The following is a 56285-nucleotide window of genomic DNA, read 5'->3' as shown; positions in this document are numbered from 1 at the left end:
AGAGACGGTCAGCAAGTCAGCATTGGAGCCCCACGAAAACATCAGAGGGTTTCGATATGCCCGGTGCCGATAACGCCGAAGGAGTGAAGGTTGTACTGAGTGCTCCGCAACTCGCGGCCGTGCTGTCTCGCCAGTCGATCAGTCAGACGGAGATGCTTTCCAACCGGCTTTGGGGCGGGTTACAGGTCGTCGGCGGCGTGCTGGAAATGGTCGGCGCGGGTGTGCTGTGCGCTTTGCCAGATCCGACGATGGCGAGCAAAGCCGGCTGTGTCGTATTCGGGGTACATGGCTCCGACTCAGCGGCGGCTGGCCTGCGGCAGGTCTGGACGGGTCAGGACACGGCCACGCTGACCCAACGGGGCACGACTAAACTCGCTCAAGCGATGCAAGCGAGCCCCGACATGGCGAACAATATCGGCCTGTCCCTCGATATCGCCGTGCCATTCGGCTTCGCTGGCTCGATCAGGGCGGCGCGCGCTGCGCGCATAGCAATAGGCCGGATCAACCTGGACATGCATGAAGCGAAGGAGGGCAGCAGGATCGGTGGACATACGCTTTTGAAACATGTCGGAAGGACTGAAGCGCAGTTGCGGGAAAGACTGGTAAATGAGCCGCAGCGGAAAGTCGTGTCATCGTTCACAAACCGCGGAACTGCGGAATTGGCTATATCGGAAGTTATGTCTTCAAACGCAATTAGACTCCGCGCGTGGGCGCAGAATCCGACGCGAGATATTACTCTTACGCTGATTAAGCACGTCGCGGGTGACGTTGGATATGGGATATCGAGGGCAACAGGAAAGCTGACGAAGATGAACAGAGTGACAGTCTTTCTAAAGTACGAACCCTATAATGGCATGCCATATTACGTGCTTACCGCTTATATTGACTGAAGGGAAAACGATGTCACCCGAACGCTACCCCGCGATGCACCGCATATTTCACGTATATTTTGGTCAGGACTTTGACCTTTTTGGCGAAACCATTGCCGAAATCGTGGCTTGTTACAAAAAGGACAGCCCCCACACTTATTCGAATTTGATTCATGAAATCAATTCGTTCATGGATGAGCACTCGGCCGATCTGGATTGTGCGTTTGAAAGAAGCTACGGAGCGGGCTTTGATCCGACGCTGTGGGGACATACCACCGGGTCTTTTCTTAATGAGCTTAAGCGTCTCATGAGCGAATAGCGTCGCTTTCCCCGAACCGGACGGCTCCCGCCGTCCGGAGGTTTTCCCTGCTTTTATTTCACATCGGCAACCCAAAGCGCCCAACACCCTCTATAGACAGCGCCTTGAGTGCGCCGTCTGTTTCCGCAATGCGTCATCGGCCGATCAAGCCGCCAACACCTCAACAATCTTGCGCTGGAACGCCTTCCCGTCGCTGTCGAACAGATGGCAATGCTCCGGCGTCGCGCCGAGCTTCTGCGTGTTGCCCTTCGCATGACGTTCGAGCGGCGGGATCCGCGCGATCAAACCGTCCGGCGCGACGCTCGACTCCGCGTACAGGTACGCGGCATCGCCGAGCGATTCGACCGTCATCGTGCGTGCCTCGATACCGTCCTCGGTCGTGCTGACGTGCAGGTGTTCGGGGCGAATGCCGACCGTCACCTTGTCGCCCTGCTTGGCCGCGCCGGGCTCGACCGACACCCGCTGCGTCTCGCCGGTCTCGTAACGCACCGCGACACCGTCGCGCGACACCGACTGCACAATGCCTTCCATGAAGTTCATCTTCGGCGAACCGATGAAACCTGCGACGAAACGGTTCGCGGGCGCGTGATACAGCATCGTCGGGCTGCCGACCTGCTCCAGATTGCCCGCCGACAACACCACGATCTTGTCGGCCAAAGTCATCGCCTCGACCTGGTCGTGCGTCACGTAGATCATCGTCGTCTTCAGCTCGTCGTGCAGGCGCGCGAACTCGAGGCGCATCTTCACGCGCAACGCGGCGTCGAGATTCGATAGCGGCTCGTCGAACAGGAACACCTTCGGCTTGCGCGTGATCGCGCGGCCGATCGCGACGCGCTGCCGCTGTCCGCCCGACAACTGCTTGGGCTTGCGATCGAGCAGATGGTCGATATGCAGAATCTTCGCCGCATTGCGCACGGCCGCGTCGATCTCCGGCTTCTTCGCGCCGGCGAGCTTCAGGCCGAACGCCATGTTGTCGTACAGCGTCATGTGCGGATACAGCGCGTACGACTGGAACACCATCGCGATGCCGCGCTTGGCCGGCGGCACGTCGTTCATACGCACGGCGTCGATGTTCAGATCGCCGCCCGTGATGTCCTCGAGGCCCGCGATCATCCGCATCAGGGTCGATTTGCCGCAACCGCTCGGCCCGACGAATACGACGAACTCGCCATCGGCGATGTCGAGATTGATGTCACGCATCACTTCGTTGTCGTCGTAGGCCTTTCTGATGTTGCGCAAGGTTACGCTTGCCATGATGTGTCTCCGTGTAATGCTGTTCGATGCTGCTCGTTACTTCGTGCTGCTACCTGATGCCGTGTCGTGTCGCATACGTTCGCGCGCTCATGGCGCCGCGGCCGTCGCGGACAGTGTCCATTGCGCGACGAGGTCGGGCAACTGCCGCATGTCGTCGAACACATGACGCGCGCCCGCCGCGTGCAGACGGTCGATCTGCGCATCGCTCGCATGACCGCCGCCGATAAACCCCAGCACCGCCATGCCCGCCGTGGCCGCCGCCGTGACACCCGTCACGCTGTCCTCGACGACGAGGCACGCGGCAGGCGCGAGCCCGAAGCCTTGCGCCGCCGCCAGATACACGTCCGGCGCGGGCTTCGGATTCGGCACCGCGTCGGCGCAGAACAGCCGCTCGCCGAAGAACCGCTTCAGGCCCGTGCGCGCCAGCACCGTCTCGACGTACGGCCGGAAGCTATTGCTCGCGCAGCCTTTGACGAGCGGCACCTGAGTCAGCGCCATCTCGATGCCGTCTACCGCGGGCGCATCGATCGCCGCCGCTTCGACCGCGCGGCGGATCGCGTCGATATCGTCGGCGCCGAGCTGCTGGCCGAGCTGCGTCGCAGTGTCCTGCAGCACGCGCTCGATGCGCAGCCCGAGCAGCGGCAGCACGACCGGCTCGACCTCGACGCCGGGCCAGCGCGCCTCGAGTTCCCGCACCAGCATGCGCGCTGCCACCGCTTCGCTGTCGATCAGCACGCCGTCGCAATCGCAGATCAACGCATATCGCGCGACGCCCGGACCCGCCGTCGGGTCCGCCATCACTTGACCGCCCCGAACGTGAGGCCGCGCACCAGCTGCTTCTGCGACAGCCAGCCGACGATCAGGATCGGTGCGACCGCCAGCAACGAAGCGGCCGACAACTTCGCCCAGAACAACCCCTCAGGACTCGAATACGACGCGATGAACACGGTCAGCGGCGCGGCGTTCGAGCTCGACAGGTTGATGCTCCAGAACGCCTCGTTCCACGCGAGAATCACGAGCAGCAGCGCGGTCGACGCGAGTCCGGGCAGCGCCATCGGCATCAGCAGATAGACGATCTCCTGCCATGTCGCCGCGCCGTCGATGCGCCCGGCTTCAAGAATGTCACGCGGGATTTCGGCGAAGTACGTGAACGCCATCCAGACCGCGATCGGCAGATTGATCAGCGTGTAGACGATGATCAGACCCGACACCGTATCGAGCAGGCCGCTGTTTTTCCACAGCAGATAGATCGGCACCAGCACGCCGACCGACGGCATCATCTTCGTCGACAGCATCCACAGCAGCACCTTCTGCGTGCGGTGCGTCGGGAAGAACGCCATCGCGTACGCACAAGGCACCGCGAGGATCAGGCACAGCAGCGTGACACCGACCGAGATCAGCACCGAGTTCCACGCGAACGCGAAGTAGTTGCTGCGCGCGAACACCTCGCGGAAGCTGTCGAGCGTCGGCATGAAAAACAGCGACGACGCGTAGGCCTGCTGCTCGGTCTTGAACGCGGTGATCGTCATCCAGAAGATCGGGAAGAACAGCAGCAGCGCGACCAGCCACGCGATCACGCCGGGAATGCCGCGGCGAATCGTGTCGAACGGCGATTTGGTCGGCACCGCGACGGGCTGCGTCGTCGATGCCGCAGTGGAGGCAACGTGGCTCATTTTTCGTACTCCCCTTTCAGGTTCTTCGCGAGCATCCGCACGAGGAAGAACGACACGATGTTGGCCAGCACGACCGCGAGAATACCGCCCGCCGATGCGAGACCGACGTCGAACTGTTGCAGGCCGAGCGAGAAGATCAGATACGACAGCGTGGTGGTCGCGTTGCCGGGGCCGCCGCCCGTGGTCGTGTAGATCTCGGCGAAGATCGACAGCAGGAAAATCGTCTCCATCATCACGACGACCGCGATCGCGCGTCTCAGATGCGGCAGTGTGATGTAGAAGAACATCGAGAACGGACCCGCACCGTCGATCTTCGCGGCTTCCTTCTGCTCCTGGTCGAGCGACTGGATCGCCGTGAACAGAATCAGGAACGCGAACGGCAGCCACTGCCACGCGACGATCATGATCACCGCGGTCAGCGGATAGTCGGCGAACCAGTCTATCGGCTGCATGCCGAGCGCGCGCATGCCCTGCGCGACGAGGCCATACACCGGGTGCAGGATCATGTTCTTCCAGATCAGCGCGCTGACCGTCGGCATCACGAAGAACGGCCCGATCGCGAGCAGGCGCGCGATGCCCTGCCCGTAGAACTTGCGATCGAACAGGATCGCCATCAGCACCCCGCCGACCACGGTGATCACGAGCACCCACACGATCAGCTCGATCGTGTGCGCGATCGACGGGCCGAACGACGGATCGGTCGCGAGATAGCGGTAGTTGTCGAAACCTGCGAAACCGCGCAGATCGGGATTCAGCAGGTTGTAGTGCGAGAACGAGAACCAGATCGTCATCGCGAGCGGAATGACCATCCACAGCACGAGAACGCTGACCGACGGCGCCACGAGCCAGCGGGCCGAATTGGCCTTACGCTCCTCGCGTTCTTTTTCTGTCTGGGGATGGGCGTGCATCAAAGGTAGGCGCAAAGGACGCATGATGGACCACCTGTTCGGTAATGCGCGGAGCGTTCGCCCGAGCCGCGTGTGTGCGACGCGGCGTGCCGTGCTGAATGACGCACGGCACGCGCCGCATCGCTTACGGCGCAGACCAACGGCCGCCCTGCTTCATGAGCCGCATCGGTCGATGCGGCGGGCATGCCGGGTTACAGCAGCGCAGTTATTTCTGCGCAGTTATTTCTGATAACCCGCCTGCTTGACCGCGCGGTCCGCGGCCGCGTTGCCGGCCGCGAGCGCCTGGTCGACCGTCATCTGACCGGCGATCGCGCCGGAGACGCTCTGCCCGACCACCGTGCCGAACGACTGGAACTCGGGAATTCCGACGAACTGCACGCCGGTGTAGGGGACCGGCTTCAAGGTCGGATGATCCGGGTCGGCGGTCTGGATCGCCTTCAGCACGAAGTCGCCGAATGGCGCTGCCTGCTTGTACTCGGGGCGCGCATAGGTGGACTGGCGCGTGCCCGGAGGCACCGAGGCCCAGCCTTCATCTTTCGCGACCATCTCGATGTAATCCTTCGAGGTGGCCCACTCGATGAACTTCTTCGCCGCATCTTGCTGCTTCGACGACTTCGGAATCGCCAGCGCCCACGCCCACAGCCAGTGCGAGCCCTTCGGCGTGACCGCGACCGGCGCCGCGGCGAAGCCGACCTTGTCGGCGATCTGCGACTGCTGCTTGTTGTACAGCATGCCGGCCGCGACCGTCGCGTCGATCCACATCGCGCACTTGCCGGACGACATCAGCGTCAGGTTTTCGTTGAAGCCGTTCGAGCTCGCTCCCGGAGGGCCGTCCTTCTTCAGCAGATCGACATAGAACGTCATCGCCTTCTTCCATTCCGGCGAGGTCAGCTGCGCGTTCCACTTGTCGTCGAACCAGCGGCCGCCGAACGTGTTCACGACCGTCGTGCCGTACGCCATGTTCTCGCCCCAGCCCGCCTTGCCGCGCAGGCAGATGCCGTATTGCTCCTTGGACTTGTCGGTGAGCTTGTCGGCGAATTGCGCGATCTGGTCATAGGTCGGCTGGTCGGGCATCTTCAGGCCGGCCTTGTCGAACAGATCCTTGCGGTAATAGGTCATCGAGCTTTCGACGTAGAACGGCAGCGCGTACAGCTGGCCGTTCGCGGACAGGCCGTCGCGGGCCGTCTTGACGACGTCGTTCAGGTCGTAGTTCGCGGGCAGGTTCGTGATCGGCGCGAGCCAGCCGCGCTTGCCCCATTGCGGCGTTTCGTACGCGCCGATCGTCATCACGTCGAACTGGCCGCTGCCGGTCGTGATGTCGGTCGTCGCGCGCTGACGCAGCACGTTTTCTTCGAGGATCACCCAGTTCAGCTTGATGTCCGGATTCGCTTTTTCGAACGCGGGCGACAGCTTCTTCAGCTCGATCATGTCCGGATTGTTCAGTGTCGCGATCGTCACCGTCGCCGCCGATGCGCTCAGCGCGAAGCAGGTGGCCGCGCCGGCACCGGCCGCCTTCAGCGCGAATTTGAAAGCTGGTTTCATGGTTGTCTCCTTTCTCATACGTTATGTGATGCTGCGTTCGTTTGACGGAATGACGCGCCGCTCCGAGCAGCCAACGTGCCCGCTCCCTGCTCTTCGTTCAGCTCATCCAGTTGCCGCCGTCGACGTTCAGCGTCTGCGCGGTGATGTAGTCGGCATCGGCAGACGCGAGGAACAGCGCGGCGCCGGTCAGGTCGTCGGGCACGCCCATGCGGCCGAGCGGCACGGCCTCGCCGACGAGGCGCTTCTTCTCGCCGAGCGGCCGGTTCTCGTAGCGTGCGAACAGCGCGTCGACCTCGTTCCACATCGGCGTGTCGACGACGCCCGGCGCGATGCCGTTTACATTGATCTTATGCGGCGCGAGCGCGAGCGCCGCGGACTGCGTATAGCTCAACACCGCCGCCTTGGTCGCGCAGTAGTGCGACACGAGCGCCTCGCCGCGCCGGCCGGCCTGCGACGACATGTTGATGATCTTGCCGCCGCGGCCCTGCTCGACCATCTGCCGCGCGACCGCCTGCATCAGGAAGAACATGCCCTTCACGTTGACCGCGAACAGGCGGTCGAACACGTCCCAGGATTCGTCGAGGAGCGGGCGCATGTCGAACAGCGCCGCGTTGTTGAACAGGATGTCGATCTGGCCGAAGCAGCCGAGCGTGCTCGTGACGATGCGCTCGATGTCCTCGCGGCGCCGGACGTCGGCACTGACGCTCAACACGCGCTCGCCGTAGGTGCCGCGCAGCGCGCCGCCGATGCTGTCGGTCGGCTTCACGTCGACCAGCACGCAGCGCGCGCCTTCGTCGAGATAGCGCAGGGCTACCGCTTCACCGATACCGCTGGCCGCGCCCGTCAGAATGGCGACCTTATCCTGCAATCGTGCCACTGCCTGTCTCCGGTTCGTTTTTACATCCTCGCGCGTAGTGAGCGAACGCTCATCGCGCGATCAATTGCTCGGCTTGTGATCGAATGATCGGATACGGGCCGGGTCATGTCAAGGCACGCGGACGAATTTCGATGGTGCAGCGCGGCAGGCTTCCAATCCGCGAAGATTCGCGCTGCTGACAAAAAATCGCGATACGTTATATCATTTCGACCTCGTCGCCCGCCCGGGGGCGTCACGCAAGGAGATTCACGCCGATGACTACCTCGCTCGCCGAACAGCACGCCATGCGCCTCGCGCATGCGGATGCGCACGCCGCGGCGCAGGGGCTCGCGCTGACGCCGCTGCGTCGCCAGGTGTATGCGGTGATCGTCGCAAGCGAGCGGCCGGTCGGCGCGTACGAGTTGCTCGACGCGCTCGCGCCCGAGCGCGGTCGCATGCCGCCGACCACCGTCTACCGCGCGCTCGACTTCCTCGTCGCGCATGGCTTCGTGCATCGGATCGAATCGAAGAACGCATTCGTCGCTTGCTGCGAAATCGGCGTGCCGCATCGCAGCCAGTTCCTGATGTGCGACGGCTGCGGCGCGACCGTCGAGATTCCCGGCGACGAACTCGCCGACCGCCTGTCGCACAGCGCGCCCGCGTATGGCTTCGAGGTGCATCGCCAGGTGATCGAGTTGAGCGGCCTGTGCGGGCTATGTGCGCGAGCCGCGAAGCCTGGCGGCGGCGCAGCGGGCGCTTCGTCGTAATCAGACGCGCGGCGCCGCGCTGTATTTGGCCTTGCCACCCCGGGCAACTCATTCAAACTCTCCAGCAGCAGGAAACAACGATGAAAACGATCCCCTTGATGTTGTCCCGAGCGCAGCGCGCGCTGAAGGGTTCGATGTCTGTACGCACCCATCTGCGCACGTATCTGCTCGCGCTCGCGGCGCTCGGCTTCGGCCATGGCGCGTTCGCCGCCGACGCGAAGATTTCGGTCGTCGCCGCGGAGAATTTTTATGGCGATGTGGTGCGGCAACTCGGCGGCGATCGTGTCGACGTGACCAGCATCCTCAACAACCCGGACCAGGACCCGCATCTGTTCGAAGCGAGCCCGGCCACCGCGCGCGCGTTGCAGCACGCGAGTCTCATCGTCTACAGCGGCGCCGACTACGATCCGTGGATGGGCAAGCTGCTAGCCGCGTCGAAAGGCGCGCAGCGCACCGTGATCGTCGCGGCCGATCTGGTGGGCAAAAAAGGTGGCGACAATCCGCACCTGTGGTACGACCCGGCGACGATGCCCAAAGTCGCGCGCGCGGTCAGCGACGCGCTCAGCGCTGCTGACCCGGCGCACAAGACGGCGTACGATGCGAACCTCGCGAAGTTTCTCGGTTCGCTGAAGCCGATCGACGCGAAAGTAGCCGAGCTGCATGGCCGCTATGCGGGCCTGCCGGTCACGGCGACCGAGCCGGTGTTCGGCTATATGTCGGACGCGATCGGCCTGAATATGCGCAACCAGCGCTTCCAGCTCGCCGCGATGAACGACACCGAAGCGAGCGCGGCCGATATCGCCGCGTTCGAACGCGATCTGCGCGAGCGGCGCGTGCGCGTGCTGATCTACAACAGCCAGGCCACCGAGGCGCTGACCCAACGCATGCTGAAGCTCGCGCAACAATCGAAGGTACCGACGGTGAGCGTCACCGAAACCCTGCCGGCCGGCAAGACCTATCAGACGTGGATGCTGACGCAGCTGGACGCGCTGCAGAAGGCGCTCGCGGCGGGTGATACAAACGGCCCGAACGGTGCGACCAACGCAAAAGGACAGACTCCATGACTCCGACTGGCCATCCAACGCCAGCAGATGCGCCGGCAAGCGCACCGACCGCACGCGGCGACACGCCCGTGCTCGAACTCGACAACGTGACGCTCGATCTGGGCGGCCGCACGATCCTGCGCGACACCAGCTTCGACGTGAACCAGGGCGAGTTCATCGGTGTGCTCGGGCCGAACGGCGCGGGCAAGACGACGCTGATGCGCGCGGTACTCGGCCTCGTGCCCGCCGCGGCCGGCGCGATTCGCGTGCTCGGGCAGACGGTCGAGCGCGGCAACGCGTCGATCGGCTATATGCCGCAGACGCGCAGCGCGCTCGCCGGCCGCCGTGTGCGCGGCCGCGATTTCGTCGCGATGGCCGCCGATGGTCATCGCTGGGGCTTGCCGCATGCGGATGCGAAAACGCGCGCGGACGTCGATCGGGTGCTCGAACTCGTCGGTGGGACGAATCTCGCGAAGCGGCCGCTGTCGGAGTTGTCGGGCGGCGAACGGCAGCGGCTCCTGCTCGCGCAATGCCTGCTCGGTAATCCGAAACTGCTGCTGCTCGATGAGCCGTTGATCAGTCTCGATCCGCATCATCAGAAGAGCGTCGTCGAACTCGTGCGGCGCGTGCAGCGGGAGCTCGGCATCTCGGTGCTGTTCTCCGCGCATGAACTCAATCCGCTGCTGAACTCGATCGATCGCGTGCTGTATCTCGGCAGCGGCGTCGCGGCGCTCGGCACCGTCGACGAAGTGATCACGCGGCCGGTGTTGTCGCGTCTGTACGGCTCGCCGATCGACGTGATGCGCGTGAACGGCCGCATCTTCGTGATGTCGGGCGGCGTCGAAGTCGAGAAGCACGATCACGAGCACGAACACGACGAGGAAGGCGGACATACGCATTCGCACGGCTACCCGCATGACCACGGCCACGGTCATTCACACGGCCACTCACACAGTCACTCCAACCCGCAAGGCTCACGCGACGGACACAAGCACGATGTTTGAATACGATTTCATGGTGAACGCATTCGCGGCGTCGGGGATCGTCGCGGTGCTGGCCGGCGTGGTCGGCTATTTTCTGGTGATGCGTGGACAGACCTTCGCGGGCCACGCACTGTCGCATGTCGGCTTCACCGGCGCGACCGGCGCGGTGCTGATCGGCATCTCGCCGATCTGGGGGATGATCGGCTTCACGCTCGCGGCCGGTGTCGGCATGGGCGCGCTCGGCGAACGGCTCGCTGGCCGGGACGTCGCGATCGGCGTGATCCTTTCCTTGTCGCTCGGCTTCGGGCTGCTGTTTCTGCACTTTTTCACCGCGTATGCGACGCAGGTGACGGCGCTGCTGTTCGGCAACGTGCTCGGCGTCAATGCATCGACGCTCGGGGTGCTTGCCGCGCTCGGTGTAGTGAGTCTCGTGGCGCTCGCGGCGATCATGCGGCCGCTGCTGTTCGCGTCGCTGCAGCCGGAGCTGGCCGAAGCGAAGGGCGTGTCGCTGCGCCGCGTGTCGGTGCTGTTTCTCGCGATCGCCGCGCTGGCCGTTGCCGCCTGCACGCAGATCGTCGGCGTGCTGCTCGTGTTCACGCTGATGGTAGGCCCGGCCGCCGCCGCCCAGAACCTGAGCACGCGGCTGTCCACCGGTCTCGTGCTCGCGGCCGTGTTCGCACTCGCGCAGGCGTGGCTCGGCTTGACGCTCGCGTTCTATACCGATTGGCCGACGAGCTTCTGGATCACCGTGCTGTCGGCGGCGGTGTATGGCGGGAGTTTGCTGAAGCGGCATTGAGTGGCGCTTTCGTCGATCGCATGAAAAAACGGCGGCACGTGATGTCCCGCCGTTTTTTCATTCAGCTCCGCGTTTTACGACGTTTTTCAGCCTAGCAACACCTTCGCGTGATGCGCGAGATGATCCTCGATGAACGTCGAAATGAAGTAGTAGCCGTGGTCATAGCCTTCGTGCCGGTGCAACGTCAACGGCTGCCCCGCGGCCTTGCACGCCGCCTCGAACACGTCGGGATTCAGCTGCGTGGGCAGGAACTGATCCGCGAGTCCCTGATCGACGAGAATCCCTGCCGCGAACTTGCGCGTCGCGTGCGCGACCAGCTCGCTCGCGTCGTACTGCTTCCACGCTTCACGGTTCTCGCCGAGATAGCCGCTGAACGCCTTCTCGCCCCACGGACAACGCATCGGCGCCGCGATCGGCGCGAACGCCGACACCGACCGATAAATGTCCGGATTGCGCAGCGCAAGCACCAGCGCACCGTGCCCGCCCATCGAGTGACCGAAGATGCCGAGGCGCTCGCCATCGATCGGCAGGTTCGCAAGCGCCGTCTCGCGCAGTTCATCCCGCACGTATGAGTACATCCGGTAATTCCTGGACCACGGCTCCTCGGTGGCGTCCACATAAAAGCCCGCGCCGACGCCGAAGTCCCACGCATCGCTCTCGCCTGGCACGCCCGCGCCGCGCGGACTCGTGTCCGGCGCGATCAATGCGAGCCCATGCTGTGCCGCGAAGCGCTGCGCGCCGGCCTTGATCGGAAACGTTTCTTCCGTGCTGGTCAGTCCGGCCAGATAGAACAACGCCGGCACACGTCCCGCGTTCTCATGCAATGCCTGCGGCGGTAGATAGACCGAGAAGCGCATCGGCAGACCGATCGCGCGCGACTCGTGCCGGTAAAAGCGCTGCTCGCCGCCATGACAGGCGTGCGACGATAGTAGTTCGAGCATCGTGAGATTCCTCGCTTAGTAGAGCACGGCCGAGCGGATCGACTTGCCCTTCTTCATCAGATCAAAGCCCTCGTTGATACGCTCGAGCGGCAGACGGTGCGTGATGGAGTAGTCGGTATGGGAGATGCCCGTCGCCTTCACCTCGATCAGGACCTCACCGGCGCGCGGACCTTCGAGATCGACTTCCTCGATGGTCAACGGGGCGCCGGCTTTCCATGCGATTGCTGCTTTGCTCTTCATCGTCAATGCTCCTCCCAGTCCGTGAGTGCGTGAGTGCGTGAATGCGAAATGGGCATCGCGTGCCCGGCGACCACGTGGCGCGCGAAAAGCGTAATGGTATTGCATAGCGCGCGAAGGCTGCGCCGCCGCTGCTACTGCGCTCCGCGCGGCGCCCCGCCACCGAACCACGGCTCGACCCGGCCGTACAGCTCGACGAAGCGCGCATACCGTTCAGCAAGGGCCGCATCACCTCGCGGACCCGCAACGCGCGTCGCGCCCGGCGCGAGCGCGGCGAGATCGCGCGTTAGCCAGTGGCCGCACGCGAGGCCGCCAAGGATCGCCGCACCGCGCGGCGCCGCGTTCGGGCAATCGACCGCGTGCAGTTCGACGTCGAGCGCATCGGCGAGCAGTTGCCGCCAGCGTGCATCGACGGAGCCGCCGCCAGCGAGCTTGAGCGCCGTCACCGGTGCGCCACTCGCGCGAATCGCGTCGAGCCCGGCGCGCAACGAGAACGCCACGCCCTCGAACGCGGCGCGCATCATCGCCCCGCGCGTGTGCTCGAGCGATAAACCGAGCCAGCCGCCGCGCGCCTGCGGGTTCAGCCACGGCGTGCGCTCGCCGGTCAGGTACGGCAGGAAAGTCAGCGTCGACGCGGCGTGACCCGTTGCATCGGCGGCTGCATCAGCGGCATCGCCGAATGCGTCGCGGTAAGCCTGCGCCCACTCATACGACAGCCACCCGCGCACCCGCTCCAACGCGATGCCGACGTTCTGCATCGCCGCCATCCGATACCAGTGATCGCTCGCCGCCCGATAGCGATGCAAGCCCTTCAGCGGCGCCGGTTCGTCGTTCGCGAGCACGACGATCTGTCCGCCGCTGCCGGTCGTCAGCAGCGCGTCGCCGTCCTGCGCGAGTCCGCTGCCGAGCGCCGCGCACGGTGTGTCCGCGGCGCCGGTCGCGAGCACGATACCGGCCCGCAAACCGAGTGCCTGCGCGGCCTGCGGCGACAGCGCGCCTGACGCCGCATACGACGACGCCAGCGGCGCGAACCACTCGCGCGGAATCTTGAGCCGCTCCAGCAGCGCCGTGTCCCACGCGCCGGCGGGATCGGCGAGCGCGGTCGCGCATGCATCGGACGCATCGGTTACGCACGCGCCGCCGAGCGCGACGCGCAGCCAGTCCTTCGGCTGCAGCGCCCAGCGCGTGCGGCGCGCGGCCTCCGGTTCATGCAGCACGAGCCAGCGCAGCAGCGGACCGGCCATGCCGGGCGCGACCGGATTCGGTTGCGGCTCCGGCCACGCGTCGAGCACGGCGAGCGCGCGCGAGTCGGGCCACAGCATTGCGCGCCGCACCGCCGCGCCGCTTGCATCGAGCACCACGACGCCGTGCATCTGACCGGAGAAGCCGATCGCGCGCACGCCATTGCGCAGCTCGCGCGGCAGGCCCGCCATCGCATCGACGAGCGCGTTCCACCATGTCTCGACGTCGATTTCGGCCCAACCCGCGTGCGGCGTAACGAGGGCATACGCGACGCTCGATACCGCCTGCTCGCGTCCATGTTCGTCGACGATTGCCGCTTTCAGGGAGCCGGTGCCGAGGTCGATGCCGAGAAAACTCATGAGCGCAGGGACGTTGGAATGACGATGAGGAAGGAGCCAGCGAGGCTGGCGACGAGACATGCAAGCGAAGCAAATAAACCAGGCCGCCGCGACACCGCGAACGTTCGGCGAACGGGTCGAAAAACTCGCAGAAAAAAGCCCATTCGCGGGTTAACCCCCTCGTGCGGCGAGCGTCGTCAAAACAGGACTATGCGTGAAGCGTGATACACGCCATTGATTCTCACACATCTCCCCGCCGACGACGAAGCCGCGCCGCGCACGCGACGCACCGCCGGCAATCGCCGCCGCGTAGGGCTTGCCGCCGCTGCGCTGCCGATCCGTCCCACGCGCGGCTTTGATTTGCCTTTCAAAATAGGCCTGTGCATATCGTCGCCGGGAATGCCGGAATAGCCACGTATGGTCTTGTTGCGACTTTTCGTCCCCGATACCTTGGAGTCATCCCAAAACGAGATGGTGGAGACAGACGATATGCAAGCGAACACGGTTCACCCGTGCGACGAGCGCCTACCGGCCGGCCAGTTGCTTACTCTCGGCATCCAGCACGTGCTGGTCATGTACGCTGGCGCGGTCGCGGTGCCGCTCATCATCGGCGCCGCGCTGAAACTGCCGAAAGACCAGGTCGCCTTTCTGATCAGCGCCGATCTGTTTTCCTGCGGCATCGCCACGCTGATCCAGACGCTCGGACTGTGGATCTTCGGCATCCGCCTGCCGGTCATCATGGGCTGCACGTTCGCGGCCGTCGGCCCGATGGTCGCGATCGGCACCAATCCTTCGCTCGGCCTGCTCGACATCTTCGGCTCGACGATCGCGGCCGGCATGATCGGTATCCTGCTCGCGCCCGCGGTCGGCAAGCTATTGCGCTTCTTCCCGCCGGTCGTGATCGGCGTCGTGATTTCGGTGATCGGTTTGTCGCTGATGGAAGTCGGGATCAATTGGGCGGCCGGCGATGTCGGCAATCCCGAATACGGCAATCCGGTCTACCTCGGCCTGTCGTTGCTCGTGCTGACGCTGATCCTGCTGCTCAACAAGTTTGCCAGGGGGTTCGTCGCCAATATCTCGGTGCTGCTCGGTATCGTCGCGGGCTTCGCTATCGCGCTGATGCTCGGCCGCGTCAACCTGGACGGCGTCATGCACGCGCCGTGGGTCGGCTTCGTGATGCCGTTCCACTTCGGTCTGCCGCGCTTCGATCCGCTGTCGATCGCGACGATGGTCACCGTGATGTTCGTCACGTTCATCGAATCGACCGGCATGTTCCTCGCGGTCGGCGACATGGTCGATCGTCCGGTCGATCAGAAAACGCTGGTGCGCGGCTTGCGCGTCGATGGTCTCGGCACGCTGATCGGCGGCATCTTCAACTCGTTCCCGCATACGTCGTTCTCGCAGAACGTTGGGCTGATCGGCGTGACCGGCGTGAAGAGCCGCTTCGTCTGCGCGATGGGCGGCGTGATCCTCGTGCTGCTCGGACTGTTTCCGAAGATGGCGCAGGTGGTCGCGTCGGTGCCGGCGTTCGTGCTCGGCGGCGCGGGCATCGTGATGTTCGGCATGGTCGCGGCGAACGGCATCAAGGTGCTGTCGCGAGTCGACTTCGTCAGGAATCAGCACAACCTGTTCATCGTCGCGGTCAGCATCGGGCTCGGCCTCGTGCCGGTGGTGTCGCCGCACTTCTTCTCGCAACTCCCGCCGGCGTTGTCGCCGCTGCTGCACAGCGGGATTCTGCTTGCGTCGGTGTCGGCGGTCGTGCTGAACCTGATCTTCAACGGCGTGAAGAGCGAGAAGAAGGCGAAGAGCGAGCTTCGCCGCGCCGGGCACGATCTCGACAATAGCGCGGGCAGCGAGCCGCAGGGCAACGAGATGCTGCGGGCGGCGGATCTGCATTGAGCTTTTGATGCGTCGCTGCCGCGCCGAGCGGCAAGGAACGCCGCGCATCAACAAAAACGCCACGGCATGCCGTGGCGTTTTTGCTTCACTTCAGCGATTCATCGAGCCGAAGCGCTCACCCTGCCGTCGCCGCCGAAGCCGCGACCGGTGCACTGGCCGCACCGTAGTCGACCGGCGCGTCGGCGGGACGCGGCTGGTCGCCATTGTGCTCGATCCAGCCACCGCCGAGCGCCTGGTACAGCGTGACCAGATTCTGCAGACGTCCCATGCGCGCGGTGACCAGCGCCTGCTGCGCCACGTACAACGAGGTCTGCGCGGTCAGCACCGCCAGGTAGCTGTCGACGCCGTTCGTATAACGGAGGGTCGACAGATCCAGCCGGCGCTGCTCGGCCGCGACGTCCCGCTCGAGCGCCGCGATCTGCTCGTCGTACGTGCCGCGCGCGGCCAGTCCGTCCGCCACTTCACGGAAGGCCGTCTGGATCGCCTTTTCATAGGTGGCGATCTGCACGTTCTTCTCGATGTTGGCGAGATCGAGGTTGGCGATGTTCTGACCGCCCTCGAAGATCGGCAGCGTGATCGACGGCGCGAAGCTCCATGCCGCCGAACCCGGCTTGAACAGCCCGCCGAGCGTCGGGCTCAGCGTGCCGGCGCTGCCGGTCAGCGTGACCCTCGGGAAGAACGCGGCGCGCGCCGCGCCGATGTTCGCGTTGGCCGCGAGCAGATTCTCTTCGGCCTCCATGATGTCGGGACGGCGCGTCAGCAGATCGGACGGCAGGCCCGCTGGAATATCCGTGAGCAGACTCTGGTCGTTCAGCGGCAGGCCGTCCGGCAGATCAGCCGGCAGCGGCTCGCCGATCAGCAGCACCAGCGCGTTGTCAGCCTGGGCCCGCAACCGGGTTTGCGTCTGCAGGTCCGCGCTCGCGGTCTCGACGACCGTTTGCGCCTGGCGCAGATCGAGTTCCGACCCGGTGCCGTTGTCGAACTGCAGCTTGGTGATCCGAAACGACTCCTGTGCCGTCTTCAGCGTGTTCTGCGTGACCTTCAGCAGATCGTCCAGTTCGAGCACCGTCATGTACTGGTTCGCCACCTGCGCCACGAGCGCGATTTCGGCGGCCTTGCGCGCCTGCGCGGTGCCGAGATACTTGGCCAACGCCTGATCCTTCAGACTCTGCACGCGCCCGAAAAAGTCGATTTCCCACGACGCGTTCAAGCCCACCGAATACGTGTTGGAGATCGTGACGCCGGTGAAAGTCAGGTCCTTCGGCGTGCGCGACCTGCTTTGCGAGGCCGCGGCGTCGAGCGTCGGGAACAGACCCGCGCGCACGATGCGGTACTGCGCCGCCGACGCCTGCATGTTCAGCACCGACACACGCAGATCGCGGTTGTTCTTCAGCGCGATTTCGATCAGCTGCTGCAGACGCGGATCGACGAAGAAGTTGCGCCAGCCGATGTCGGCGGCGGCCTGGCCGTCCGCGCTGCGCGCGCCCTGCGCGCCCGGCTGCTGGTCGTACACGCCGCCGGTCGGGAAGGTCGCCGTTACGGGCGCCGCGGGCCGCTGGTAATGCGGCGCCAGCGTGCAACCCGTGGCGAGCAGCGCGACTGCCACTGCAATCAAAGAGTGTTTTTGCATCTCAATGCCCATCCTTGCCCGAGCCATTGCCATTCGACCCGTCGGTCGTGCCACCCGTCGCGCCGCCTTGCGGATCGTGCGGATGGTGCTGTTCGTAGTGGCGCAGCGCCTCGTCCGGGTCTTCCTTCTCACCGCCGAACTTCGCGCGAATCACGACGAAGAACATCGGGATCATGAAGATCGCGAGGAAGGTCGCCGTCAACATGCCGCCGATCACGCCGGTACCGATCGCGTGCTGGCTGGCGGAACCCGCGCCGTTACTGATCGCGAGCGGCAGCACGCCGAGAATGAACGCGAGCGAGGTCATCAGAATTGGTCGCAACCGCAGACGCGCCGCTTCGAGCGCGGCCTCGATCGGCCCCATGCCTTCACTCTGCTGCAGTTCTCGCGCGAATTCCACGATCAGAATCGCGTTCTTCGCCGACAGACCCACGGTGGTCAGCAGACCCACCTGGAAGAACACGTCGTTCTCGAGCCCGCGCAGCGTCGCGGCCAGCAGCGCGCCGATCACGCCGAGCGGCACCACCATGATCACCGAGAACGGGATCGACCAGCTTTCATACAGCGCCGCGAGACACAGGAACACGACGAGAATCGAGATGCCGTACAGGATCGGCGCCTGCGAGCCCGACTGACGCTCCTGCAGCGACAGACCCGTCCACTCGTAGCCGACACCCGCCGGCAGCTTGGTGACGATCTGCTCCATCGCCACCATCGCCTGACCGGTCGACTTGCCCGGCGCGGCCGCACCCTGGATTTCCACCGACGGGATTCCGTTATAGCGCTCGAGCTTCGGCGAACCGAAGGTCCACGCGGTGTTCGTGAAGGCCGAGAACGGCACCATCGCGCCCGCGCCATTGCGCACGAACCAGGCATTCACGTCTTCCGGTTTCATCCGGAACGGCGCGTCGCCCTGCAGGTACACCTTCTTGATCCGGCCGTCGGTGTCGAGGAAGTTTTGCACGTACGCCGAGGCCCAGGCGATCGAGAACGTCTGGTCGATGGAGGAGAGCGACACGCCGAGCGCCGAAGCCTTCTCGTGGTCGATGCTCACCTTGAACTGCGGTGTATCGTTCAGGCCGTTCGGACGCACCTGCGCGAGCGTCGGGTCTTTCGCCGCCAGACCGAGCAGCATGTTGCGCGCTTCCATCAGCTTCGCGTGACCGATGCCCCCGCGGTCCTGCAACTGGAAGTCGAAGCCCGCCGCGGTGCCGAGTTCAGGAATCGACGGGGGATTGACCGGATACACGACCGCGTTCTTGTAGCCGCTGAAGTGCATGAACAGCCGCCGCACCAGTGCCTGCACCTTCTGGTCCGAATGCTGACGCTGCGCGTAGTCCTTCATCCGCACGAACACCAGACCCGCGTTCTGGCCACGACCCGCGAAGCTGAAGCCGTTCACGGTGAAGGTCGATTCGACGATCGCCTTCTCGTCGGTCAGCAGGTAGTCCGACACGTCCTTCAGCGCGCGCGCGGTGGTTTCCTGCGTGGAACCCGACGGCGTTTGCACCAGCACGAACATCGTGCCCTGGTCTTCGTCAGGCAGGAACGACTTCGGCAGGCGCACGAACAGCAGGCCCACCGCGAAGATCACCACCATATAGATGATGAGCCAGCGGCCCGAGCGCTTGATCACGTGGTGCACGCCCGAGTGATACTTGTCGCGGCTCCGGTTAAAGGTACGGTTGAACCAGCCGAAGAAGCCGGTGGCTTTTTCGTGATGACCCTTCGGAATCGGCTTCAGGATCGTCGCGCACAGCGCCGGCGTCAGAACCAACGCGACGAGCACGGACAGCACCATCGCCGCGACGATCGTCAGCGAGAACTGCCGGTAAATCGCCCCGACCGAACCGCCCGAGAACGCCACCGGCACGAACACCGCCGACAGCACGAGCGCCACGCCGACGAGCGCGCCGGTAATCTGGTCCATCGCCTTGCGGGTTGCCTCGCGAGGCGATAAGCCCTCCTCCTGCATCACCCGCTCGACGTTTTCCACCACCACGATCGCGTCGTCCACCAGCAGACCGATTGCGAGCACGAGACCGAACATCGACAGCACGTTGATGGAGAAGCCGACCACGCTCATGATCGCGAACGTACCGAGCAGCACCACCGGCACCGCGATCGTTGGGATCAGCGTGGCGCGCAGGTTCTGCAGGAACAGGTACATGACGAGGAACACCAGCACGATACCTTCGAGCAGCGTCTTGACCACTTCCTCGATCGACAGGCGCACGAACGGCGTCGTGTCGTACGGGTACTGCACCACCAGACCGTGCGGGAAGTACTTCGACAGTTCGGCGATCTTCGTGCGCACCGCCTTCGCGGTGGCGAGCGCGTTCGCGCCCGTGGCGAGCTGGATACCGAAGCCTGCCGTCGGCTGACCGTTGTACTTGGTGTCGAAGTTGTAGTTTTCGCCGCCGAGCTCGATGTGCGACACGTCGCGCAGACGCACCTGCGAGCCGTCCTGATTCACCTTCAGCAGAATGTTGCCGAACTGCTCGGGCGTATTGAGCAGCGTGGCCTGCGTAATCGTGGCCTGCAGCACCTGACCCGGCACCGACGGCGTGCCGCCGAGCGCGCCACCCGCGACCTGCACGTTCTGCGCCTGCAGCGCGGCTTGGACATCGAGCGGCGTCAAGCTGAAGTTATTCAGCTTGTTGGCATCGAGCCAGACCCGCATCGCGTACTGCGAGCCGAACAGCGTCACCGTGCCCACACCGTCGATACGGCTGATCGGATCCTGGATGTTCGACGCGACGTAGTTCGCGAGGTCGTACTTGTTCATGCTGCCGTCGGTCGACACGAACGCCATCACCAGCAGGAAGCTGCTGCTCGACTTCGTGACCCGGGTGCCGAGCTGCTGCACCGCCTGCGGCAGCAGCGGCGTGGCGAGCTGCAGCTTGTTCTGCACCTGCACCTGCGCGATGTCAGGGTTGGTGCCGGCAGCGAACGTCAGCGTGATGGTGGCCGTGCCCGAGTCGTCCGAGGTCGACGCGAGGTACAGCAGGTGGTCCAGACCGCTCATCTGCTGCTCGATCACCTGCGTGACGGTGTTTTGCACCGTCTCCGCCGAAGCACCCGGATAGGTTGCGCTGATCTGGATGGCCGGCGGCGCGATGGTCGGGTATTGCGCGATCGGCAATGTGAACACCGACGCGAGACCCGCTAGCATCAGGATGATGGCGATCACCCATGCAAAAATCGGGCGATCAATAAAGAACTTTGCCATGAGGCGGGCTCCCTGTTATTACGCGCCCGAAGCGGCGGAGGCAGGCTGAGCCGCGGGTTGACCTGTCTGGGCGCCGCCAGCGGCCGCGTCGGAAGCCGGGGTGCCGGGCAGTTGCGCCGGCACGGGCTTGACCTGCTGGCCGGGGCGCGCCTTGTCGGTGCCCTGGACGATCACGCGGTCACCCGGCTTCAGGCCGTTCGACACCACCCAGTACGAGCCGAAAGTGCCCGTGGTGACGAGCTGACGCAGCTCGACCTTGTTGTCGTTGCCGACGACGAGCGCGGTGGGCTGACCCTTCTGGTCGTGCGTGACGCCGACTTGCGGCACGATCAGCGCGTTCTGGTTCACGCCCTCTTCGATCTTCGCGCGCACGAACATGCCCGGCAGCAGCACGTGGTTCGGGTTCTTGAAGATCGCGCGCACCGTGACCGAGCCGGTGCCCGGGTCGACCGTCACGTCGGTGAACTGCAGCTTGCCCTTCTCGGAATAGATGCGGCCGTCCTCCAGCACCAGCGTGACCTGCGCGGCGCCCGGGCCGGTCGTCTTCAGACGCCCTTCCTGCATGTCGCGGCGCAGCTTCAGACCATCGAGGCTCGATTGCGTAAGGTCGACATACATCGGATCGAGCTGCTGGACCGTGGCCATGAGGGTGGCCGCGCTCTGCTGCACGAAGGCGCCCGGCGTGACCTGCGACACGCCGATCCGGCCGGTTACGGGCGAGGTCACGTCGGTATAGCCGAGGTTGATCTGCGCGGTATCGACCGCGGCCTTGCCGGCGGCGACGTCGGCGGCGGCCTGGCCTTCGGCGGCGACCGCGTTGTCGTAGTCCTGCTTGCTGACCGCATTCGCCGCGACCAGCACCTTGTAGCGACTGGCCTGCGCGGTGGTTGTCGCGAGGTTCGCCTGCGCCTTGGCAAGCGATGCCTTCGCGTTGTTCAACGACGCGATGAAGGGCGCCGGATCGATCTTGTACAGACGCTGACCGGCCTTGACCTCGCTACCCTCGGTGAACTCGCGGCGCAGCACGATGCCGTCGACCCGCGCGCGCACTTGCGCGACGAGGAAGGCACTGGTACGACCGGGGAGTTCGGTGACGACGGGCACGGTCGTCGGCTGGAGGGTGACGACCCCGACTTCGGGCGTCTGGGGCGGCGGGGCAGATTGTTTTGGTCCGCACGCCGCCAGCAAGATGGCAGCCGTCGCGGCACTGATTAAGCGGAATGAAACCCGTTCGACGCGCATGGAGCGACCTCTGTCAAAGACTGAGAATGAAAAAGTGCGCGCATCCCTACCCCGGGGACGACAGCGCACACAGGCGTCTCTCGACGCTCAACCGGAAGCCCATGGATGCAAACCTGCGCCTGCAGGGCACCCTGCTACTAATGCGCCATACCGGGGAATGCCGCACAGCACCGCCGTTTGGCGGCTGCGATAGCGTTTTGGAAGACAACAGTGACGGATATTAACCGGTCGTCACGGCTTGGGCTATCCGATCGTGGGGTGCTATTATATATACATTCACGAATGCATGTAAAAGTGCGTTTATATCTTCCAGGGACCGGGGGCCGCAAATTCGCGTCGCAATTTGGTGCAGAAATAGTCAAATTGTCATCAGGCCGACTTAAAAACGCCCGCATAAACCCTAGGATCAGCGCAGGTCATACCAATATGGTCAGAAGAACCAAAGAAGAGGCGCTGGAGACGCGCAACCGCATTCTCGACGCGGCCGAACGGATCTTCTTCCAGAAGGGCGTGTCGCGCACGTCGCTGGCCGATATAGCCCAGGCCGCAGGCGTGACGCGCGGCGCCATTTATTGGCACTTCGCACACAAGAGCGAGCTCTTCACCGAAATGTTCGACCGCGTGCTGCTGCCGCTCGACGAGTTGAAGGCGGCATCGCTCGATCCCAACGAAGCCGATCCGCTCGGGCGCATCATGGAAATTTGTGTGGTTTGCCTGCGCGACACCGCCAACGATCCCCGCCGCCGCCGCGTGTTCGACATCCTGTTCCTGAAGTGCGAGCTGGTCGAAGAGATGGGGCCGGTGATGGAACGCTATCAGACCAATATGCGCGAGGGGCTCGAGAAGCTCGAGGGCGGTCTGCGCAACGCGATCTCGAAAGGCCAGATGCCCGCCGACCTCGACACGAAACTTGCCGCGGCGATGGTGCACGCGTTCGTCGGCGGCTCGTTGCGCGACATGCTGTTTTTGCCCGACGCGACCGACTTCGGCGCGCACGCGCAGCAGATGGTGGAAGTGATGTTCGACGGCTTGCGCGTCAGTCCGGCGTTGCGCAGAAAGGCGGCGTAGAAGGCGCGCAAGGGTTGAGGATTGGCACAGCGGGCGGTTCGGTGAACCGCCCGCTTTCTATTTGTGGAACGGGCCACCCGCCCCCCGCGCCGGGTTCAGGCAACCGCACGGCGCGCTCGCGCCGCCTGATTCGACGCATAGATGTTGCCGCGCTCGAGCGGCGCGCCGCTGTTTAGCGCCGCGATCCACTGGTCGGTGCTCGCAACCGCCGCGAAGCGCGACTGCAGCACCACGCTGAACACGCGATGAATCTCTTCCGCGCTCGCGAAGCCTGCACTGTTTTCATACGGCACCGAGCCGGTCGCGTCGTGCAGGAATTCGACGGCGAGGCCGGCATGCACCGCGTGGTTGATCGTCGACGCATCGCAGTTGTGAGTCATGTAGCCGGTGACCGTCAGCGTATCGATCTGCCGGGCGGCGAGCCAGTCGGCCAGATCGGTGCCGGCGAATGCACTCGGCAGCGACTTCTCGGCGAAATGGTCATGAGCGCGCGAGCTCACGACCGTGTGCAGTTCCGCACCCGCGCTGCCGCGCGCGAACAGCGGCGAGGTGGCGGGCGCGACGTTCTGCACGACGACGACCGGCACGCTGGCGGCGCGCGCCGCATCGATCGCGCGAGCGATGTTGGCGAGCGACGTGCGCACGTCCGGAAATTCGATCGGCAGGTCGCCGCTCACGTATTCGTTCTGCACGTCGATGACGATCAGCGCGCGGCGCGGCGCAGGTGTGTTCATGGCAGGGCTCCTTGTCAGAAAAACGGTCGATGGCGCGCGCCCGGCGAGATGGCCGCGGCGCGACGGCAATGACGGCATTGTTGCTCCGCTGCCTGCCCGCCGACAGCGGCCCAAATGACAAGCTTCGCTAGAATCGGGCCATACTTCTGGCATTCATGAATGAGGCGTGCGGCATGACCAACTTCGCATCTTCCGACGCTATCTCCGATCAGGCGCCGCGCCACGTCGTCACCGTCGTCGCGTTCGATCGCATCAGCCCGTTCCATCTGTCGGTGCCGTGCGTCGTGTTCGGCGAGGACCGCCGCGGCGGCGGTGTCCCCGCCTTCGACTTCCGCGTCTGCGCTGTGGAGACGGGCGCGCTCGCGACGACCGCGGGCTTCTCGATCGCGGTCACGCACGGACTCGAAGCGCTGGCCGACGCGCAGACGATCATCGTGCCGAGCTGGCGCGATCCCGACGAAACGCCGTCCGCCGCGCTTCTCGACGCGCTGAGGGCCGCGCATGCGCGCGGCGCGCTGCTTGTCGGCCTGTGCCTCGGCGCTTTCGTGCTGGCCGCGGCGGGCATCCTCGATGGACGGCCCGCTTCGACGCACTGGGCCTGGGCCGACGACTTCGCGCGCCGCTACCCGCGCGTGCGGCTGGACCCCGACGTGCTGTACGTCGACGACGGCAACGTGCTGACCTCGGCCGGCACCGCCGCCGGCCTCGACTGCTGCCTGCATGTGCTGCGCAAGATTTGCGGCGCGCGGGTGGCCAACCACGTCGCGCGCCGGCTGGTCGTCTCGCCGCATCGCCAGGGTGGTCAGGCGCAATACGTGCAGCAGCCGATGCCGCCGAACCCGCGTGGCGACCGTCTGTCTGGCCTGCTCGACTGGGTGAGCGGCAACCTGGCCGCGCCGCATACGCTCGACACACTCGCCGCGCGCGCGTTGATGAGCCGCCGCACCTTCACGCGACGCTTCCGGCTCGCGACCGGCACGACCGTCGGCGCGTGGCTGCTCGCGCAGCGGCTCGCGCGGGCGCAACAACTGCTGGAAAGCACCGACGAGTCGGTCGAAGCGATCGCGACGGGCGCCGGATTCGGCTCGGCCGCATCGCTGCGGCAGCATTTCGCGGACGCGTTTCGAACGTCGCCCAGCGCGTGGCGGCGGGAGTTTCGCGGGGATTAGTTGAAGGTGGCGGGAGCACCGCTATTTCGTAGTGCGCCGCCGGGATTTCGTAGTCGCGCGGGGATGTTTATCGCGCGTTGCATCAGGCGCTGCGCGCGCCGCGCGGCGTCAATGCTCGCTGAGCCAGCGCGCGACGTACAACAACAGCGCGACCAGAAAGATCATCCCGGCCCACGCCCAGTACGGCACGACATGCTGACCAGGCTCTTGATGCGGCACGCCATGCGACCAGCTGTGCGACGCGCTTGCCGCGCGTCCGGGCGGAGCCTGGCCGTGCTCGATGCGCGTGCGCCGCGCGATGCCGCCAAGTGTGATCGGCCGCAAAAACACGTACTGGCGACGCGGCGCCGTGCCACGCGCGCGGTTCGGCCCCTTGCCGTGCTTGGCGCGCACGACGGCGTCGAACTCGGCGAAAAAGTCGTCGGCGATCTGCCGCAAGGCGTTCTCGAGCTGGCGCGTCGGCAGCTCGGCGAGCGGACCCGACGACGTCGCCCACAACGTGTAATCGATGCGCGTGCCGCGCTCGCGCCCGTCGTCCGCGCGCAAACGTACTTCGATCTGACCGCGCAACGCGCCGATGCCCTCGGCTCGTGCCTTGAAGTTGATGGTGCGGCGCTGCGCGTCCGCCGGGCCGGAATCCTGGCCGGCAACGTGTGCGCGCGCCTGATAATGCGCGCGCAACGGGCCGAGCGGCACGGTCATCGTCAGCGCGTATTCGCCGTGGGCGAGACGCACGAACGACTCGCAGTTGTCGAGGCTGGCACGCAACAGCGCGAGGTCCTGCAACGCGTCCCAGACCTCGGACGGCGGCAGCGGAATCCGTAACGCGTCGTTCAGTTCCATGACAACCTCCCCCGATGAACGCGCCGACTGCGGGATCAGGACGTCTGATCGATGCGGTCGACACGCGATGCGTAAAAAGCGAGATAGCCCTTGATGCGACTGACCTGCTCGAACGGCGCTTCGTAACACCACACCGCGTTCTCAATCACGCCGTCTTCGGTGCGCAGATGGAAGTACGACGCGTCGCCCTTGAACGGGCAATGCGACGTGTGCGTCGAGCGTTCGAGCCGGGCCATATTCACGTGCTCGCGCGGGAAATAGAACACGTCGGCGAGGCCGGTCTCCGATAGCGTCAGCGCAGCCTGGGTGTCGGCCATCGTCACGCCGCCGTGAATCACGCGCACGCGATGGCCGTTGTCGCGAATCACGATGGTATGGCCGTCCGGCCGTTCCGCAGATGTCGACGCATCGCTCATGTCCAGGCTCCATGATGGGGTGTGCGCTGCACTACCGGCTATTGCCGCAACAACGGCAAAACCACGGGACACGCCCGTGGGTTCATTATCGGCCAAACTCCGGCCGATTGCGCGCGCTTCCTGCGCAGCGGCGGACGGATCGAGCCGTTACTTCACGTTCCAGGTGAACGCGGATTTTACGTTGCCGTGCGCGGGCACACTAACCGAGCGCCTCTGTTCGTTGTCGTTGTAATTCGCGTGCACCGTATAGCGGCCGGGGCTCAGGCGCACCAGCATGAATGGTCCGCGCGACGTCGTGTTAAGCACTTCGCTGTTATGTGCATCCACGATGCGCACGTGCACATCGGCAAGAAACTCTGCGTTGGGTCCGGTGAAACGCAGGGTCAATGGCCACTGGGTTTGCGCTTGTCGTAGCGCCCGCGATTCGTCGAGGCCGACACCGCCCGATACGTACGATACGTCGCCCTGCTGCTGGACTTGCGGCAGACCGCCGCCGTTGGTGTTGCCCGCGCTGGTGTCGTCGGTCGTCGAGCCACCGGTCACGCCCGCCTGCTGCGCGTACGCGCCGCCCGCCAGTCCGAGCGTGAGCGCCGCGCACAGCGCGGCGGCTACGATCCTTTGCTGCTTGCGTTGGGTTTTCATCGGTTCGCTCTCCTTGTTCGAGGCCTTGTCCAGACCCTGAACGATTGAAGCAACCTATGTGCCAACCATTCCGCAGCGTCGACCAACATGCACGACCATCGTGGCACCAACCCGCCTGACACCCCTCGGTCTGTCCATGCCGCTCGCTGCAGCGCGGTTCCGACGGGCGAAAAAAAGCCGGTCCTTGCAGTAAATGCAAAGGACCGGCAATCGCTACTACAGCTCAAACTGGGGTGGGAGATCCCTTCGAACCGCCCAGATAACTGGATCAGCCGAGATCAACAGGCACGAAAATCTGCGCGTTGTCCCGCTGGATCAGCAGCGCAATGCTGTTGCCTGCGCCCGAAATCATCTGCTTCAACTGATCGATGTTCGTGACCGGACGGCCGTTGACGGCGAGAATCACGTCGCCCGTCTGGATGCCGGCGCTCGCCGCCGCACCGCCCGCCTGCTGCACGAGCAGACCGTGCGACACCGACGCGCTGCTCTTCTCTTCCGGCGTCAGCGGCCGCACCGCGACACCGAGACGGCCTTGCAACTGGGTCTGCTGATCGGTCTTGCTCGCCGACGCGACCTTCACGTCCGAGAACGAGCCAATCGTCACCTTCACGTCCTTGCTGGCCTTATCGCGCCACACTTTCAGCGTTGCCGAACTGCCCGGCGCGAGGCCTGCGATCTTCGACGGCAGATCCGTCGAATCGCTGACTTCGTCGCCATTCACCGACAAGATCACGTCGCCCGGCTGCAAGCCAGCCTTCGCCGCCGGACCGTTGGCGTCGATCGAGCTGACCAGCGCGCCTTGCGGCTTCTGCATGCCGAACGACTCGGCGAGCGTCTGGTTCAAGCCCTGCACCGCGACGCCGAGACGGCCGCGGCTCACGTGACCGGTCTTGACGAGATCGTCCTTGACCTTGATCGCCTCGCTGATGGGGATCGCGAACGACAGGCCCTGGAAGCCGCCTGTCTGCGAGTAGATCATCGAGTTGATGCCGATGACTTCGCCTTGCAGATTAAAGAGCGGACCGCCCGAGTTGCCTGGATTCACCGGCACATCGGTCTGGATGAACGGCGTGTAGTTTTCGTTGGGCAGCGTGCGCGACTTCGCGCTGATGATGCCCGATGTCACGGTGTTGTCGAAGCCATACGGCGAGCCGATCGCGACGACCCACTGACCAACCTTGCTCTGGCGCGGATCGCCGATCTTCACAGTCGGCAGATCGCTCGCGTTGATCTTCAGCACGGCGACGTCGGACTGCTTGTCGGCGCCAACCACCTTCGCCTTGAACTCGCGCTTGTCGGTGAGCTTCACGGTGACGACGTTCGCGCCATCGACCACGTGCGCGTTCGTCAGAATGTAGCCGTCATTGCTGATGATGAAGCCCGAGCCGAGGCTCGCGCTCGGCTGGTCGGGCGCGTCGCCGCCATCGCCGCCATCGCCGCCTTGCATGCCGGGCACGCCGCCGAAGAACCGCTTGTAGAACTGATAGAAAGGATCGTTCGGATCGATCGGCAACTGGTTGCCATTGCGGTTGCCGCCATTACCGCGCATCGCCGTTTGCTTGACCACGTGCTTCGCGCTGATGTTGACGACGGCCGGACCGTAAGTCTCGACGAGACCGGAGAAATCGGGGATACCGGTTTTGGCGGCAGCTTCGGCCGGCATCATCGCGGCGGCTTCCGCCGGCGAGATGATCTGCGGTGCGGGCACATCGCGATGGCCCGCCACATAGCCGGCTGAAAGCGCAGCGGCCACAGCTACCGCAACGGCGCCGCGGGACAAGGTTTTCGCGTTCATCATGAGCTCCTGACTGGAGAAAGTGACTGTGGATGTCGAGGAGCGTAAGGGGCGTCACTTAAAAGAGTCTTAAGCAGCGACAGATCGCGGGAACCTTATCGGACCGGCCGCAACAGCCCGTCGCGACGGCATGAACGCCGGTTCGAGCCGAACAGTAAACCACCATGCTCAAAAGCGGACGATGACCTGCAAACCACCGGTCGGCGATTCACCGAGCGAGACTTGAGCATGATGTTGCGTGGCTATCCGGCGCACGATCGCGAGACCGAGGCCACTGCCCGTCACGTCGGTGCGCGCGCGATTCGCGCCCACTCCCGCGCGATAGAAGCGGTCGAACACGCGCTCGCGATCGGCCGGATCGATACCGGGGCCGCTGTCGGCGATCCGCACCACCGGACGGCCGTCCTCGACGCGCAGGCTGACGTCGACACTGCCGCCGCGCGGCGTGTACTTGGTCGCGTTGTCGACGAGGTTGTTGAACATCACGCGCAGCGCTTCGGCGTCGCCGGTCACGCTGGCGGGCTCGCTCGCCTCGATGCCGAGGTCGACGCCGCGATTCACCGCGAGCGGCGCGTAGGTCGCGACGCACTCCTGAAGCAGCTCGCGCAGATCGAGCATCCCGGCGACGGCGGCGCCGTCCGGCTCGGCGCGCGCGAGCGCGAGCAGTTGCTCGGCGAGGCGCGTCGCGCGCGTTACGCCCGCTTGCAAATCGGCGAGCGCTTCGCCGCGGGCCGTGTCGTCCCTGGCTCGCGCGACCAGTTGCGCCTGAATCTGTACCGCGGCAAGCGGCGTGCGCAATTCGTGCGCGGCATCGGCAACGAACGCCTTCTGGATATCTAGTGCGGTCGCGAGCCGTTGCAGTAGCCCGTTCAGCGCCCGCACGAGCGGCCGCACTTCGAGCGGCAAGCGCTGATCGGGCAACGGATCGAGCGCTTCGGGATGACGCGTGTCGAGCGCGCTCGTCACGCGCCGCAGCGGCTGTAGTCCGCGGCCGACGATCACCCACACCGCGAGCCCGAGCAGCGGCAGCAGCACGATCAGCGGCCACAGCGTGCGCAGCGCGACATCGGCGGCGAGCCGGTTGCGCACCGACAGCGGCTGCGCGAGCTGCACGACGTTGTCACCGACGATCGCGCCATACACGCGCCATTCGCCGCGGTCCGTGCGCTCGGTCGAAAAACCGAGTTCGGCGCGCGGCGCGAGCGGCGCGCGGGGCCGCGAGTAATACATCAGCATGCCGTTGCGGTTCCAGATCTGCAGCACGATGCCCTCGTCGCCGGTATCGCGGCCGAGCACCTGCGAGAACGGTTCCGCCGGCAGCGCCGCGGCGATCTGCTCGAGCTGGTAGTCGAACAGTTCGTTCGCTTCGGCGAGCGCCTGCCGGTAGATCAGCCAACCCGCGATGCCGACGCCGAGCAGCATGAGCGCGAGCAGCCAGAACAACAGTTGTCGGCGAATCGAGCGCATCGGCTCAGGCGTCCTTCGCGATCATGTAGCCCAGCCCGCGCACGTTGCGGATCAGATCGGCGCCGAGCTTCTTGCGCAGCGCGTGGATATACACCTCGACGGTATTGCTGCCGATCTCCTCGCCCCAGCCGTACATCTTTTCCTCGAGCTGGCTCTTGGACAGCACCGCGCCGGGCCGCGCGAGCAGCGCTTCGAGCAACGCGAATTCGCGCGCGGACAGCGCGACCGGCGCGCCATCGAGCGTGACCTGGTGCGACGCGGGATCGAGGGTCAAGTTGCCGTGGCGAATCGTCGAATCGCTGCGGCCGGACTGGCGCCGGATCAGCGCTCGCATGCGCGCGCCGAGCTCGTCGAGATCGAAAGGTTTGACAAGATAATCGTCAGCGCCGGCGTCGAGGCCTTTGACTCGATCGGCGACCGCGTCGCGCGCGGTGACGATCAGCACCGGCAGCGCATTGCCGCGCGCGCGCAGTGCGCGCAGCACCTCGAGACCGTCGCGCTTGGGCAGACCGAGATCGAGCAACGCGAGATCGTAAGGCTGGGCTGCCGCCGCGTGCAGCGCCGCTTCGCCGTCCTCGACCCAATCGACGGCGAAGCCTTCGCCGCGCAGCGCCTTGCGCACGCCTTCGGCGATCATCCGGTCATCTTCGACTAGCAGGATGCGCATGGTTGTCCGTTCCAAATGATTGGATGATGCCGCATTCTAGCGCCCGCTTCCGGCCTGCGCGGTGTGTGGCGCTTTTTTCACCGCAGCGTCGCGGCATGTCACTACAATGGGCGCTTTGCGTCGCGCGACGGCCGTTGGGTAGCGCGACGGCGCGCTACCGCGCCGTCGAACCGACCAGCTTGCCGTTTCATTGTCCCGCGCACGCTGCACGCCGCACACCTTGAAATCCCGCTCGTCCGTTTGCCCGTTCACCCGTTCATGACGCACGCTTTTCTGTCTTCCATCGCACGCCGTATGGCGCTGCGCTCGCGCCGTATGCTCCATCGCGCAGTCTTCATGCCTAACCGCTTCGCGACGCGCGCCGCCGTCTGGCTCTGCGCCGCCACGCTCGGCGCGGGCGCGCTGCTGCCGCTGGCCGCGCAGGCACGCATCAGGGCCACACATCCGAGCGTCAACGTCACGACGGTACTGCCGCAACCGGTGATGGTCGGTCTGCACCGCGCGCACGTGCCGTTGTCGTCGATCAGCGTGGTCGTCGAAAAGGTCGGCGATCGCACGCCGATCCTCGCGCTGAACGCCGGCAAGCCGATGATGCCCGCCTCGACGATGAAGCTCGTCACCACCTATGCAGGCCTGTCGATCCTCGGCCCCGGCTACCGCTGGCGCACCAGCGCGTACGCGGACGGCCCGCTCGACGCGAACGGCGTGCTCCACGGCAATCTGTACATCCAGGGCACCGGCGATCCCAAGCTCGTGCCCGAAGAACTGATCGACCTCGTGCAGAAGATTCACAAGGCGGGCATCAACGGCATCGACGGCGCGCTAGTGCTCGACAAGCGCTACTTCGATCCGTCGACCCGCGACCTGCCCGCGTTCGACGACGACGTGAACGCACCGTACAACGTCGGCCCGGATCCGCTGCTGTACGCGTTCAAATCGCTGTCGTTCACGCTGACGCCATCGCCCGACGGCACGGTGGCGATCGACGTGCTGCCCCCGCTCGCTCAGTTGCGCATCGACAACCAGTTGCGCGCGACCAACGGCCCATGCCGCGGCGAGTTGCCGACGCCGACCGTCACGCCACAGCCTGACGGCACGCTCGTTGCGTCGTTCATCGGCGACCTGCCGGTGCGTTGCGATTTGCGCACGATCAACGTCGCCGTGCTCGATCACTCGACGTTCTTCGCGCGCGGCTTCCTCGCGCTGTGGCAGCAAACTGGCGGCACTTTCACGGGCACGACCCGCGAAGGCGCGGTGCCCGCTGGCGCGAAGCTCGTCGCGACGCACGAGGGGCCGATGCTGTCGGACATCGTTCGCGACATCAACAAGTTCAGCAACAACACGATGGCGCGCAACCTGTTCCTGACCATCGGCGCCGCCGAGGAAAGAGCGCCCGCCACGCCCGCGAAAGCCGCGCGCGCGGTCGAAGCTTTCCTGACCCGCGACAGCCTGAACACCGAATACCTGTCGCTCGACAATGGCTCGGGCCTGTCGCGCGACGAGCACATCACCGCGCTCGCGCTCGCCGATGTGCTGCAGCGCGCGAACGCGAGCCCGGTCGCGCAGGTGTTCGTCGATTCGCTGCCGATCGCCGGTGTCGACGGCACGATGCGCAACCGCCTGACCAGCCAGGGCGCGGGCGGCAACGCTCACATCAAGACCGGCACGCTGCGCGACGTGCGCGCGATCGCGGGCTACGTCGCATCGGCCGACGGCAACAGCTACATCGTCGTCAGCCTGATCAACGATCCGCATTCCGAAGCGGCGCGCGCCGCACACGACGCGCTGCTCGAATGGGTGTACGAAGGCCCGTCGCAGGGCTTCACGAAGGTCGCCGCGCCCATCGAGGAAGTGCGCGAGAAGCCCAGGAAAAACCCGCGCAAGCGCGGCGGCCACTGAGTATTCCTTCTAGCGATGCCGCGCGCGGCAAGCTTCTAACCGTGTACGCTGTCGGGCATCATGCGGTGCGCGACACCACGCGCTTGCCGTGCAGGGCGCCGGTCGTCGGACCGCGCGACCTTCACCAACGATAACGACACCACCCGCCGCGTACCGCGCGGCGGTCAGGGACCAGGAAGGGAGACACGATGCAATTCGATGCCGAATTGCTGCTGCTCGCCATGGCGCCCGTCTTTCTTGCCTGCATCGGCTGGGAGGCGTGGCACGTGAGCCGCACGCGCCCGGCCGAGCGGCTCTACAGCTGGCGCGACACGCTGTGCAACGCCGCGCTCGCGCTGCTGCAGCAGGCCGCCGACAAGCTCGCGTGGCTCGCGATCATCCCTGTCTACACGTTCTTCTACGAGCACTACCGCATTCATACATGGCCAGCGACGTGGCTGTCGTTCGTCGTGCTGTTCGTCGCGCAGGACCTGCTCTATTACGTGTTTCATCGCTGCAGTCATCGGGTGCGCTGGCTGTGGGCCGCGCACGTCGTGCATCACTCGTCGGAGCGGATGAATTTTTCGACCGCGTTCCGCCAGAGCCTGATGTACCCGATCGCCGGCATGTGGATTTTCTGGATTCCGCTCGCGTTCCTCGGCTTTGCCCCTGAGCAGATCGTCGCGATCGTGCTGATCAATCTCGGCTTCCAGTTCTTCGTTCATACGCAGGTGATCGGCAAGCTCGGCTGGCTCGAGTACGTGTTCAACACGCCGTCGATCCATCGTGTGCATCATGCGCGCAACGATCGCTACATCGATCGCAATTACGCAGGTGTGCTGGTGATCTGGGATCGCCTGTTCGGCAGCTACGTCGACGAAGATCCGCACGAGACGCCGCGATACGGCATCGTCGAGCCGCTTTACACGTACAACCCGCTGAAAGCGACGTTCCACGAATGGGCGTCGATGGCCGCGGACTTCGCAAGCGTGCGCGGCTGGCGCAACAAGTGGCGCGCGCTGTTCGCGCCGCCCGCCTGGGCCGCCGCTTATCATGCGCAGCGCGCGGTGATGCCTGGCGGCGCCAGCGGCCTCCACGCGGGATCGAACGCGCATCCCCATGCGGGTACGAACGACACCATGAGCAAAGCCACCGCCGAACTACCCGGCTTGAACCCGAACCATATGGCCGCGCTGCGGACATCGCGCACGCCGCAGAAGATTCTGTAAGCTGTCGTCACGCCGCCAACGCGGTGGACGCCGCCTGCAACACATGGCATCAAGGGCCACACATACGAGGAGATGTAGTCAACATGAATCAAACCGCTTCGAAGAAACAGCAATGGTTGCGCGTCACGCAGATCGCCGTGGCGAGCGCAGTGTTCGCAGCGCTCGCAGCGTGCGGCGGTGGCGGAGACAACAATAGTTCGAGCAGCAACACGCCGCCGGGGGGCGTCTCGCTGCAGGTCGTGTCGTTCGGCGACAGTCTGTCGGATGTCGGCACCTACCAGGCGGCGGTTCAGGCGAACGTCGGCACGGGCGGCGGCCGCTTCACGACGAATCCGGGCGAAATCTGGACGCAGAAGGTCGCCGAGTACTATGGCGGCACGCTCACCCCCGCGTACGTCGGCGGCTTCGGCAACCCGCTCACCGCGGCGGGCGGTCTCGGTTATGCGCAAGGCGGCTCGCGTGTCGATCTGCAGCCGGGGGTCGGCTTCGCGCCGAACAACATGGCCGCGACTACGGTGCCGGTCACGACACAGGTCAGCGAGTATCTGTCTGCGCACAACAACAGCTTCAATTCGAACCAGCTCGTGCTGATCAACGGCGGCGCGAACGACATCTTCGTCGCGGTGCAAACGGTCTCGGCTGCCGGCACGGCAGCGGCCACGGCGGTGCTCCAGGCCGGCGGCAGCGCGGCCGCCGCACAGGCGGCGGCCGCCACCGCGTCGGCTACGGCCACGCAGACCGAGTTGCTGGCGATCCAGACCGCGGCGACCACGTTCGTCGCCACGGTGCAAAAGATCGTCGCCGCGGGCGCGACGCATGTGGTGGTGTCAAACGTGCCGGACATCGCGCAGACGCCGCAAGGGCTCGCCGCGGGCACATCAGGCCAGGCACTCATCAACGCACTGGTTCAGACCTACAACGGCGTGCTGAAGCAAGGGCTCGCGTCGACCTCGCAGGTGATCTACCTGGACTCGTTCGCGTTGCTGGACCAGACGTTGGCCAACTACCAGGCGCTCGGCTTCACCGTGTCGAATACGGGCACCGCGTGTAACCTGACGTCGATGGCTGCGGCCGCGACCGCGTACGCGACGAAGAACCCGAGCGTGCTCGCCTCCGGCCAGACGGCGGCGGCTTTCGGCACCGCCCTCGCGTCGTCGCTGTTCTGTTCGCCGGAGACCTACACGGTGGCCGGCGCGGACCAGAGCTACATCTTCGCCGACCTCGTACATCCGACCACGCATACGGGAGCGCTGATCGCGCAGCAGGTCGAGAAGCAGATCGCTGCTAGCGGGCTTGGCAAGTAACACTGCGTCAAGCTTGCCTGGATAGCAAAAGGCCCGGCTCGTTGAACGAGCCGGGCCTTTGTCTATTTCCGGTAGCCACGCTACGCCGCGCAGCTAGCCGAACACCTCAGCGCTGCGCTTCGAATGCCGCCGCCGCGCGCCCGAGCCGATCGTTGACCGCGATCCATTCGATCGTGTCGGGCAGCTTCTCGATCAGAATCCGCGTGACGTTCGCGCGATCGAGCGCGCGCAGCAAGCCGTAGAGTTCGCGCGCATAGACGTGCGGGTCTTCCGGCGCCGCGACGAAATGCACGCCGTCGGCACCGGCCCACTGTCCCGCACGCGACGCGCGCGCGACCAGCGCGACGCGCTCGCCCGGTGCGCGCACCGCGAGCAGCGGCTCGAGTTCGCTAAACGGCAGCAGCGCGAGCGGCGTGCGCGGCGCGTAATGCGCTTTCAACGTGCCCGAGGCGCGCGGCGCGGTCGCATCCGACCCGTCAGGCAGACGCGGCGCCTCTCCAAGCACGTCGGCGATATCCTGCGGCGTCACGCGACCGGGCCTCAGCAGCGCCGGAAAGCCGCGCGACAGATCCAGAATCGTCGACTCGATGCCGACATCCGACGCGCCGCCATCGAGCACATGAATCGCGCTGCCGAACTCGTCGCGCACATGCTGCGCGGTGGTCGGGCTCACATGTCCGAAGCGGTTCGCCGACGGCGCGGCGACGCCGCCATGGCCGCCGCGCAACGCGCTGAACGCTTCGAGCAAGGCCTGCGCTACCGGATGCGACGGGCAGCGCAAGCCCACCGAATCCTGCCCGCCGCTGACCGCCGCGGGAATGCGCGCGGCGCGCTTGAGTATCAGCGTGAGCGGCCCCGGCCAGAACGCGTCGATCAGGCGCTGTGCATCCGCCGGCAAATGTTCGACCCAGTAGTTCGGATCGCCATGCGGCGCGAGATGCACGATCACCGGATGATTGGCCGGCCGCCCCTTCGCCGCGTAAATGCGCGCGACCGCGTCCGGGTTCTCGGCATCGCCGCCGAGGCCGTACACGGTCTCGGTCGGAAACGCGACGAGCCCACCCGCGTCGAGCAGGGTCGCCGCGTGCTCGATCTGCGCGGCGCTGACCGGCAACGCGTTGGTAGCGTCCTCGGCGGGTTTCTGTTGATCCGGCATGGCGCGCGCTTCAGCTGGTGGCAATGTGCAGCAGCCGCGCGCAATCGCGCGCCGCCGTGCGGGCTTCTTCGAGCGTCGACGCGGTGAAGTTCACGTGACCCATCTTGCGGCCGCAACGCGCCTCTTCCTTACCGTACAGATGCAGGCGCGCGGCCGGCATCGCGGCGACTTCCTGCCACGGCGGCGTGACCGCCGCGCGCTTCGGACCGTCCGGGAACCACACGTCGCCGAGGATGTTCAGCATCACCGCCGGCGAATGCTGGCGCGTGTCGCCGAGCGGCATGCTGGTCATTGCGCGCACCTGCTGCTCGAACTGGCTCGTCGCGCACGCGTCGACCGTGTAGTGGCCGGAGTTGTGCGGACGCGGCGCCATTTCGTTGGCGACCAGCGAGCCGTCTTCCAGAATGAAAAACTCGACGCACAGCACGCCGACATAGCCGAGTGTCTCGGCGATCCGCAGCGCGGCCTGTTGAGCCTGCTGCACCAGCGCTGGCGATGCGTCCGGCGCGGGAACGATGGTGTGCGACAGCACGCCGTCGCGATGGGTGTTCTGCGCGAGCGGATAGACGACCGACGCCCCGCTCGCCGTGCGCGCGATCAGCGCCGACACTTCGAACTTCAGCGGCAGGCGCTTCTCGAGCACGCACGGCACGCCGCCGAGCGACGCATGCGCCTCGCGCACTTCCTCGGCGTTACGCACGCGAATCTGACCCTTGCCGTCGTAGCCCATGCGCGCCGTTTTCAGAATACCGGGCAGCACCGCTTCGAGCTCGGCATCGCCCAGCCCCGCAAGCGCATCCGACGACTCGATCACGACGTGCGGCGCGACCGTCACGCCCGACGACGCGATAAAGCGCTTCTCGGCGATCCGGTCTTGCGCGACGGCGACGCAACGCCCCGCCGGGCTCACGAAGGTGGTCTTGCCGAGAAAGTCGAGGCTCGCGGCCGGCACGTTCTCGAATTCGGTCGACACCGCCGCGCATAGCCGCGCGAGTTCGGTCAGCGCCGCTTCGTCGTCGTAGGCCGCGCGCAGGTGGCGGTCGGCGACCGCACCGGCCGGGCTGGTTTCGTCCGGATCGAGGACGGCGACGCGATAGCCCATCGCCTGGGCGGCAAAGCAGAACATGCGGCCAAGCTGGCCGCCACCGACCATGCCAAGCCATGCGCCGGGCAGAATCGGTGAAACCGGTGTGTTGTCAGGGTTCATCTTGGTGGTCAGTCGCGGCCGGATACGCGTCGCGCTCGCATACCGAGCGGCGGGCACCCGGCCGGGGGTCGGACAGGGGACGTCTTATCAAACAACCGGCGCGCTTACAGCGCCGGCAATACCATCGCATGAGCCGCTTCGTTCTGGCGCACGCGGAATGCAGCGAGCTTGTCCGCGTATTCGGCGCTGGTGCCGGACAGCAGCGACACCGCGAACAGCGCCGCGTTCGCGGCGCCCGCTTCGCCGATCGCAAACGTCGCGACCGGCACGCCCTTGGGCATCTGCACGATCGAATGCAGCGAATCGACACCCTTCAGATACTTGCTCGCGACCGGTACGCCGAGCACCGGCACCGTGGTTTTCGCGGCCAGCATGCCGGGCAGGTGCGCCGCGCCGCCCGCGCCCGCGATGATTGCGCGAATGCCGCGCTCGCGCGCGCTTTCAGCATAGGCGAACATTTCGTCCGGCATGCGATGCGCGGACACGACCTTCGCTTCGTACGGCACGCCGAATTCCTGCAGAATCGCGACGGCGTTTTTCATCACTTCCCAGTCGGAACTGGAGCCCATCAATACGCCGACGACCGGCGCATCATGCTTATGGGCGGTTTGTGCTTCACTCATCTTTACGGCTTCCTTGTTTCCGGGCGATGCGCGCCTGACACGGCGCGCGCAATCAGATTAGTCGAGCTTGTGCCCGGTCAGGCGCTCGAGCGCTTCCTGGTATTTCTCACCCGTCTTTGCGACCACATCGTCCGGCAGCTTCGGCGCCGGCGGCTCTTTCTTCCACGGCTGGGTTTCGAGCCAATCGCGCACGAACTGCTTGTCGAACGACGGCGGGTTGGTGCCGACCTGGTACTGGTCGGCCGGCCAGAAGCGCGACGAATCGGCCGTGAGCGCCTCGTCCATCAGGTACAGCTTGCCGTGGTTATCGAGACCGAATTCGAACTTCGTGTCCGCGATGATGATGCCGCGCGTCGCCGCGTAATCAGCGGCTTCCTTGTACAGGCGGATCGAGATGTCGCGGATCGTGGCCGACAGCTCGGTGCCGATGCGGCGCTCCATCTCGTCGTAGGTGATGTTTTCGTCGTGGTGGCCCATCTCAGCTTTGGCAGCCGGCGTGAAGATCGGCTCGGGCAGCTTCTGCGCGTTTTGCAGGCCCGCCGGCAGTTGCACGCCGCAGACCGAACCGGTGGCCTGGTAATCCTTCCAGCCGCTGCCGGCCAGATAGCCGCGCACCACGGCTTCGACGAGGATCGGCTCGAGACGCTTGACGACCACCGCGCGCCCCTTGACCTGCTCGACTTCGTCCGGCGCGACCACCGACTCGGGCGCGACGCCCGTCAGGTGGTTCGGCACCACGTGCTGCAGCTTCTCGAACCAGAAGTTCGCCATCGCGTTGAGCACGCGGCCCTTGTTCGGAATCGGCTCGCCCATGATCACGTCGAACGCCGACAGTCGGTCGGTCGTGACGATCAGCAACTGGTCGTTGCCCACCGCATAGTTGTCGCGGACTTTGCCGCGGCCGAGCAGCGGCAGCGAGCGGAGCGTGGATTCGTAAAGGGTAGACATCGTCGTGGTTCGCTAAAAGTGGGGCAAAAAATGTGACCGGAACAAAAGGGAAACGCCGTTCCCCCGATGATGCGGGAACGGCGATCGGACGACAACCTGGCCAAACGGCTAAGCGCGCGGCCAGGCGCGGAGCCAAAACTACAGCTTAGCGGACGACTTGCGCGAGCTCGCCCGACTTGTACTTCTCTGCAATTTTATCAAGCGAAACCGGCTTGATCTTGCCAGCCTGGCCTTCGCAGCCGAATTGCATGTAACGGTCGATACAGATCTTCATCGCCGCTTCGCGCGCCGGCTTCAGGTAGTCGCGCGGATCGAACTTGCCCGGGTTGGTCGCCATGTAGCGGCGGATCGCGCCCGTGATCGCCAGCCGCAGGTCGGTGTCGATGTTGACCTTGCGCACGCCGTGACGGATACCTTCCTGGATTTCCTCGACCGGCACGCCGTAGGTTTCCTTCATGTCGCCGCCGAATTCGCGGATTTCCGCGAGCAGCTCCTGCGGCACCGACGACGAGCCGTGCATCACGAGGTGCGTGTTCGGAATGCGCTGATGGATTTCCTTGATGCGCTGGATCGACAGGATGTCTCCCGTCGGCTTCTTGCTGAACTTGTAGGCGCCGTGCGAGGTGCCGATCGCGATGGCCAGCGCGTCGCACTGGGTCAGCTTGACGAAGTCGGCCGCCTGCTCCGGATCGGTCAGCAGCTGCTCGCGCGTCATCGTGCCTTCGGCGCCGTGGCCGTCTTCCTTGTCGCCCTTCATCGTTTCGAGCGAACCGAGCACGCCCAGCTCCGCCTCGACGGTGACGCCGATCGAGTGCGCCGCTTCGACGACCTTGCGCGACACTTCGACGTTGTACTCGTAGGATGCGACCGTCTTGCCGTCGGCTTCGAGCGAACCGTCCATCATCACGCTGGTGAAACCGCTGCGGATCGCCGCCATACACACTGCCGGCGACTGACCGTGATCCTGGTGCATCACGACCGGAATGTGCGGATACGACTCGACCGCCGCTTCGATCAGATGACGCAAGAACGGCTCGCCCGCGTACTTACGCGCACCAGCCGACGCCTGCATGATGACCGGGGCGTTGACCTTGTCGGCCGCGGCCATGATCGCCTGCACCTGCTCCAGGTTGTTCACGTTGAATGCCGGAAGGCCATAGCCGTTTTCCGCGGCATGGTCCAGCAGTTGACGCATTGATACGAGAGGCATGCTTAAGCTCCTTGGATTGAAACGAATTCTTTTGCCGTCGGCATCTTTTGCGGCGATTTTATCGCGAAGCAGGCGGCGTTCCCGCGGCGACACCGGCGCTTTGGTGCGCCGTCGCACATGGACCGTGCGGGTTTCGCCGGCCTGCTTCGCTCAATCGAGCCCGTGCCGATCGAGCAGTCCTGCCTGATCAGTACGGTTCACCGACCCGCACGATCTTCAACGTGTTGGTGCCGCCCGCCTGCCCCATCGGCTCGCCGACCGTCAGCACGACCATATCGCCGTGCGACGCGTAACCCTTGCCGACCACCGTTTCGAGCGCCTGCTGCAGCGCCGTGTCGCGGTCGGTGTTGGTGTCCAGATGCAGCGAGGTCACGTTGCGGTATAGCGCCATCGCGCGTTCGCTGCCGACGCGCGGCGTCAGCGCGAAGATCGGCACGTGGGTCCAGTGGCGCGACATCCAGAGCGCGGTCGAGCCCGATTCGGTGAGCGCGACGATCGCCTTGGCGCCGAGGTGGTAAGCGGTGAACAGCGCGCCCATCGCGATCGACTGGTCGATCCGCGTGAACGTGCGGTCGAGGAAATCCTTGTCGAGCTCCGACTGCTCGGACTTTTCCGCTTCCACGCAGATCGCGGCCATGGTCTCGATGGTCTGTACCGGGTACTTGCCCGCCGCCGATTCCGCCGACAGCATCACCGCGTCGGTGCCGTCGAGCACCGCATTGGCGACGTCCGACACTTCCGCGCGGGTCGGCACCGGCGCGTGGATCATCGACTCCATCATCTGCGTCGCGGTGATCACGAACTTGTTCGACTCGCGCGCCATGCGGATCATGCGCTTTTGCAGCGCCGGCACGGCGGCATTGCCGACTTCCACGGCCAGGTCGCCACGCGCGACCATGATGCCGTCCGAAGCGTCGAGAATGCCTTGCAGCGCCGGAATCGCTTCCGCGCGCTCGATCTTCGCGATCATCTTCGGCTTGATGCCGTACGGCGCGCCGGCGATGTTCGCGAGCTGGCGGGCCATTTCCATGTCGGTCGCGTTCTTCGGGAACGACACCGCGATGAAATCGACACCGAGCGACATCGCCGTGCGGATGTCCTCCATGTCTTTCGCGGTGAGCGCGGGGGCCGACAGACCGCCGCCCTGGCGGTTGATGCCCTTGTTGTTCGACAGCTCGCCGCCGATCTTCACGACCGTGTGGATCTCCTGGCCGATCACGCGTTGCACGCTGAGCACGATCAGGCCGTCGTTGAGCAGCAGCACGTCGCCCGGCTTCAGGTCGCGCGGCAGGTCCTTGTAGTCGAGGCCGACGCGCTCGTCGTTGCCGAGCTCGCATTCCGCATCGAGGATGAAAGGATTGCCGGTGACGAGCGTCGTGCGGCCGTTTTCGAATTTGCCGACGCGAATCTTCGGGCCTTGCAGGTCGGCCATGATGGCGACTTCGCGGCCCGCCTGACGGGCCGCCTCGCGAACGTATTCGGCGCGCTGGCGATGGTCGTCGGCGGTGCCGTGTGAGAAATTGAGCCGCACCACGTCCAATCCTGCCTGAATCATTTGCAGCAGGATTTCCGGCGTGCTGGAAGCCGGACCGACAGTAGCGACAATCTTGGTGGCGCGATGCATGAGTCTCCTCGTCTGGATGAAATCGCTGGAAAGAGCGCTGCGGGGCTGCTGCGGAGTTCGCGCATCGAAAGATGCTACGTGGGGTCGCGCGCCGGTTGTGGCCGGTGTCGCTTTGTGGAGTGAGGCGGGTGATGCGGTATTCGGGACCGGCGCCTCGCGCGCCGGAGATTTGCTGTCCTGCTTGCCGGAAGGCTGTTCCGGCTGGGCCGAATCGTGTTGACCAGATCCGGCTTGTGAAGAAGTTGGCAGTTGCTCCGCGTCGGCGGCCGCGGGCGCTGTCAGCGCCTCGGCGGCCACGTCCTGTCCGGGCGTCGCCGACGCAGCGGCCGCGCGTGTCGCGCGCTCCCGTGCCAGTGTTGTCGCGTTGCCGCGCGGCGCTTTCGCGCCACGCGCCTTGGTCGACTTCGCCGCTGGGGAGCGCGTCGCCACGTTAAGCCCGCGATTCCAGAACTTCGACCGCCGGCAGCTTCTTGCCCTCGAGGAACTCGAGGAACGCGCCGCCGCCCGTCGAAATGTAGCTGACCTGATCGTGGATGCCGTACTTGGCGATCGCCGCGAGCGTGTCGCCGCCGCCTGCGATCGAGAACGCAGCCGAGCGCGCGATCGCGTCCGCGAGCGTCTTCGTGCCGTTGCCGAACTGGTCGAACTCGAACACGCCGACCGGGCCGTTCCACACGATCGTGCCGGCCTTCTCGAGCTGTGCGGCGAGCACCTTGGCCGTTTCCGGGCCGATGTCGAGAATCATGTCGTCGTCCTGCACATCGGCGACGGCCTTCACTTCGGCCTTCGCGGTCGGCGAGAACTCCTTGGCCGTGACCACGTCGGTCGGAATCGGCACCGAGGCGCCGCGGGCCTTGGCCGCGTCGATGATCGCCTTCGCTTCGGCGACGAGATCGGCTTCGGCGAGCGACTTGCCGATCTTCAGGCCGGCCGCGAGCATGAACGTATTGGCGATGCCGCCGCCGACGATCAACTGGTCGACCTTCTCAGCGAGCGACTTCAGGATGGTCAGCTTGGTCGACACCTTCGAACCCGCGACGATCGCCACGAGCGGACGCTTCGGTGCGCCGAGCGCCTTGCCGAGCGCTTCGAGCTCAGCGGCGAGCAGCGGACCCGCGCAGGCGACCGGCGCATATTTCGCGATGCCGTGCGTGGTCGCTTCGGCGCGGTGCGCGGTGCCGAACGCGTCGTTCACGTAGATATCGCAGAGCTTGGCCATTTTCTGCGCGAGCTCGTCGGAATCTTTCTTTTCGCCCTTGTTGACGCGGCAGTTTTCGAGCAGCACGACCGAGCCCGGCGCGACGTTCACGCCGTTTTCGACCCAGTTCGCGACGAGCGGCACGTCGCGGCCGAGCAGCTCGGCCAGACGCTTCGCCACCGGCGCGAGCGAGTCTTCCGGCTTGAAGTCGCCTTCGGTCGGGCGACCCAGGTGCGAGGTGACCATCACGGCGGCGCCGGCGTCGAGCGCGGCCTTGATGGCCGGCACGGAAGCGCGGATGCGGGTGTCTTCGGTGATGTTGCCTTGATCGTCCTGCGGCACGTTCAGATCAGCGCGGATGAACACGCGTTTGCCGGACAGCTTGCCTTCGGCGATCAGGTCGGAGAGACGCAATACCTTGTTCATGGGCTTGAGTATGCGAGTTGATGAGAAGGCGGTGGCGGACAGCGCGCGGGAACGAGGCGCGGCGAACTCCGGCGCTTCGGCCCAACGGCTCCGCGGGATCGGGCGCCGGCGGCCGGCCGCGGCACCAGGCGCCTTGCGGGGGCGCGCTCAACCCGGAAAAGGGCATTTTAACTGATCCCAACGGCCATCTGACCGCGACGCGGCGAATCTCGCGTATTTGACCGCGAGGCCGTCGCTGCCGCGCGGCGCGGCATCATCTCCACACTTGGAGCCGGACCATCACAGGAAGACGCGCATCAGCGTGAACACGACCATCCCGGTCACGATCGTGCCGAGCATGGTGCGGCGCCACAAAAACCAGCCGAGGCCGGCGAGGGTCGCGTAAAGCTCATGATTGGAAGCCGCCAACGACAGTCCGTCGGGTGTCGTCAACACGTCGGGCACCACCACGGCGGCGAGCGCCGCGGCCGGCGCGTAGCGCAGCATCTTCTGCACGCGCGCCGGCAGCACCGTGCGCTCGCCGCCGATCAGAAACATCGCGCGCGTGAGCGCGGTGACGAAGGTCATGCCGAAGATGGCGAGCCAGATTTGCGTTGAGGTCATCGGGAATCTCCGGCGCGATCGTTCACGCCGCGGATGCGGCGCAGGTCCGCGCGCTCGATCATCAGGTCGGCCGCGCTGCCGGCGACGATCGCCGCGATCACCGCGAACGGCAGCGCGAGCCGATACGGCAGATCGAGCGCGAGCAGCGCCACGATGGCGGCCACGCTGACTGCGGCCAGCGTGGAGCGCGTCGCGACCGCCGACACCATGATGGGCAACAGCGCGAGCGTACCGGCAAGCGCGAGCCCCCAGTTGTCCGGAATCAGGCTCGCGAGCAGGATGCCGACGATCGACGACACCTGCCACGACAGCCAGCTCGATACCGCCATGCCCCAGAAGTACGCCTCCTTGCCCGGCACGTAGCCGGTCGGAAAGCTCTTCTTGACGAAGAGCAGATAGATCACGTCGCCGTTGAAATAGCCGAGCACGATGCGCCGCCACATCGGCAGATACGAGAAATGCGGCGCGAGGCCGACGCTGAAGATCACGAAGCGGGTGTTGACCATCGCCGCGGTCAGCAGCACGGTCCACACCGGCAGCTTCGCCGCGAGGAGCGGCAGCACCGCCAGCTGCGACGAACCGGCGTAGCACAGGAGCGACATCGTGAGCGCCTGCGGCAGCGTCAGGACGGACTTGCTCGTCGCGATGCCCGTCACGAGGCCCCAGGAAAAAATCGCCATCAGCGTGGGGGCATAGGCGCGCGCGCCTTCATGAAAAGCGCGGCGATCGGTGTCGGACAGTCGAGCGAGCATCGGGCGAAGATTGCGGGCGCAGGGAACGCCGTCAAGAAGGCCGGGCCGGCGCCAGCTTGCGAGACCACCCGCTGGCGCATCCGGAGTTGATTTATGCGTGCGCTGGATTATAGCGTCCGGGGTGCGCCCAAATGCCCGTTGTGTGTGCAAAAGACGCTAAAATAGCGCTCCCGGCTATGTCCTGCGCTCATGGCCGCACCTCATAACGCACCTGCTGGAGAACCGTATGTCAATGGCCGACCGCGACGGCAAGATCTGGATGGATGGCAAGCTCATCGACTGGCGCGATGCCAAAATCCACGTGCTCACCCACACGCTGCACTACGGCATGGGCGTGTTCGAGGGTGTGCGCGCTTACAAGACGGCCGACGGCGCCACCGCGATTTTCCGCCTGCAGGAGCACACCAAGCGCCTGCTGAACTCGGCGAAGATCTTCCAGATGGACGTGCCGTTCGACCATGAAACGCTCGCCGCCGCGCAGCGCGAAGTGGTCCGCGAGAACAAGCTCGAGACGTGCTATCTGCGCCCGATCATCTGGGTCGGCTCGGAAAAGCTCGGCGTGTCGGCCAAGGGCAACACGATTCACGTCGCGATCGCCGCGTGGCCGTGGGGCGCCTACCTCGGCGAAGACGGCATCACCAAGGGTATTCGCGTGAAGACGTCGTCGTTCACGCGCCATCACGTGAACGTGTCGATGGTGCGCGCGAAGGCATCGGGCTGGTACGTGAACTCGATCCTCGCGAACCAGGAAGCGATCGCCGACGGCTACGACGAAGCGCTGCTGCTCGACGTCGACGGCTACGTGTCGGAAGGCTCGGGGGAGAACTTCTTCCTCGTCAACAACGGCAAGCTGTACACGCCTGACCTGTCGTCGTGCCTCGACGGCATCACGCGCGACACCGTGATCACGCTCGCGCGCGACATGGGCATCCAGGTGATCGAAAAACGCATCACGCGCGACGAAGTCTATACCTGCGACGAAGCGTTCTTCACCGGCACGGCAGCCGAAGTCACGCCGATCCGCGAACTCGACAATCGCAGGATCGGCGCCGGCGTGCGCGGCCCGATCACCGAAAAGCTGCAGTCCGCCTTCTTCGACGTCGTGATCGGCAAGAGCGAGAAGTACGCGCACTGGCTCACGAAAATCTGAGCGACGTTTCGAGATGCGCCGCGCTGCCCATCGGCGGCGCGCTGCAAGCACCCCGCATACAACGAGAAAGTGTCATGAGCGAAATCAAGGAAATGCCGCTGGTCGAACTGACGGCAAAAGATCTGCCGGCATATTGTCCGAACCCGGCCATGCCGCGCTGGAGCGCGCATCCGCGCGTGTTCATCGACGTGTCGCACGGCGAAGCGCGTTGCCCGTATTGCAGCACGCGCTACAAGCTGCGCGACGGCGAAGTGATCAAGGGCCATTGATCCAGCGCATCGAGCGGTCCTGAGCCGGCTTCAGCGGCACGAGGCGCGACTTTCCGATCGCGCGCTCGCCGCGCCGCAGGTTCGATCGCACGACCCGTGAGGCCCTCGCGCCGCGCGGCTTTCCGCTTTCCCCTTTTACCCATCCGAGTGCCACGCGCATCGCGCGCGGCGCTTGTTATCGACACCGGACACCCACTCTGATGCGTCGCGCGTTGGTTATCGCACCGAACTGGATCGGTGACGCATTGATGGCGCAGCCGCTGTTTGCGCGCCTCGTGAAATTGCATCCGCGCATCGTCATCGACGCGGTCGCGCCCAGCTGGGTCGCCCCCGTGCTCGAACGCATGCCGGAAATCCGCGACGTCTACGCGACCGATCTCGCCCACGGCAAGCTGCAGATGCTGCGCCGCTGGCAGCTGTCGAGCGATCTGCGCGACGTCGGCTACGACGCGGCCTACGTGCTGCCGAACTCGTTCAAGTCGGCGCTGATTCCGTGGCTGGCGGGCATTCCGCTGCGCATCGGCTACACCGGCGAGAGTCGCTATGGCATGCTGAACGTGCGTCACGCGAATCCGCGCAAGGACGCGCGGCCGCCGATGGTCGGCCACTACGCCGCCCTCGCCTATGCGCCCGGCGCCAAGGTCCCCGAAGATCTGCCGATGCCGCGTCTCGACACGGATCTGAACGAGGCGTCGCGCGTGTCGGCGCGCTTCAACCTCGATACCCGCGTGCCGCTGCTGGTGTTCTGCCCGGGCGCCGAGTACGGTCCCGCCAAGCGCTGGCCGCCCGAGCACTTCGCCGCGCTCGCGCAGATGGTCGGCCAGTCGTTCCCGTACACGCAGATCGTCGCGCTCGGTTCGCCGAAAGACGCGCCGCTCGCGCAGGCGATCGCCGAAAAGGCGCCGAACGTGCGCAACCTGTGCGGCCAGACCGCGCTTGGCGAGGCCTGCGCGCTGATCGCGCGGGCCAACGCGGTCGTCACCAACGACTCCGGCCTGATGCACGTCGCAGCCGCGCTGCGCCGCCCGCTCGTGGCCGTTTTCGGTTCGACCGATCCGCGCCACACCCCGCCCTTGTCCGAGCTCGCGAAGGTACAATGGCTTCATCTCGAATGCAGCCCCTGTTTTGAGCGCGAGTGCCCACTCGGTCATCTGAACTGTCTGAAGCAGTTGAGCGCCGAGCAGGTTTTCGGCGATTTGCGCGGCATGCTGCTCGCGCAGCGCTGAGCCGACTGGTACTTGCACGCAACACCGCACGCCCCCGAGCGCGTCGCGTCATGTTCGCGCCTTGCGGCACGGGCAAGCTGACGCCGGGGGCAATGGTCCGGCGCTCTGGACCGTCCCGCTACCGCTGACCCGCAACCGCGCGCCGCGCACTAGAGACTGACGAGCCATGCCACGTTTTGCCCATATCTTCGAAGCCGCCGCCGATACCCTGAACGCCTACTATCAGGCCGTCGCCGAGGTCAATATCGACAGCTTGATGGGTTTGTGGATCGACGAGGAGTTCGTCAGCTGCATCTGCGCGGACGGCTCGCATCTGCACGGTCTCGAGAACATCCGCAATGGCTTGCAGGCTCAGCTCGAAGCGCTGCCGGTGTCGATCGAGCCGCTCGACATCCGCGTCTACGACAGCCTCGGCACCGTCGTCTATGCGATTGCCGAAGCGCATCGTCCGGCCGATCCGACCGCCACGCCCGCGATGGTCTTCACCACCTACGTAATGGTCCACGAGCGCGGCGAATGGCGCATTGCGCATATTCACGCGAGCCCGATGCCGAACGAGGCCGCCAGCCAGTTCGCGACCAAGATGCGGCATGGCCAGGGCCCGCTGCACTGACGCGCGGCAACCGCGACAGATTCAGACTCACGTTTTTTCGCTTTTCCGCCGGTATGAGTTCGACGTTACATAAACCCGCTTCCTCCGGTACGGCCCCCGCCAAGGTGGCGGCCGCCGCCGAGGCGACCGTCGAGCTGCTGTACCGCGCGCCGCTGTGGCTGCCCAACCGGCATGTGCAGACGATCGTCCCATCGTTGTTCGCGCGCCGCCCCGCCGTGTCGTTTCGGCGCGAGCGCTGGGACACGCCGGACGGCGATTTCATCGATCTCGACTGGGTCGCACACGATACTCCGCTCACCGATACCGCCCCGCTCTTCGTGCTGTTCCACGGCCTCGAAGGCAGTTCGTCGTCGCACTACGCGGTCGCGCTGATGGCCGCCGCGCGCGAATACGGCTGGCACGGCGTGGTGCCGCACTTTCGCAGCTGCAGCGGCCCGCTGAACCGGCTGCCGCGCTTCTATCATCTGGCCGACAGCAACGAGGTCGACTGGATCCTGCGCCGCCTGCGCGCCGCGCATCGCGGGCCAGTGGTCGCGGCGGGCGTGTCGCTCGGCGGCAACGTGCTGCTGCGCTGGCTCGGCGAGCGGCAAGACGATGCGGCGCAGGTGGTAGCCGCCGCCGCCGCGATTTCGACACCGATCGACGTCCATGCGGGCGGCCGCGCGCTGTCGCAGGGCTTCGGCCTCGTCTACACGCGCAGCTTCCTGAAGACGCTGAAACACAAGGCCAACCAGAAGCTGGCGCAGTTCCCGGGCCTGTTCGATCGCGACGCGATGCTCGCGAGCCGCACGATGTACGAGTTCGACAACGTCGTGACCGCGCCGCTGCACGGCTTTCGCAATACCGACGACTACTGGAGCACCGCAACCACGCGCCCGCTGCTGCCGCTCATTCAAGTGCCCACGCTGGTGCTCAACGCGCGCAATGACCCGTTTCTGCCGGCCGAAGCGCTGCCGTCGCGACACGAGGTGTCGGCGGCGGTCGAGCTTTATCAGCCTGAGCACGGCGGCCACGCGGGTTTCATGACCGGGCCGTTCCCGGGCCGCATCGACTGGCTGTCGCGGCGCGTGTTCGGCTATCTGGAGCAACACGTCGATCATGGATGACATCGTCAAACAGTCGCTCGCCAAATGGCCGAACGTGCCGAGTTGCACGGGCTGGTTGATGCTCGACCGGCGCGGCAACTGGCGCATGCGCGACGAAGCGGCCCAGGCGAGCGGCGCGCACGGCGTGCCGATCCGGCACGAGGCGCTGCTGGGATTCATCAACCGGAACTATGAGGCCGATGAGCGCGGGCAGTGGTATTTCCAGAACGGGCCGCAGCGGGTTTATGTCGAGCTGGCTTACACGCCGTGGGTGGTCAGGTTGTCCGCGCGCGCGGATGGCACGCTCGCGCTGCACGACCAGGGCGGCGGCGCGTTCGAGCCGGCGGCGGTATTCGTCGATGAAGACGGCGGCATTCTGTTCGCCGATCGCTCGCAGCCGCCACGCATCGCAGTGCTGCACGATCACGACCTGGAGATCTTCTCCGATCACGCGACGCTCGCCGACGATGGCTCATTGAGCGGCGCATTCCACTGGAGCGCTCAACTCTCACTGCCGCTGCAACGCGTGCGACGCGATCAGGTGGCCGCGCGCTTCGGCTTCGTCGCGAGCCCGGCGGCGGCGCAGGTCTGACGCACGCGCCGGCGTGTGCCTGCGTCCACCCTACCCCTTCTCGTCGAGCCGCTCCTCCTTGTAGCGGTTCTCCATCTCGTGCAGACGCGCGTCGACGGTCGCGAGGTCGTAATAGCCGATCGTCTTCAGGTCGCGCGCGTCCTTCAACTGCCGGATCGCCGATGGCCACGCGCCCTCCAGCGCGAACTTCTCCGCCATCGCGCGATGCTGCGTCAACGCATCGCCACTGCCCGCACTCGCCTGCGCGAGATACAGCCACCACGCGGGTTGATCGGGGTGCGCCCGGGTTTCGTTTTTCGCGAGCGCCTGGGCGTCGGTGAAACGGTGCAGCGTCAGCAGCGTGCGGATATGCATGTCGATCGCGGCGTTCGACTGCGGCCAGCGCTTCTGCGCGAACTCGGCGAGACGCGCGGCTTCGTCGGGGTGACCGGCACTCCGCGCGATGTCGGTCGCGAGCACGTCGAGACTCGGCGAATCGCGCTCGGGCTCGCCTTCCGCACGCGCGCCCGAGACGAAGGTCGCGCGCGCGTTCGCGAGCGAGGCGGCCGCGTCGTCGTAGCGCTCGAGCAGCATCTGCCCGTACGCGATGCCGTACCAGTTCGCCGCGACGTTCAGCGCGGTCCGGTCCTCGATTTCCGAACGCAAACGCGAAATCTCATCCGCGTATTCGCTGCGCGAATGGCCCTGCAACAGACCCGCGCGCGCCCGCACGAAGCCGTACTCGGAGTCTTGATGCGGCTGCCGGTATGGCGCGCGGCGCGCGCGGTCCTCCATGTCGGCGATCCGCTCGCCGGTCAGCGGATGCGTGCGCGCGTAGGCCGGAATGCCGTTTTCGTTCATCGCCGCGCGGTCGAGCCGGTGGAAGAACGTCGGCATCGCGTAGGGATCGTAGCCGGCGCCGGCGAGCAGCAGAAAGCCGACGCGGTCCGCCTCCTGCTCGGCCGATCGCGAGAAGCGCAACTGGCTGTCGACCGCATACGCCTCGCTGCCGAGCGCGATCGCGCTGCCGAGGTCGCCGCTATGCGCGAGTACGCCTGCCAGCACGCCGAACAGCACGCCGACGAGCGCCGCGTAGCCGCCGCGCTCGCCGTTCGAGATCATCCGCGAGATGTGCCGCTGCAGAACGTGCCCCATCTCGTGACCCAGCACCGCCGCGAGTTCGGACTCGGTCTGCGTCGCCACGATCAACCCCGTGTTCACGCCGATGAAACCGCCCGGCAGCGAAAACGCGTTGATCTGTGCGTCGCGCACCGCGAAAAGTTCGAAATCCGGACGATAACCGCCGATGTACAGCGCGCTGGCCGCGGCCGCGAGCTTGGCGGCGACCGAATTCAGGTAGTCGCGCACGAGCCAGTCGTCGAGATAGTCGGGGTCGCGCCGTATGTCGCGCATCACGCGCTCGCCGAGCTTGCGTTCGGCCTGTGGAGTCAGCGAACCGGCGCCGCCGCTGCCGAGATCGGGCAATTGCTGCGCGACGATCGGCGCGCGCCAGTCGTTGCTGCCGGTTTTGCCGCGATTGCTGCCGCTAGCGTCGCCATTGGAAAAACGGCTCTGCGCGCCGCCGTAGGTGCCGAACACGCCGCGCGCGATGTCGGGCGGCAGGATCGACTCGGCATGCTCATCGCTCGGGCCGCTGACGAGCGGCGCCTCGGACGATGAGGTTCCCGGCGTGATGGCCGCCCCGCCGGTCGATTGCGCGAACGCGCCGGGCGGCATTGCGAGCGCGACGGATAGCAACGCAGCGAGGAATCGTTTTGAATGCATCGCGAAGCCGGTCTGACGAAGTCGAAAAACGCCGCCCGCGCCCGGAATAAGATAGCGGACAGGGGCGTCGCAGGACGCGGAAAAGGCGAAACGCAGAGCACGACACAGCGCAAGTGTAATCGGTCGCCGCGACCATTCGGGGCCACGCCGCACTGTTATGATAGGCGCCCTCTGAAGGAGTCAACCATGCCTGAACTCACTCATTTCGATGCGTCTGGTGACGCGCATATGGTGGATGTCGGCGGCAAGCAGGAGACCAGGCGCATCGCGATTGCGCGTGGCTCGATCCGCATGCTGCCCGACACGCTCGCGCTGATCCGCGACGGCAACGCCAAAAAGGGCGACGTGATCGGCGTCGCGCGGATCGCGGCGATCCAGGCCTCGAAGCGCACCGCCGATCTGATTCCGCTGTGCCATCCGCTCGCGCTGACACGCGTGAAGGCCGACTTCGAACTCGACGAGCAGATGCCCGGCGTGCATTGCACGGTCCAGGTCGAGACGTTTGGACGCACGGGCGTCGAAATGGAAGCGCTCACCGCCGTGCAGGTCGGGCTGCTGACCGTGTACGACATGTGCAAGGCGGTGGACCGCGGCATGACCATCACCGATGTGAAGGTGATGGAGAAGCATGGCGGGAAATCGGGGGATTGGGTCGCGCAAGCATGAAGCGCGGATCGACAACTATCCGGGTAGCAACATGACCATCGACGAACTGCTCAAGCAGCTACTGGCGTTTCGCGACGCGCGCGACTGGCGGCAGTTTCATACGTTGCGCAATCTGATCGTCTCCACCGGCATCGAAGCCGGCGAGCTTCTGGAGACGATTCAATGGAAGTCCGACGCGCAGATCGACACGCTGCTCAGCGATCCCGAGCAATCGACGAACCTCCGGCACGAGTGCGCCGACGTCTTCATGTACCTGCTGCTGGTGACCCATACCGCGGGCTTCGATCTCGTTGACGCGGCAGCGGAAAAACTGCAGCTGAACGAAGCGCGCTACCCCGTCGACAAGGCGAAAGGCACCGCCGCGAAGTATTCAGAGCTTTGAACTTCGAGGCGCGCAGGCCTGCCTTGGCGGGAGCATGCTCGCGCCTCCGCGGTTCGATCAATCTTCGTCGCTGTCGTCGTCCGGTACCGCATCGGCTGCCGGCGTGCCGTAGCGCTTCACCAACTGCTCCTTGAAGCCCGCGAGCGACTTCTGCTCGTCGACGAGCTGGTACAGATAGCCGAGCTGCGCGGGCCAGTCCTTCAGCTCCTCGGCGAAAATCCGCAAGCGTTCGACCGTATCGAGCGCCGCCGCGGTATCGCCAGTCAGCGCCTGCAGCACCGCGTAGCGACGCAGCACGGTTTCGCCCGGCAATAGCGCGATCGCCTGCTTGTGCATCGCGAGCTTACGTTGCAGGTTCAGCGGATTCATCGGCTGCAGCGTCGCGAGACCGTATTCGCCCCACGCGCCGAACATGAACGACGGGGCGGCGCTGTACTGTTCAGCTGGACGCTGGCCGTAGTACAGCACCTCGGCACGCGCATAGTCGCGATAGATTGGATACAGCGCGGCGAGTCCGCCGAATAGCACGACCGCGAACGCGCCGAGCGACAGATTCGCGGGCACCGCGCGCAACGGCCGCGTTTCGAGCAAGCCGAACACGAACATCGCAGGCAACAGGAAGAACATGTACTGCTGCGGATACTCGACGAGCGCATGCATCGTCAGCACGCCGATCAGCGCGATGCCGAACACGCGCGTGGCGCTTTGCGGCGCACGCACGACACGCACGAGCCACGCAACGAGACCCACGAGCACGATTCCTAGACCGATCAGACCGGTTTTCGCGAGCAGATCGACGAAGATGTCATGCGAGTTGTTGGCGATTTCGACGCCGCCCAGTTGCCTGACGAGCTCAAACTGATAGCTCGGAAATTCGCCCCAGCCGACGCCGAGCAGCGGATGCTGCTTGAACATCGTCCAGCCGTACTTCAATAGCGCGATGCGCGGCGCGATCTGGCCGGCATCCTGGAAACGCTCGGCCGCCGACTGCCCGAGTTCGAGGTGAAAGCGCGCATTGGCCCAGCGAATCACCGCATTGACCACGAAAAACAGCACCGCGAGCGCGATCGGCACCAGCCAGTCACGGTTGCTACGGCGCGATTGCGGTTCGTTGCGGGTCTGCGCGAACGCCATCCAGAAGCCGGCCACGACGATCACACCCATCTGCAGCCACGGACCGCGCGACACGGTCAGCGCGAGGCCGACCGAGAAAATCGTCGACACGAGCAGCCAGATAGGCAGCGCGATGCGGCGCGTCTGCACGAGGTACAGCGCGCCCGCCATCGCGAACGCGATATAGGTCGCGAGGTGGTTCGCCTGCGCCATGTTGCCGAACGGCCGGCGATCGACGGTGAGGTTGTACGCAACGACGAGCGGCGCCACGCGCGTTTCGAGGTGAAACAGCTGGATCACCTGGCTGAACACCGCGAACAGACCGCCGACGATCAACGCCCCCGCCGCCCAGCGCAGCGCGGTCTCGTCGAGTTTCACGCGCGCGAAGCCATAGCCCACGTGCACGGCCATCCACGCAGCGAGCAGGAAGCCCGCGCCGAGCCAGTTCATCGACGGCTTCGCGAGAGGCAGCACGAAGGTCTGCACGGCCAGCACGAGGCCGAACAGCAAGGGCACGAGCGCGACCGTGGGCGACGCGAAGCTCACGCGCGGCCGCGTGGTCGCGACCATCAGCACGACGGCCACCCCGGTCAGCAGATACAGCCCGAGCGAGGTGAATTCGGCGTAGAAAGTTGGGATCGGATACGTATGGTTGGCAACCGCATAGGGGAGGATCAACGCAAGAGCCAGCAGTACGAGAGACAGGTAGCGCGCGAAAGGGGTGGGCATCGAATCAACGGTGGGCGTCAGCAACCGGCGCACTATACAAAAATTTCGTTGCACTGTGCGCCGGTTCGGCCGAAATAGGCTGCAAATCAGCCTTTTACGTTGTGGCTACGAGTCGTCCGGTGAGCGCTCGGCCGTCGCCTCGTTCGCTCGTTCATCTGGCCCTTACGAACGGCACTCGGGCGGCGCCAGATTCGCGGCGAGCGTCGGCGCTTCACCCGGCATCGGCCCCGACCCCGGCGCCGGCAGCGACGACGCGCTCTTGCCGCTCGCAAAGCATTCCCACGTCAGCGCACCGGTCTGCACCGTGTCCTTGCTCAACGCGACGCGTGCGCTCGGCGCATCGGCGTTGTCCGGCACCGAGGGCACCAGCGTCATCGTGTTCGCGCCGGCCTGCGCGACGCGCGTCGAGTACGTGATCGTGATCTGCCCGGTGTCGTCGTCGATCTGGATGGACTCGACGTTGCGTGTGGCAGGCGGCGACGCATAACCGCCGCTGAACGCGTTGCCGCTCGCGGCGTTTTCGGCCACCGCGAGCCGCGCCGACGCCGCGAGCGACAAGCCCTCGCCGACCCGGCTGCGCGCCAGATAGTCCTGATACGCGGGAATCGCATAGGCCGCGATCACGCCTACGATCGCCAGCACGATCATCAACTCGATCAACGTGAAGCCGAGGCCGCAGCGCCGGCAGAGGCGGGTGAACCAATTCTCGCGCCAGCGTGCGCGGCGTGACCTGCGCGAGATTTGCGTCGATTGGGAGTAAGGGGAATATGGCAAGGTAACGATCATCGGCAGACTCCTGATACGAGAAACGCCCGGCCCGTGGATCGGGAACAGGCGTTTCAATCGTAGCGAGCGACGCTCGCGCGTCACAGTCAGCCGGATGGCCAGGCTTGCATTCGGACGGCATCACGGCTTAGGCAGCGGCGCACCGTCAATGCCATGCTCACACCGCCGCGCGTTTCGCGTTGCGGCGCTTCAACAGATAACCGACGATCACGACGAACAGCGCGCCCGCGATGCTCATCCCGTATTCGGCGACGGGCGTATCGAGGATCGGCCAGCGGTCGCCGGCCGGGTCGTTGACCATCAGGCCACCCGCGATCCAGCCGAGCAGACCCGCGCCGAACAGCACGATGCCCGGAAAGCGATCGAGCAGCTTCACAATCAGCTGGCTGCCCCACACGATCAGCGGAATGCTCACGACGAGGCCAAAGATCACCAGAGCCAACCGGTGCTCGTGCTCCGCGGCTTCGGCAGCGCCGGCGATCGCGATCACGTTGTCCACGCTCATCACCGCGTCCGCAATGATGATCGTCTTCACCGCCGAGATCAGCTTGTCGGCCGGCTTCACCTTGTCGTGAACGTCGTGCGCGGGCGCCAGCAGGCGCACGCCGATCCACAGCAGCAGCAACCCGCCCGCGAACTTCAGGAACGGCACGTCGAGCAGCGCGACTGCGAACGCGATCAGCACGACGCGCAGCAGGATCGCGCCTGCGGTTCCCCACACGATGCCGCGCATGCGCTGCGACTGCGGCAGGTTGCGGCAGGCTAGCGCAATGACGACCGCGTTATCGCCGCCGAGCAGAACGTCGATGACGATAATCTGAAAGACCGCGCCCCAATTGAGCGTCGTGAAGAATTCCAGCATGGAAAAAGAATAAGAAAAAATCGACCGGGCGGACAGAAACACGGCCCGAGCACGGACGAAAAAAAAACGGGGGAGTCTGCACTCCCCCGCTTTTCGGGACCGCTCGCTCACGAATGGACTTCGAAAGCGTATCAAAATCGCGCGCGCACGGCACGCGAATTCGATTTACAGCATCGCCTTCAGAAGACGCGCCATTTCCGACGGGTTCTTCGTGACCTTGATACCGCATGCGTCCATGATTTCCAGCTTCGCTTCAGCGGTGTCCGCACCGCCCGAGATCAGCGCGCCGGCGTGGCCCATGCGCTTGCCCGGAGGCGC

General features: G+C 65.5%; 51 protein-coding genes and 2 pseudogenes. 20 read left to right on the top strand and 33 right to left on the bottom strand.

Going from position 1 to position 56285, the window contains the following annotated elements; translation table 11 throughout:
* The first annotated feature begins 56 nt into the window (after window positions 1–56).
* Window positions 57–890, top strand: coding sequence for an RNase A-like domain-containing protein (locus tag AB3X96_RS28005; RefSeq protein ID WP_368592285.1), 834 nt, complete (start codon window positions 57–59; stop codon window positions 888–890).
* Between the two features lie 10 nt (window positions 891–900).
* On the top strand, window positions 901–1188 hold the full coding sequence (locus AB3X96_RS28000; protein ID WP_368592284.1) for a contact-dependent growth inhibition system immunity protein: 288 nt from the start codon (window positions 901–903) through the stop codon (window positions 1186–1188).
* Window positions 1189–1332: 144 nt separating this feature from the next.
* Here the strand turns inward: AB3X96_RS28000 and AB3X96_RS27995 are convergent, their stop codons facing one another.
* The 6 genes from AB3X96_RS27995 to AB3X96_RS27970 form a co-directional block, all read right to left on the bottom strand.
* Entirely contained in the window at window positions 1333–2442 is a 1110-nt protein-coding gene (locus tag AB3X96_RS27995; protein ID WP_368592283.1) for an ABC transporter ATP-binding protein, read from the bottom strand.
* Between the two features lie 87 nt (window positions 2443–2529).
* Window positions 2530–3240, bottom strand: coding sequence for an HAD family hydrolase (locus tag AB3X96_RS27990; protein ID WP_368592282.1), 711 nt, complete (start codon window positions 3238–3240; stop codon window positions 2530–2532).
* Entirely contained in the window at window positions 3240–4115 is an 876-nt protein-coding gene (locus AB3X96_RS27985) for a carbohydrate ABC transporter permease (RefSeq protein ID WP_013090394.1), read from the bottom strand. Before AB3X96_RS27985 ends, AB3X96_RS27990 begins: the two co-directional genes overlap by 1 nt.
* Window positions 4112–5047 (bottom strand): carbohydrate ABC transporter permease, encoded by a 936-nt coding sequence (locus AB3X96_RS27980; protein ID WP_026229139.1) that lies wholly within the window; start codon window positions 5045–5047, stop codon window positions 4112–4114. Before AB3X96_RS27980 ends, AB3X96_RS27985 begins: the two co-directional genes overlap by 4 nt.
* 195 nt (window positions 5048–5242) lie before the next feature.
* Window positions 5243–6565 carry a sugar ABC transporter substrate-binding protein gene (locus AB3X96_RS27975; protein ID WP_368592281.1) on the bottom strand — a complete coding sequence of 441 codons (1323 nt, stop codon included), beginning with the start codon at window positions 6563–6565 and terminating at the stop codon, window positions 5243–5245.
* Window positions 6566–6662: 97 nt separating this feature from the next.
* Window positions 6663–7442, bottom strand: coding sequence for an L-iditol 2-dehydrogenase (locus AB3X96_RS27970; protein ID WP_176105164.1), 780 nt, complete (start codon window positions 7440–7442; stop codon window positions 6663–6665).
* A 254-nt stretch (window positions 7443–7696) separates the two neighbouring features.
* On the opposite strand from AB3X96_RS27970, the gene AB3X96_RS27965 reads away from it, so the two are divergent.
* The 4 genes from AB3X96_RS27965 (at window position 7697) to AB3X96_RS27950 (ending at window position 11010) form a co-directional block, all read left to right on the top strand.
* Entirely contained in the window at window positions 7697–8188 is a 492-nt protein-coding gene (locus AB3X96_RS27965) for a Fur family transcriptional regulator (protein WP_368592280.1), read from the top strand.
* Between the two features lie 80 nt (window positions 8189–8268).
* The gene (locus tag AB3X96_RS27960; RefSeq protein WP_368592279.1) at window positions 8269–9252 is read left to right on the top strand and encodes a metal ABC transporter solute-binding protein; all 984 of its coding nucleotides are present in this window, start codon (window positions 8269–8271) and stop codon (window positions 9250–9252) included.
* The gene (locus AB3X96_RS27955) at window positions 9249–10235 is read left to right on the top strand and encodes an ABC transporter ATP-binding protein (protein ID WP_368592278.1); all 987 of its coding nucleotides are present in this window, start codon (window positions 9249–9251) and stop codon (window positions 10233–10235) included. Before AB3X96_RS27960 ends, AB3X96_RS27955 begins: the two co-directional genes overlap by 4 nt.
* Window positions 10228–11010 carry a metal ABC transporter permease gene (locus AB3X96_RS27950; protein WP_013090401.1) on the top strand — a complete coding sequence of 261 codons (783 nt, stop codon included), beginning with the start codon at window positions 10228–10230 and terminating at the stop codon, window positions 11008–11010. Before AB3X96_RS27955 ends, AB3X96_RS27950 begins: the two co-directional genes overlap by 8 nt.
* 86 nt (window positions 11011–11096) lie before the next feature.
* On the opposite strand, the gene fghA is transcribed toward AB3X96_RS27950, so the two are convergent.
* The 3 genes and pseudogenes from fghA to AB3X96_RS27935 form a co-directional block, all read right to left on the bottom strand.
* The gene (fghA, locus tag AB3X96_RS27945; protein ID WP_368592277.1) at window positions 11097–11951 is read right to left on the bottom strand and encodes an S-formylglutathione hydrolase; all 855 of its coding nucleotides are present in this window, start codon (window positions 11949–11951) and stop codon (window positions 11097–11099) included.
* Between the two features lie 108 nt (window positions 11952–12059).
* Window positions 12060–12191 (bottom strand): annotated as a pseudogene (locus AB3X96_RS27940) (S-(hydroxymethyl)glutathione dehydrogenase); the annotation flags it as partial.
* Window positions 12192–12322: 131 nt separating this feature from the next.
* A complete protein-coding gene (locus AB3X96_RS27935) occupies window positions 12323–13789 on the bottom strand; it encodes a xylulokinase (protein ID WP_368592276.1) in 1467 nt (488 codons plus the stop codon).
* A gap of 468 nt (window positions 13790–14257) precedes the next feature.
* Between AB3X96_RS27935 and AB3X96_RS27930 the strand changes: the two genes are divergently transcribed.
* Window positions 14258–15667 (top strand): nucleobase:cation symporter-2 family protein, encoded by a 1410-nt coding sequence (locus AB3X96_RS27930; RefSeq protein WP_368592275.1) that lies wholly within the window; start codon window positions 14258–14260, stop codon window positions 15665–15667.
* 115 nt (window positions 15668–15782) lie between these two features.
* On the opposite strand, the gene AB3X96_RS27925 is transcribed toward AB3X96_RS27930, so the two are convergent.
* Genes AB3X96_RS27925 through AB3X96_RS27915 form a run of 3 tightly spaced genes read right to left on the bottom strand, consistent with a single transcriptional unit; the run spans window position 15783 to window position 21771 of the window.
* On the bottom strand, window positions 15783–17297 hold the full coding sequence (locus AB3X96_RS27925) for an efflux transporter outer membrane subunit (RefSeq protein WP_368592274.1): 1515 nt from the start codon (window positions 17295–17297) through the stop codon (window positions 15783–15785).
* Between the two features lies 1 nt (window position 17298).
* Complete coding sequence (locus AB3X96_RS27920; RefSeq protein WP_368592273.1) at window positions 17299–20529, bottom strand: efflux RND transporter permease subunit; 3231 nt, start codon at window positions 20527–20529, stop codon at window positions 17299–17301.
* Between the two features lie 18 nt (window positions 20530–20547).
* Window positions 20548–21771, bottom strand: a complete 1224-nt coding sequence (locus AB3X96_RS27915) for an efflux RND transporter periplasmic adaptor subunit (protein ID WP_368592272.1) — start codon at window positions 21769–21771, stop codon at window positions 20548–20550.
* Window positions 21772–22197: 426 nt separating this feature from the next.
* On the opposite strand from AB3X96_RS27915, the gene AB3X96_RS27910 reads away from it, so the two are divergent.
* Complete coding sequence (locus AB3X96_RS27910) at window positions 22198–22839, top strand: TetR family transcriptional regulator (RefSeq protein ID WP_368592271.1); 642 nt, start codon at window positions 22198–22200, stop codon at window positions 22837–22839.
* A gap of 95 nt (window positions 22840–22934) precedes the next feature.
* On the opposite strand, the gene AB3X96_RS27905 is transcribed toward AB3X96_RS27910, so the two are convergent.
* Window positions 22935–23573 (bottom strand): isochorismatase family protein, encoded by a 639-nt coding sequence (locus AB3X96_RS27905; RefSeq protein WP_368592270.1) that lies wholly within the window; start codon window positions 23571–23573, stop codon window positions 22935–22937.
* A gap of 173 nt (window positions 23574–23746) precedes the next feature.
* Between AB3X96_RS27905 and AB3X96_RS27900 the strand changes: the two genes are divergently transcribed.
* Complete coding sequence (locus tag AB3X96_RS27900) at window positions 23747–24742, top strand: helix-turn-helix domain-containing protein (RefSeq protein ID WP_368592269.1); 996 nt, start codon at window positions 23747–23749, stop codon at window positions 24740–24742.
* A gap of 108 nt (window positions 24743–24850) precedes the next feature.
* Here the strand turns inward: AB3X96_RS27900 and AB3X96_RS27895 are convergent, their stop codons facing one another.
* The 6 genes from AB3X96_RS27895 to AB3X96_RS27870 form a co-directional block, all read right to left on the bottom strand.
* Window positions 24851–25585: a CoxG family protein gene (locus AB3X96_RS27895; protein WP_368592268.1), complete on the bottom strand. Its 735-nt coding sequence runs from the start codon at window positions 25583–25585 to the stop codon at window positions 24851–24853.
* 35 nt (window positions 25586–25620) lie between these two features.
* A complete protein-coding gene (locus AB3X96_RS27890) occupies window positions 25621–26001 on the bottom strand; it encodes a DUF427 domain-containing protein (protein WP_013090413.1) in 381 nt (126 codons plus the stop codon).
* A 147-nt stretch (window positions 26002–26148) separates the two neighbouring features.
* On the bottom strand, window positions 26149–26643 hold the full coding sequence (locus AB3X96_RS27885) for a carboxypeptidase regulatory-like domain-containing protein (protein ID WP_368592267.1): 495 nt from the start codon (window positions 26641–26643) through the stop codon (window positions 26149–26151).
* A gap of 268 nt (window positions 26644–26911) precedes the next feature.
* On the bottom strand, window positions 26912–28438 hold the full coding sequence (locus AB3X96_RS27880; RefSeq protein WP_368592266.1) for a DegQ family serine endoprotease: 1527 nt from the start codon (window positions 28436–28438) through the stop codon (window positions 26912–26914).
* Between the two features lie 168 nt (window positions 28439–28606).
* Entirely contained in the window at window positions 28607–29905 is a 1299-nt protein-coding gene (locus tag AB3X96_RS27875) for an ATP-binding protein (protein WP_368592265.1), read from the bottom strand.
* A 4-nt stretch (window positions 29906–29909) separates the two neighbouring features.
* The gene (locus tag AB3X96_RS27870; RefSeq protein ID WP_013090417.1) at window positions 29910–30572 is read right to left on the bottom strand and encodes a response regulator; all 663 of its coding nucleotides are present in this window, start codon (window positions 30570–30572) and stop codon (window positions 29910–29912) included.
* 258 nt (window positions 30573–30830) lie between these two features.
* On the opposite strand from AB3X96_RS27870, the gene dacB reads away from it, so the two are divergent.
* The 3 genes from dacB to AB3X96_RS27855 all read left to right on the top strand — a co-directional run bounded on the left by dacB (window position 30831) and on the right by AB3X96_RS27855 (window position 34983).
* Complete coding sequence (gene dacB / locus AB3X96_RS27865) at window positions 30831–32471, top strand: D-alanyl-D-alanine carboxypeptidase/D-alanyl-D-alanine-endopeptidase (protein ID WP_368592264.1); 1641 nt, start codon at window positions 30831–30833, stop codon at window positions 32469–32471.
* A gap of 188 nt (window positions 32472–32659) precedes the next feature.
* Window positions 32660–33679 (top strand): sterol desaturase family protein, encoded by a 1020-nt coding sequence (locus tag AB3X96_RS27860; RefSeq protein ID WP_368592263.1) that lies wholly within the window; start codon window positions 32660–32662, stop codon window positions 33677–33679.
* Window positions 33680–33762: 83 nt separating this feature from the next.
* Complete coding sequence (locus AB3X96_RS27855; protein ID WP_368592262.1) at window positions 33763–34983, top strand: SGNH/GDSL hydrolase family protein; 1221 nt, start codon at window positions 33763–33765, stop codon at window positions 34981–34983.
* A gap of 106 nt (window positions 34984–35089) precedes the next feature.
* Here the strand turns inward: AB3X96_RS27855 and AB3X96_RS27850 are convergent, their stop codons facing one another.
* The 9 genes from AB3X96_RS27850 to AB3X96_RS27810 all read right to left on the bottom strand — a co-directional run bounded on the left by AB3X96_RS27850 (window position 35090) and on the right by AB3X96_RS27810 (window position 44730).
* Window positions 35090–36139, bottom strand: coding sequence for an L-threonylcarbamoyladenylate synthase (locus tag AB3X96_RS27850; RefSeq protein ID WP_368592261.1), 1050 nt, complete (start codon window positions 36137–36139; stop codon window positions 35090–35092).
* A gap of 10 nt (window positions 36140–36149) precedes the next feature.
* Window positions 36150–37346: a 5-(carboxyamino)imidazole ribonucleotide synthase gene (locus AB3X96_RS27845; protein WP_176105145.1), complete on the bottom strand. Its 1197-nt coding sequence runs from the start codon at window positions 37344–37346 to the stop codon at window positions 36150–36152.
* Window positions 37347–37450: 104 nt separating this feature from the next.
* Window positions 37451–37969, bottom strand: coding sequence for a 5-(carboxyamino)imidazole ribonucleotide mutase (purE, locus tag AB3X96_RS27840; protein WP_013090423.1), 519 nt, complete (start codon window positions 37967–37969; stop codon window positions 37451–37453).
* A 57-nt stretch (window positions 37970–38026) separates the two neighbouring features.
* Window positions 38027–38917, bottom strand: coding sequence for a phosphoribosylaminoimidazolesuccinocarboxamide synthase (locus AB3X96_RS27835; RefSeq protein ID WP_013090424.1), 891 nt, complete (start codon window positions 38915–38917; stop codon window positions 38027–38029).
* Between the two features lie 145 nt (window positions 38918–39062).
* The gene (gene fba, locus AB3X96_RS27830) at window positions 39063–40127 is read right to left on the bottom strand and encodes a class II fructose-bisphosphate aldolase (protein ID WP_090801723.1); all 1065 of its coding nucleotides are present in this window, start codon (window positions 40125–40127) and stop codon (window positions 39063–39065) included.
* 187 nt (window positions 40128–40314) lie between these two features.
* Entirely contained in the window at window positions 40315–41751 is a 1437-nt protein-coding gene (pyk, locus tag AB3X96_RS27825) for a pyruvate kinase (RefSeq protein ID WP_368592260.1), read from the bottom strand.
* A gap of 430 nt (window positions 41752–42181) precedes the next feature.
* Window positions 42182–43375, bottom strand: coding sequence for a phosphoglycerate kinase (locus tag AB3X96_RS27820; RefSeq protein ID WP_013090426.1), 1194 nt, complete (start codon window positions 43373–43375; stop codon window positions 42182–42184).
* Window positions 43376–43654: 279 nt separating this feature from the next.
* Entirely contained in the window at window positions 43655–43978 is a 324-nt protein-coding gene (locus AB3X96_RS27815; RefSeq protein WP_176105140.1) for an AzlD domain-containing protein, read from the bottom strand.
* A complete protein-coding gene (locus tag AB3X96_RS27810) occupies window positions 43975–44730 on the bottom strand; it encodes an AzlC family ABC transporter permease (protein ID WP_368592259.1) in 756 nt (251 codons plus the stop codon). The genes AB3X96_RS27815 and AB3X96_RS27810 overlap by 4 nt, the downstream gene beginning before the upstream one ends.
* 226 nt (window positions 44731–44956) lie before the next feature.
* Here AB3X96_RS27810 and AB3X96_RS27805 point away from each other — a divergent pair, with 226 nt between their 5' ends.
* The 6 genes from AB3X96_RS27805 (at window position 44957) to AB3X96_RS27780 (ending at window position 49665) form a co-directional block, all read left to right on the top strand.
* Window positions 44957–45880, top strand: a complete 924-nt coding sequence (locus AB3X96_RS27805) for a branched-chain amino acid transaminase (RefSeq protein ID WP_368592258.1) — start codon at window positions 44957–44959, stop codon at window positions 45878–45880.
* 74 nt (window positions 45881–45954) lie between these two features.
* A complete protein-coding gene (locus AB3X96_RS27800) occupies window positions 45955–46149 on the top strand; it encodes a zinc-finger domain-containing protein (protein ID WP_013090430.1) in 195 nt (64 codons plus the stop codon).
* A gap of 200 nt (window positions 46150–46349) precedes the next feature.
* Window positions 46350–47375, top strand: coding sequence for a lipopolysaccharide heptosyltransferase II (gene waaF / locus AB3X96_RS27795; protein WP_176105137.1), 1026 nt, complete (start codon window positions 46350–46352; stop codon window positions 47373–47375).
* Window positions 47376–47541: 166 nt separating this feature from the next.
* Window positions 47542–47988, top strand: coding sequence for a nuclear transport factor 2 family protein (locus AB3X96_RS27790; protein ID WP_176105136.1), 447 nt, complete (start codon window positions 47542–47544; stop codon window positions 47986–47988).
* A 53-nt stretch (window positions 47989–48041) separates the two neighbouring features.
* Window positions 48042–49094: a hydrolase gene (locus tag AB3X96_RS27785; protein WP_368592257.1), complete on the top strand. Its 1053-nt coding sequence runs from the start codon at window positions 48042–48044 to the stop codon at window positions 49092–49094.
* Window positions 49087–49665, top strand: a complete 579-nt coding sequence (locus AB3X96_RS27780; RefSeq protein ID WP_368592256.1) for a DUF2946 family protein — start codon at window positions 49087–49089, stop codon at window positions 49663–49665. The genes AB3X96_RS27785 and AB3X96_RS27780 overlap by 8 nt, the downstream gene beginning before the upstream one ends.
* A 30-nt stretch (window positions 49666–49695) precedes the next feature.
* Here AB3X96_RS27780 and AB3X96_RS27775 read toward each other — a convergent pair whose 3' ends face one another.
* The gene (locus tag AB3X96_RS27775) at window positions 49696–51429 is read right to left on the bottom strand and encodes a M48 family metalloprotease (RefSeq protein ID WP_368592255.1); all 1734 of its coding nucleotides are present in this window, start codon (window positions 51427–51429) and stop codon (window positions 49696–49698) included.
* Between the two features lie 186 nt (window positions 51430–51615).
* On the opposite strand from AB3X96_RS27775, the gene moaC reads away from it, so the two are divergent.
* Window positions 51616–52095, top strand: a complete 480-nt coding sequence (gene moaC / locus AB3X96_RS27770) for a cyclic pyranopterin monophosphate synthase MoaC (RefSeq protein ID WP_176121772.1) — start codon at window positions 51616–51618, stop codon at window positions 52093–52095.
* On the top strand, window positions 52058–52477 hold the full coding sequence (locus AB3X96_RS27765) for a nucleotide pyrophosphohydrolase (protein ID WP_368592254.1): 420 nt from the start codon (window positions 52058–52060) through the stop codon (window positions 52475–52477). The genes moaC and AB3X96_RS27765 overlap by 38 nt, the downstream gene beginning before the upstream one ends.
* A gap of 57 nt (window positions 52478–52534) precedes the next feature.
* On the opposite strand, the gene AB3X96_RS27760 is transcribed toward AB3X96_RS27765, so the two are convergent.
* From AB3X96_RS27760 to AB3X96_RS27745, 4 genes and pseudogenes are all read right to left on the bottom strand, one after another.
* Entirely contained in the window at window positions 52535–54319 is a 1785-nt protein-coding gene (locus tag AB3X96_RS27760; protein WP_368592253.1) for a PglL family O-oligosaccharyltransferase, read from the bottom strand.
* Between the two features lie 162 nt (window positions 54320–54481).
* The gene (locus AB3X96_RS27755; RefSeq protein WP_368592252.1) at window positions 54482–55105 is read right to left on the bottom strand and encodes a pilin; all 624 of its coding nucleotides are present in this window, start codon (window positions 55103–55105) and stop codon (window positions 54482–54484) included.
* A 157-nt stretch (window positions 55106–55262) separates the two neighbouring features.
* Entirely contained in the window at window positions 55263–55967 is a 705-nt protein-coding gene (locus AB3X96_RS27750; protein ID WP_368592251.1) for a TerC family protein, read from the bottom strand.
* Between the two features lie 165 nt (window positions 55968–56132).
* Window positions 56133–56285 (bottom strand): annotated as a pseudogene (locus AB3X96_RS27745) (succinate--CoA ligase subunit alpha); the annotation flags it as partial.

It is taken from the genome of Paraburkholderia sp. BR13439 (assembly GCF_040948805.1).
In the GTDB taxonomy this organism is placed as follows: Bacteria; Pseudomonadota; Gammaproteobacteria; order Burkholderiales; family Burkholderiaceae; genus Paraburkholderia; species Paraburkholderia youngii.
The sequence above is the reverse complement of the archived record's forward strand: the minus strand, read 5'-3'. Positions and strand labels throughout refer to the sequence as shown.

Bases quoted from the DNA above. Each gene is read 5' to 3' on its own strand.
- AB3X96_RS27925 (WP_368592274.1), bottom strand. From the start codon at position 17,297: ATGCAAAAACACTCTTTGATTGCAGTGGCAGTCGCGCTGCTCGCCACG.
- AB3X96_RS27915 (WP_368592272.1), bottom strand. From the start codon at position 21,771: ATGCGCGTCGAACGGGTTTCATTCCGCTTAATCAGTGCCGCGACGGCT.
- AB3X96_RS27800 (WP_013090430.1), top strand. From the start codon at position 45,955: ATGAGCGAAATCAAGGAAATGCCGCTGGTCGAACTGACGGCAAAAGAT.
- AB3X96_RS27975 (WP_368592281.1), bottom strand. From the start codon at position 6,565: ATGAAACCAGCTTTCAAATTCGCGCTGAAGGCGGCCGGTGCCGGCGCG.
- AB3X96_RS27850 (WP_368592261.1), bottom strand. From the start codon at position 36,139: ATGCCGGATCAACAGAAACCCGCCGAGGACGCTACCAACGCGTTGCCG.
- AB3X96_RS27960 (WP_368592279.1), top strand. From the start codon at position 8,269: ATGAAAACGATCCCCTTGATGTTGTCCCGAGCGCAGCGCGCGCTGAAG.
- AB3X96_RS27885 (WP_368592267.1), bottom strand. From the start codon at position 26,643: ATGAAAACCCAACGCAAGCAGCAAAGGATCGTAGCCGCCGCGCTGTGC.
- AB3X96_RS27995 (WP_368592283.1), bottom strand. From the start codon at position 2,442: ATGGCAAGCGTAACCTTGCGCAACATCAGAAAGGCCTACGACGACAAC.
- waaF (WP_176105137.1), top strand. From the start codon at position 46,350: ATGCGTCGCGCGTTGGTTATCGCACCGAACTGGATCGGTGACGCATTG.
- AB3X96_RS27980 (WP_026229139.1), bottom strand. From the start codon at position 5,047: ATGCGTCCTTTGCGCCTACCTTTGATGCACGCCCATCCCCAGACAGAA.
- AB3X96_RS27785 (WP_368592257.1), top strand. From the start codon at position 48,042: ATGAGTTCGACGTTACATAAACCCGCTTCCTCCGGTACGGCCCCCGCC.
- AB3X96_RS27860 (WP_368592263.1), top strand. From the start codon at position 32,660: ATGCAATTCGATGCCGAATTGCTGCTGCTCGCCATGGCGCCCGTCTTT.
- dacB (WP_368592264.1), top strand. From the start codon at position 30,831: ATGACGCACGCTTTTCTGTCTTCCATCGCACGCCGTATGGCGCTGCGC.
- AB3X96_RS27920 (WP_368592273.1), bottom strand. From the start codon at position 20,529: ATGGCAAAGTTCTTTATTGATCGCCCGATTTTTGCATGGGTGATCGCC.
- AB3X96_RS27835 (WP_013090424.1), bottom strand. From the start codon at position 38,917: ATGTCTACCCTTTACGAATCCACGCTCCGCTCGCTGCCGCTGCTCGGC.
- AB3X96_RS28005 (WP_368592285.1), top strand. From the start codon at position 57: ATGCCCGGTGCCGATAACGCCGAAGGAGTGAAGGTTGTACTGAGTGCT.
- AB3X96_RS27765 (WP_368592254.1), top strand. From the start codon at position 52,058: ATGGCGGGAAATCGGGGGATTGGGTCGCGCAAGCATGAAGCGCGGATC.
- AB3X96_RS27935 (WP_368592276.1), bottom strand. From the start codon at position 13,789: ATGAGTTTTCTCGGCATCGACCTCGGCACCGGCTCCCTGAAAGCGGCA.
- AB3X96_RS27755 (WP_368592252.1), bottom strand. From the start codon at position 55,105: ATGATCGTTACCTTGCCATATTCCCCTTACTCCCAATCGACGCAAATC.
- AB3X96_RS27985 (WP_013090394.1), bottom strand. From the start codon at position 4,115: ATGAGCCACGTTGCCTCCACTGCGGCATCGACGACGCAGCCCGTCGCG.
- AB3X96_RS27990 (WP_368592282.1), bottom strand. From the start codon at position 3,240: ATGGCGGACCCGACGGCGGGTCCGGGCGTCGCGCGATATGCGTTGATC.
- AB3X96_RS27760 (WP_368592253.1), bottom strand. From the start codon at position 54,319: ATGCCCACCCCTTTCGCGCGCTACCTGTCTCTCGTACTGCTGGCTCTT.
- AB3X96_RS27810 (WP_368592259.1), bottom strand. From the start codon at position 44,730: ATGCTCGCTCGACTGTCCGACACCGATCGCCGCGCTTTTCATGAAGGC.
- AB3X96_RS27750 (WP_368592251.1), bottom strand. From the start codon at position 55,967: ATGCTGGAATTCTTCACGACGCTCAATTGGGGCGCGGTCTTTCAGATT.
- moaC (WP_176121772.1), top strand. From the start codon at position 51,616: ATGCCTGAACTCACTCATTTCGATGCGTCTGGTGACGCGCATATGGTG.
- AB3X96_RS27855 (WP_368592262.1), top strand. From the start codon at position 33,763: ATGAATCAAACCGCTTCGAAGAAACAGCAATGGTTGCGCGTCACGCAG.
- fba (WP_090801723.1), bottom strand. From the start codon at position 40,127: ATGCCTCTCGTATCAATGCGTCAACTGCTGGACCATGCCGCGGAAAAC.
- AB3X96_RS27880 (WP_368592266.1), bottom strand. From the start codon at position 28,438: ATGAACGCGAAAACCTTGTCCCGCGGCGCCGTTGCGGTAGCTGTGGCC.
- AB3X96_RS27775 (WP_368592255.1), bottom strand. From the start codon at position 51,429: ATGCATTCAAAACGATTCCTCGCTGCGTTGCTATCCGTCGCGCTCGCA.
- AB3X96_RS27910 (WP_368592271.1), top strand. From the start codon at position 22,198: ATGGTCAGAAGAACCAAAGAAGAGGCGCTGGAGACGCGCAACCGCATT.
- AB3X96_RS27950 (WP_013090401.1), top strand. From the start codon at position 10,228: ATGTTTGAATACGATTTCATGGTGAACGCATTCGCGGCGTCGGGGATC.
- pyk (WP_368592260.1), bottom strand. From the start codon at position 41,751: ATGCATCGCGCCACCAAGATTGTCGCTACTGTCGGTCCGGCTTCCAGC.
- AB3X96_RS27955 (WP_368592278.1), top strand. From the start codon at position 9,249: ATGACTCCGACTGGCCATCCAACGCCAGCAGATGCGCCGGCAAGCGCA.
- AB3X96_RS27805 (WP_368592258.1), top strand. From the start codon at position 44,957: ATGTCAATGGCCGACCGCGACGGCAAGATCTGGATGGATGGCAAGCTC.
- AB3X96_RS28000 (WP_368592284.1), top strand. From the start codon at position 901: ATGTCACCCGAACGCTACCCCGCGATGCACCGCATATTTCACGTATAT.
- AB3X96_RS27780 (WP_368592256.1), top strand. From the start codon at position 49,087: ATGGATGACATCGTCAAACAGTCGCTCGCCAAATGGCCGAACGTGCCG.
- purE (WP_013090423.1), bottom strand. From the start codon at position 37,969: ATGAGTGAAGCACAAACCGCCCATAAGCATGATGCGCCGGTCGTCGGC.
- AB3X96_RS27790 (WP_176105136.1), top strand. From the start codon at position 47,542: ATGCCACGTTTTGCCCATATCTTCGAAGCCGCCGCCGATACCCTGAAC.
- AB3X96_RS27845 (WP_176105145.1), bottom strand. From the start codon at position 37,346: ATGAACCCTGACAACACACCGGTTTCACCGATTCTGCCCGGCGCATGG.
- AB3X96_RS27930 (WP_368592275.1), top strand. From the start codon at position 14,258: ATGCAAGCGAACACGGTTCACCCGTGCGACGAGCGCCTACCGGCCGGC.
- AB3X96_RS27905 (WP_368592270.1), bottom strand. From the start codon at position 23,573: ATGAACACACCTGCGCCGCGCCGCGCGCTGATCGTCATCGACGTGCAG.
- AB3X96_RS27895 (WP_368592268.1), bottom strand. From the start codon at position 25,585: ATGGAACTGAACGACGCGTTACGGATTCCGCTGCCGCCGTCCGAGGTC.
- fghA (WP_368592277.1), bottom strand. From the start codon at position 11,951: ATGCTCGAACTACTATCGTCGCACGCCTGTCATGGCGGCGAGCAGCGC.
- AB3X96_RS27870 (WP_013090417.1), bottom strand. From the start codon at position 30,572: ATGCGCATCCTGCTAGTCGAAGATGACCGGATGATCGCCGAAGGCGTG.
- AB3X96_RS27815 (WP_176105140.1), bottom strand. From the start codon at position 43,978: ATGACCTCAACGCAAATCTGGCTCGCCATCTTCGGCATGACCTTCGTC.
- AB3X96_RS27875 (WP_368592265.1), bottom strand. From the start codon at position 29,905: ATGCGCTCGATTCGCCGACAACTGTTGTTCTGGCTGCTCGCGCTCATG.
- AB3X96_RS27820 (WP_013090426.1), bottom strand. From the start codon at position 43,375: ATGAACAAGGTATTGCGTCTCTCCGACCTGATCGCCGAAGGCAAGCTG.
- AB3X96_RS27890 (WP_013090413.1), bottom strand. From the start codon at position 26,001: ATGAGCGATGCGTCGACATCTGCGGAACGGCCGGACGGCCATACCATC.
- AB3X96_RS27965 (WP_368592280.1), top strand. From the start codon at position 7,697: ATGACTACCTCGCTCGCCGAACAGCACGCCATGCGCCTCGCGCATGCG.
- AB3X96_RS27900 (WP_368592269.1), top strand. From the start codon at position 23,747: ATGACCAACTTCGCATCTTCCGACGCTATCTCCGATCAGGCGCCGCGC.